Source organism: Pseudomonas sp. GW823-FHT02F05 (assembly GCF_058797315.1).
The window spans coordinates 1-48,838 of record NZ_JBXAJM010000023.1 but is presented as its reverse complement, the minus strand read 5'-3'; the positions used below and the strand labels follow the sequence as shown (position 1 = coordinate 48,838).

The window sequence follows — 48,838 nt, the reverse complement described above, 5'->3', positions numbered from 1 at the left end:
CTCGAACTTCCACGACCTTGCGATCACCAGCACCTGAAGCTGGCGTGTCTACCAATTTCACCACCTGGGCATTATCTAACAACGTTGCCGCTGTTGATGGGGCGAACTATACGGCGGGGCTTTTGATCTGTAAACCCCTGATTCGAAAAATATAAATCAATTTTTCCGTTAAAAATCAGAGGCCTGAAACGAAAAAACCCGCTTTCGCGGGTTTGATCTGAATTTGGTGCCCAGGAGAAGACTCGAACTTCCACGACCTTGCGATCACCAGCACCTGAAGCTGGCGTGTCTACCAATTTCACCACCTGGGCATTATCTGACAACGTTGCCGTCGTCGATGGCGCGCACTATACGGAGCGATATTTGAGCTGTAAACCCCTGCCATGAAAAAAGCCTGGAAAATTTCGCCAGTGGTCGTGCAAGGTGCGCTCCGGGGGCCGCAAAGGGCTTTTAAACGCTTGTTGATACCTGAAATTTCCCGTTTCAATACGCGTATGCCAAACTAACCCGCATATAGACAAGGTGAAAACTCTCTAATGGCCGATTGGCAGTCCCTCGATCCCGAGGCCGCTCGTGAAGCGGAAAAATATGAAAACCCTATTCCTAGCCGCGAACTGATCCTGGCGCACCTCGCCGATCGTGGTTCGCCTGCTAGCCGTGAGCAACTGGTTGAAGAATTCGGTCTGACCACCGAAGACCAGCTCGAAGCCCTGCGCCGCCGTCTGCGTGCGATGGAGCGCGATGCTCAATTGATCTACACCCGTCGTGGCACTTATGCGCCGGTCGACAAGCTGGACCTGATCCTGGGTCGCATTGCCGGCCACCGTGACGGCTTCGGCTTCCTGATCCCGGACGATGGCAGCGACGACTTGTTCATGAGCCCGGCGCAAATGCGTCTGGTGTTCGATGGCGACCGTGCCCTGGCGCGGGTTTCTGGCCTCGACCGCCGTGGTCGTCGTGAAGGCGTGATCGTCGAAGTGGTGTCCCGCGCCCACGAATCCATCGTCGGCCGTTACTTCGAAGAAGGCGGCATCGGCTTCGTTGTGCCGGATAACCCGAAGGTCCAGCAGGAAGTGCTGATCACCCCGGGCCGCAATGGCGCCGCGAAGGTCGGCCAGTTCGTCGAGGTGAAAATCACCCACTGGCCTACTGCGCGCTTCCAGCCCCAGGGCGATATCGTTGAAGTGGTCGGCAACTACATGGCGCCGGGCATGGAAATCGACGTTGCCTTGCGCACCTACGATATCCCTCACGTCTGGCCTGAGGCCGTGCTCAAGGAAGCCGCCAAGCTCAAGCCGGAAGTCGAAGAGAAAGACAAAGAAAAACGCATCGACCTGCGTCATCTGCCGTTTGTCACTATTGACGGTGAAGATGCCCGCGACTTCGACGATGCGGTCTACTGCGAAGCCAAGCCTGGCAAGCTGCGCCTGTTCTCCGGCGGCTGGAAGTTGTACGTCGCGATTGCCGACGTATCCAGCTACGTGAAGATCGGTTCGGCCCTGGATAACGAAGCCCAGGTGCGCGGCAACTCCGTGTACTTCCCAGAGCGCGTGATCCCGATGCTGCCCGAGCAGCTGTCCAACGGCCTGTGCTCCCTGAACCCGAAAGTCGACCGTTTGGCCATGGTGTGCGAGATGACCATCTCCAAAACCGGCGAAATGACCGACTACCAGTTCTACGAAGCGGTGATCCACTCCCAGGCACGCCTGACCTACAACAAGGTCAGCACCATCCTGGAAACGCCGAAGACCAGCGAAGCCAAGGCCCTGCGTACCGAGTACGCTGGCGTGGTGCCTCACCTCAAGCAGCTGTACTCGCTGTACAAGGTGTTGCTGGGTGCCCGTCATACCCGTGGCGCGATCGATTTCGAAACCCAGGAAACCCGCATTGTCTTCGGCTCCGAGCGCAAGATTGCGGCGATCACCCCGACCACCCGTAACGACGCGCACAAGCTGATCGAGGAGTGCATGCTGGCGGCCAACGTGGCCACTGCCGAGTTCCTCAAGAAGCACGAAATTCCTGCGTTGTACCGTGTGCACGACGGCCCGCCGCCGGAGCGCCTGGAAAAACTTCGCGCCTTCCTCGGCGAACTCGGCCTGTCCCTGCACAAAGGCAAGGACGGCCCGACGCCGAAGGATTACCAGGCCCTGCTGGCCAGCATCAAGGACCGTCCGGATTACCACGTAATCCAGACCGTGATGCTGCGCTCGCTGAGCCAGGCGGTGTACAGCGCCGATAACCAGGGCCACTTCGGCCTGAATTACGAGGCGTACACCCACTTCACTTCGCCAATTCGCCGTTACCCGGACTTGCTCACGCACCGGGCGATCCGCAGCGTGATCCATTCCAAGCAGAACACCCCGCACGTCAAGCGCGCCGGTGCCATGACCATTCCGAAAGCACGGATCTACCCGTACGACGAAGCGGCCCTGGAACAACTTGGCGAGCAGTGCTCCATGAGCGAGCGCCGCGCTGACGAAGCCACCCGCGACGTGGTGAACTGGCTCAAGTGCGAGTTCATGAAGGATCGCGTGGGCGAGTCGTTCCCGGGTGTCATCACCGCCGTGACCGGCTTTGGCCTGTTCGTCGAGCTGACCGACATCTACGTCGAGGGCCTGGTGCACGTCACCGCCTTGCCGGGTGACTACTACCACTTCGATCCTGTGCACCACCGCCTGGCGGGCGAGCGCACCGGTCGTAGCTTCCGCTTGGGCGATACCGTTGAAGTGCAGGTCATGCGTGTCGACCTCGACGAGCGCAAGATCGACTTCGGCATGCCTGACAAGCCGGCTGAGCCTGCGGGTCGTAAAAAGCGTGGTGAAACCACAGCGCCTGCGTCCAAAGGCAAAGCGGCCACCGCAAAAACCACGGCCGAGCCTGCACCTGCCAAGGCTGGTCGTCGTTCTTCCGCCAAGGACAAGGCCCCTGAAGCCTACCGCCCAAGCGACGCGGCGGCGAAAAACGCCGAGCTGCGCAAGAGCCGCGAGTTGAAGCAGCAGTTGCTCAACGAAGCCAAAAGCGGTGGTAAAGCGGCGTCTGGGGGAAAGTCCCACGGGGCGGAAAAGCCGTCGAGCAAGCCAAGTAAACACCGTAAAGGCCCGCCAAAAGCGGGTTCGGCTCCCGCAAAAAGCGGCGGGTCGCGCAAACCTAAGGCCAAGTCATGAGTCTGGAAAAAATCTACGGCGTGCACGCCGTAGAAGCACTGCTGCGTCACCATCCCAAGCGCGTCAAGCAGGTGTGGTTGGCCGAAGGTCGCAGCGAGCCGCGCGTACAGGCGCTGGTCGAGTTGGCCACGCAGAATAAGGTTGCCATCGGCCAGGCCGAGCGTCGTGAAATGGACGTGTGGGTCGAAGGCGTTCACCAAGGTGTGGTGGCTGACGTCAGTCCGAGCCAGGTGTGGGGCGAGGCGATGCTCGACGAGCTGCTCGACCGTACCGAAGGTGCACCGTTGCTCTTGGTGCTGGACGGCGTGACCGACCCGCACAACCTCGGCGCCTGTCTGCGTTCGGCGGATGCTGCCGGTGCGCTGGCAGTGATCGTGCCCAAGGACAAGTCGGCGACCCTGACGCCGGTGGTGCGTAAAGTCGCCTGCGGTGCGGCGGAAGTGATTCCGCTGGTGGCCGTGACCAACCTGGCGCGTACCCTGGAGAAGCTCCAGCAGCGCGGCCTGTGGGTCGTGGGCACGGCGGGGGAGGCTGAGGTCAGCATTTATGACCAGGACCTTACCGGCCCTACCATCCTGATCATGGGCGCCGAAGGCAAAGGCATGCGCCGCCTGACCCGTGAGCATTGCGATTATCTGGTGCACCTGCCGATGGCCGGTAGTGTCAGCAGCCTCAATGTGTCGGTGGCGACGGGCGTGTGCCTATTTGAAGCCCAGCGTCAGCGTGGTGCCAAGGCTAAGGCCAAGCCCAAGAAGTAATCACCATGTGGGGCTTGCCCCAATCCTGATGTAGGAGCGAGCTTGCTCGCGAAAAACGTCAACGATAACGCGGGCTTCCTGAATGAGCGCGGTGTCTGTGAGTTTTTCGCGAGCAAGCTCGCTCCTACATTTGTGTTTGTGGTGCTTGGGGTTGTTCAAATAATCACCAATTGCCTTGCGCCGCTTCTCCCCCTTCTCTACAATTGCGCCCCTTGCCTTCCTGGCAGGCACCGATGTGCCTCCCCTGCGGCAAGATCCATAAGTGTCATTCACTCCTTGTCTGACCGTTTTTGAGCGGCAGGCTACAACCCGTAAGGAGCATTCATGCGTCATTACGAAATCATCTTTTTGGTCCACCCGGATCAAAGCGAGCAAGTCGGCGGCATGGTTGAGCGTTACACCAAGCTGATCGAAGAAGACGGCGGCAAAATCCACCGTCTGGAAGATTGGGGCCGTCGTCAACTGGCCTACGCAATCAACAATGTTCACAAGGCTCACTACGTGATGCTGAACGTTGAGTGCACTGGCAAGGCCCTGGCCGAGCTGGAAGACAACTTCCGCTACAACGATGCTGTGATCCGTAACCTGGTCATCCGTCGCGAAGAAGCCGTTACTGGCCAATCCGAGATGCTCAAGGCTGAAGAAAACCGCAGTGAGCGCCGTGAGCGTCGCGACCGTCCTGAGCACGAAGGCGCTGATAGCGCTGATAGTGATGACAGCGACAACAGCGATAACGCTGACGAGTAATCCACGGACCTTTTAAGGAGCCTATCAAATGGCACGTTTCTTCCGTCGTCGTAAATTCTGCCGCTTCACCGCTGAAGACGTGAAAGAGATCGATTACAAAGATCTCAACACTCTGAAAGCCTACGTATCCGAGACCGGCAAAATCGTTCCAAGCCGTATCACCGGTACCAAAGCACGTTATCAGCGTCAGCTGGCCACCGCTATCAAGCGCGCCCGCTTCCTGGCCCTGCTGGCCTACACCGACAGCCACGGCCGCTGAGACCGGGCAGTCGACAAGTAGTAAGGGATTGAATGCATGCGCGCCTTAGCTGAGTTCATCATGCGCGGTCGCGTGCAGGCCACTCTGGTAGTGGCTGGATGTGCGGCATTGCCGTTGCTTTATTGGTTGGGTGCTGCCGCAGGTTGCCTTGTGCTACTGCGGCGCGGTTTGAAGGACGCCCTTGGCGTTCTTGCCCTGGGTTTGTTGCCGGCCTTGATCTGGTGGCTGCAAATGGGTGATCCACGGGTACTTCTGGTACTGCTGGGGTCATCGAGCCTTGCGTTGGTTTTGCGCGCAAGTGAGTCCTGGGTCCGCACGCTGCTGGTCAGCGTGGCATTGGGGTTGGTGTACTCAGTGATGCTTGGCGCGGCTTTCCGCCCGCAGATCGAGGCGCTGGCGCAGGAGATCGTCAAGATCCTGCCGTTGGCCCTCGGGGATCTCTACCAGCATTTGTCGGTAGATGAGCGAGCGCGGTTTGCGTCACTGATTGCCCCGGTCCTGACCGGCCTGATTGCGGCTTTGTTGCAGGTCGTCAGCGTGCTGAGCCTGATTCTTGGGCGTTATTGGCAGGCGTTGTTGTACAACCCGGGTGGTTTTGGTCGCGAGTTTCGCAGTATCAGAATCCCAGCGGGGCCGGCGATGTTGCTGCTGGCGTGCATGGTTGTCGGGCCGAACTTCGGCCCACAGATGGCCTTGCTGGCGCCGATTTGCAGCGTACCGCTGGTGTTTGCCGGGCTGGCCCTGATTCATGGGCTTGCCGCGCAAAAGCGACTGGCCAGGTTTTGGCTGGTGGGGTTGTACGTCACGCTGTTGCTGTTCATGCAGCTGATCTATCCGTTACTCGTGGTCTTGGCCATTGTTGACAGCCTGATTGATTTTCGCGGTCGTCTGGCGTCGAAAGACGCCGATAACGCGAACGGTGAAGGTTAAAAGTTAGAGGATTTTCACATGCAACTGATCCTTCTGGAAAAAGTCGCCAACCTGGGCAACCTGGGCGACAAAGTGAACGTTAAGGCCGGCTACGGTCGTAACTACCTGCTGCCATACGGCAAAGCCACCGCTGCAACCGCTGCCAACCTGGCTGCGTTTGAAGAGCGTCGTGCTGAGCTGGAAAAAGCCGCAGCAGACAAAAAAGCGTCGGCCGAAACTCGCGCTGCCCAACTGGCTGAGCTGGAAGTGACTATCACTGCCACCGCTGGTGACGAAGGCAAGCTGTTCGGTTCGATCGGTACCCACGACATCGCTGATGCCCTGACCGCCTCCGGCGTTGAAGTGCAGAAGAGCGAAGTTCGTCTGCCGAACGGCACCATCCGCAACGTAGGCGAATTCGACGTAGCCGTGCACCTGCACGCCGAAGTTGAAGCCACCGTACGCGTTGTCGTGGTAGCAGCTTAAGTCGCACCTAACTGACTGGCACCTCGCGTGCCAGCCGGTTAACATCGGGCACGATCCTGTTTACAGGTCGTGCCTTTTGTTTTTCTACACACCCCAAATTCCAAGTGGCCATGAACGAAATCTCCGCTCCTGAGCAATACGATCTGCAAACCGCTGCCCTGAAGGTGCCGCCGCATTCCATCGAGGCCGAACAGGCCGTGCTCGGTGGCTTGATGCTGGACAACAACGCCTGGGAACGCGTGCTGGATCAAGTCTCGGACGGTGACTTCTATCGTCATGACCACCGCCTGATCTTCCGCGCCATCGCCAAGCTGGCCGACCAGAACTCACCGATCGACGTGGTAACCCTGGCCGAGCAGTTGGACAAGGAAGGCCAGACCTCCCAAGTGGGTGGTCTGGGCTACCTCGGTGAGCTGGCAAAAAACACGCCGTCCGTCGCCAACATCAAGGCCTATGCCCAGATCGTCCGCGAGCGCGCCACGTTGCGCCAGTTGATCGGCATCAGCACCGAAATCGCCGACAGCGCCTTCAACCCCGAAGGCCGCACCGCTGCCGAGATCCTTGACGAAGCCGAGCGCCAGATCTTCCAGATCGCCGAGGCCCGTCCGAAAACCGGCGGCCCGGTCAGCGTCAACGACCTGCTGACCAAAGCCATCGACCGCATCGACACCCTGTTCAACACCGATGCCGCGATTACCGGTATTTCCACCGGTTACACCGACCTCGACGAAAAGACCAGCGGCCTGCAGCCGTCCGACTTGATCATCGTCGCCGGTCGTCCGTCCATGGGTAAGACCACCTTTGCGATGAACCTGGTGGAAAACGCCGTTCTGCGTAGCGACAAGGCGGTACTGGTGTACTCCCTTGAGATGCCAGGTGAATCGCTGATCATGCGTATGCTCTCGTCGCTGGGGCGTATCGACCAGACCAAGGTACGTTCCGGCCAGCTTGAAGACGACGACTGGCCGCGCCTGACCTCAGCGGTCAACCTGCTCAACGACCGCAAGCTGTTCATCGATGACACTGCCGGTATCAGCCCGTCCGAAATGCGCGCGCGTACCCGGCGCCTGGTGCGTGAGCATGGCGACATCGCCCTGATCATGATCGACTACCTGCAGTTGATGCAGATCCCCGGTTCCAGTGGCGACAACCGTACCAACGAGATTTCTGAAATCTCTCGTTCCTTGAAGGCCCTGGCCAAGGAATTCAACTGCCCGGTGGTGGCGTTGTCCCAGCTCAACCGTTCCCTGGAACAACGTCCCAACAAGCGTCCGGTGAACTCCGACTTGCGGGAATCCGGAGCGATCGAGCAGGACGCCGACGTGATCATGTTCGTGTACCGCGACGAGGTGTACCACCCCGAGACGGAACACAAGGGCATTGCCGAAATCATCATCGGCAAGCAGCGGAACGGCCCGATCGGGTTTATCCGGTTGGCGTTCATCGGCAAGTACACGCGTTTCGAGAACCTGGCGCCGGGTAGCTACAACTTCGACGACGACGAGTAGTTTCAAGCGCCTGTAAGGGCCTCATCGCAGGCAAGCCAGCTCCCACATTTGGAATGCATTCCCCTGTGGGAGCTGGCTTGCCTGCGATGGGGCCACCACAATTCCGACTACTACCGTCGGAATTGGTCAAAATTTGTGCTATATTCCGCGCCCGCGATTTTTCATCTTCACACCGGTCACCGTCATGCAAACAGCCAAGCCGTTATTTGACTATCCCAAGTACTGGGCCGAATGTTTCGGTCCTGCGCCATTCCTGCCGATGAGCAGGGAGGAGATGGATCAGCTTGGCTGGGATTCGTGCGACATTATCATCGTCACCGGTGATGCCTATGTTGACCACCCATCGTTCGGCATGGCGATCATCGGCCGGCTGCTGGAGTCCCAGGGCTTTCGCGTCGGGATCATCGCGCAACCGAACTGGCAGTCCAAAGACGACTTCATGAGGCTCGGCGAGCCGAACCTGTTCTTCGGCGTCGCGGCCGGCAACATGGACTCGATGATCAACCGCTACACCGCCGACAAGAAAATCCGCTCCGACGACGCCTATACCCCTGGCGGCATGGCCGGCAAACGTCCCGACCGTGCAAGCCTGGTGTACAGCCAGCGTTGCAAGGAAGCCTACAAGAACGTGCCGATCGTGCTTGGCGGCATCGAAGCTTCCCTGCGTCGTATCGCCCACTACGACTACTGGCAGGACCGCGTGCGCAACTCGATCCTGATCGACGCCACCGCCGATATCCTGCTGTACGGCAACGCCGAGCGGGCCATCGTCGAAGTTGCCCAGCGTTTGTCGTGGGGCCACAAGATCGAAGACATCACCGATGTGCGCGGTACCGCGTTCATCCGCCGTGATACGCCGGCCGGTTGGTACGAAGTGGATTCCACGCGCATCGACCGTCCGGGCAAGATCGACAAGATCATCAACCCGTACGTCAACACCCAGGACACCCAGGCCTGCGCCATCGAGCAGGAAAAGGGGCCGGTGGATGATCCGGAAGAAGCCAAGGTTGTGCAGATCCTGGCCAGCCCGCGCATGACCCGTGACAAGACCGTGATCCGCCTGCCATCGGTGGAAAAAGTCCGCGGCGACGCGGTGCTCTATGCCCACGCCAACCGCGTGTTGCACCTGGAAACCAACCCAGGCAACGCCCGCGCCCTGGTGCAGAAGCACGGTGAAGTTGACGTGTGGTTCAACCCGCCGCCCATTCCGATGACTACCGAAGAAATGGACTACGTGTTCGGCATGCCTTATGCCCGCGTACCGCACCCGGCGTATGGCAAGGAGAAGATCCCGGCCTACGACATGATCCGTTTCTCGGTGAATATCATGCGTGGCTGCTTCGGCGGCTGCACCTTCTGCTCGATCACGGAGCACGAAGGCCGCATCATCCAGAACCGTTCCGAAGAGTCGATCATTCGCGAGATCGAAGAGATCCGCGACAAAGTGCCGGGTTTCACCGGCGTGATCTCCGACCTCGGCGGCCCGACGGCGAACATGTACCGCATCGCCTGCAAGAGCCCGGAAATCGAATCCGCGTGCCGCAAGCCGTCGTGCGTGTTCCCTGGCATCTGCCCGAACCTGAACACCGACCACTCGTCGTTGATCCAGCTGTACCGCAGCGCCCGTGCGTTGCCGGGTGTGAAGAAGATCCTGATCGCTTCCGGCCTGCGCTACGACCTTGCCGTCGAGTCGCCGGAATACGTCAAAGAGCTGGTCACCCACCACGTCGGTGGTTACCTCAAGATCGCCCCGGAACACACCGAGGAAGGTCCGCTCAACCAGATGATGAAGCCGGGCATTGGCAGCTATGACAAGTTCAAGCGCATGTTCGAGAAGTACACCAAGGAAGCGGGCAAGGAGCAGTACCTGATCCCGTACTTCATCGCCGCCCACCCGGGCACCACCGATGAAGACATGATGAACCTGGCCCTGTGGCTCAAGGGCAATGGCTTCCGTGCCGACCAGGTGCAGGCGTTCTACCCGTCGCCGATGGCCACCGCCACCGCGATGTACCACTCGGGCAAAAACCCGCTGCGCAAGGTCACCTACAAGAGCGACGCGGTGACCATCGTCAAGAGCGAGGAGCAGCGCCGCCTGCACAAGGCGTTCCTGCGTTACCACGACCCGAAGGGCTGGCCGATGCTGCGTGAAGCATTGACCCGCATGGGCCGTGCCGACCTGATCGGGTCGGGCAAGGACCAGTTGATCCCGCTGCACCAGCCGTCCACCGACAGCTACCAGAGCGCCCGGCGCAAGAACTCGACGCCGGCCGGCAGCCATAAGGTCGCCAAGGAAACCACCACCAGGATCCTCACCCAGCACACCGGCCTGCCACCCCGTGGCAGCGACGGCAGCAACCCGTGGGACAAGCGCGAGCAAGCCAAGGCTGCGGCCCAGGCGCGCAATAAGCAGGCGGCCAAAGAGCGCAGCGATGCGGCCAAGGGCAAGGGCGGCAAGCCTACGCGCAAGCCGGTTGTACCGCGGTGATCGACGCCTGAAATGCAAAACGCCAGCCTCGTGCTGGCGTTTTGCTTTCTGGTCGGTGGTGAGTCTGTTTGGTAAGGTGGCGCCCATTAGATTTCTATCGCAGGCAAGCCAGCTCCCACAGGAGAATGTATTTCAAGCGTGGGAGCTGGCTTGCCTGCGATGAGGCCGGTCTGGGCACTCTCGATTTCAAGGAAGAACACTTATGGGCAACCCCTTGCTCAACATCGGCATGGACTCCAACCGCTCCCAATTCATGGCGCGCCAGCGCATTGAGAGCCAGATCAACCTGCCGCGGCTGTTCGCCGTCATTGACGCCGACCCCAGCATCGTCGGCGCTGGCGTGGTGTACATCGACGCCGACTTCAACGTGATCACCCTGCGCGAATTCAAGCCCATCTGCAGCATCAAACCCAAGCGCGTCATTTTGCGCGAGGCGCAGAAGTACATCTCGCCGGCGCAGTTTGTCGAGCAGGTGAAGACCGACCCCCGTGAAGGGCGCCTCCAGAAGGAGGCCTTTGACATGGGGCTTTCCTGTGGGGCGGCGGTGATCGGCTGGATCGTGGTGTTCAGTGGCAGCGTCGCCGTACCGTTCACCGCCGGTGCCAGTGCTTTTGTGGTGGGTATCGGTGTCACGGCGGCGCTGGCCAGCAGCGCTCAGTGCGGGTTTGGCGTGGCCCGGACCTATAACGAGATCCTTGACCCAGATGCCAACGACCGCATGGACGACGCCCAGTGGTATGGCGCGGTGTCACCGATTCTCGATGCCGCGTCGTTGGTCGGGATCGGAACGGGAGCCTTCACCACATTAAGGCTGCTCAAGGCCAAAAAAGCCGCTGCGTTGGGCAAGAGCTGGTATGAATTGCTCAAGGGCTTGAATCGCCAGGAGCGCAAGAAGTTGACCCAGGAATTGCTCAGTCTCAAAGACCCAAGCCTGACCCCCAAGTTGCTCAAGTTGCAGCAGCGCGCCGGCACGTTGCCCAAGCGCTACAGCTCCACGGAAATTCGTCATGCCACGCTCACCCAGCTCAAGGACGCCTTGGGCGGCATGTTGGGTATCTGGGGCAGCTATCGAACCGGTCACGTTGGCTCGGCATCGACGCTTGCCATTGGCCTGTATGAGGAACTGACGGAATGAAGGGGTTTCCCGATAGGCGCAGTTTCCTTGCGCGTTATTTTCCGGTGTTCATGGGCACCATCTTCATGGCGATTTTCTCTGGTTCGGTGGCTGTGTCCACGGCGGGCGTAACCTATTTGCGCGGGGTTGAACCGGCGCTCAAGGCCAACTACTCCGGGGCTGCAATACTGGTGCTGGTAGCGGTGCTGGTGTTTGGCAATGTGATGATTGCACGCGGATTCCCCTGGGCGACCCGGCTGGTGGCGAGCTACTTGGTGTGTTGCCTGCTGTTCGTTTTGCCGATGATTCAATACGGCCTCAATACCCTGGTGTACGGTTCGGCGGTGCTGTTTCCGCTGCTGGGTTTGTTGCTGCTCAACAGCAAGCGCCATCGTGAAATGCGTCAGCGATTACTCGAAATACGTCACCTGCGTCGGGCGGCGGTTGCGCAACGCAAGACCCGTTGATTAGATAGGTTTATTGGCGGTAGGTGGCCTGTTTGTTAGGGGGGGCGCTCATCAGATTGCTATCGCAGGCAAGCCAGCTCCCACAGGGGAATGCATTTCAAGTGTGGGCGCTGGCTTGCCTGCGATGAGGCCGGTCTGGGCACTTTCAATTTCAAGGAAGAACACTTATGGGCAGCTCCTTGTTCAACATCGGCATGGATTCCAACCGCTCTCAATTTATGGCGCGCCAGCGTATCGAGAGCCTGATCAACCTGCCACGGCTGTTCGCCGCCATCGATGCAGACCCCGCCATTGTCGGTGCAGGTGTTGTGTATATCGATGCCGATTTCAACGTTGTCACCCTGCGCGAATTTCAGCCCATCTGCAGCATCGCACCCAAGCGTTTGATCCTGCGTGAGGCGCAGAAGTACATCGCGCCAACGCAATTCGCTCAGCAGGTGCAAGACAATCCGCGTGAGTCCCGCTTGGTGGGCGAAGCGGTCAATACCACGCTATCGTGTGCCGGCGCGGTTATCGGTTGGATCGTGGTGCTCAGTGGTTCCGTCGCAGTTCCGTTTTCGGCGGGGGCCAGTTCGGTGGTCGTGGCGCTCGGCTATACGGCCGCGGCAGCCAGTTCTGTGCAGTGCTTTGCCAGCGGCTATCGCACCGTCAATGAGATCCGCAACCCCGCGCGCAATGATCAGCTCGACAGTGAGGAGTGGTACCAATACACCATGATTGCCCTGGATGCGGCGTCGTTGGTTGGGGTGGGTTCATCGGCATTGGCAACGGTCAAGCTGGTGCGGCTGAATAAGGCCTCTACCGGGAAAAGTGTGAGAGAGGTGCTCAGGGGCCTGAATCGACAGGAGCGCGCCAAGTTGACCAAAGAGCTGCTGAGCATCAACGACCCACGCTTGACGTCCAAGATGATCAAGTTAAAGCAGTTGTCGGGCGAGTTGCCTAAGCGGTTCACGCCCACCGAGGTCAAGCATGCAACGGTCACGCAGATCAAGGACGCGTTGGGCGCAGCCATCGGTTTTACCGGTAGTGCGGTGTCAGGGAACGTACGCACAATTGCCATAGGTCTGTATGAGGAGGCCGAACAATGAACGAGCTGCCTAGCATTCGCAGTTTTCTGTCGACGTATTTCCCCGTCTTTATGGGGGCGATATTCGTCTGCATTTTCACCCTCGTGTTTGCGGTTCCGGTGTTCTTCGATAGCTATATGCCAAGCCTGTCCATGGCAGATAATGCCAAATACTCCTTCCTGGCGGGTATCGCACTCACGCTAGTCATTGTGCACTGCAATTTCATGATCGCACGCGGGCGTCCCCAATGGATTTGGCCGCTAGTGTTGCTGCTGGGGGTATGCTTTCTGGGTGTATTGCCAACACTCAATGATCAACCGAACGGGGTGGTATACGCCTTGAGCCTGGTGTTTCCATTAATTGGGCTATTGCTGTTCAACAGCAAACGCCACCGTGAAATGCGCCAGAAACTGGTCGAAGTCCGCTGCCTGCGCCAGGCCATGATTGCCCAACACAAACACCATTGATTGGGTAGATTCACCACCTGCCCTCAGCCCGGCGCTACAAATGTGTGCAGCGCCTGCACCATAGCCACAACGTTGGCGCCGTTTTGGTGCTGTACTGCACCGGGCCTGACGTTTTAGTGCAATGACTGCTGCTGTGGCATAAGTCTTGCGCGCGTTGTGCTTATGCCCTGGCTCGCAGGAGGCCGCCGTGTCGATTCATGTCGCGTTGCACCACGTTACGCATTACCGCTACGACCGTGCTGTCGAACTCGGCCCACAGATCGTTCGGCTACGCCCGGCAGCCCATAGTCGTACGCGAATACTGTCCTACGCGCTGAAGGTGTTGCCCGAGCAGCATTTCATCAACTGGCAGCAAGACCCCCAGGGCAATTATCTGGCGCGCCTGGTGTTCCCGGAAAAGACTGACGAGTTGCGCATTGAGGTCGACCTGGTCGCCGAGATGGCGGTGTTCAATCCGTTCGATTTTTTCCTCGAGCCGTACGCCGAAAAAATCCCGTTCAGCTACGCCGCCGATGAGCAGCGCGAGCTGGCGCCGTACTTGGAAACCCTGCCGCTGACGCCAAGGTTTGCCGCTTACCTGGCCGGTATCGATCGCACGCCGCTGCCTGCTGTGGATTTCCTGGTCGGCCTCAACCAGCGCCTGGCCGCCGATATCGGTTACCTGATTCGCATGGAGCCGGGTGTGCAAACCCCGGAATTTACCCTGGAAAACGCGTCCGGCTCCTGCCGCGACTCGGCCTGGTTGTTGGTGCAATTGCTGCGCAACCTCGGGTTGGCGGCGCGATTTGTCTCTGGTTATCTGATTCAACTGACCGCCGACGTCAAAGCCCTCGACGGCCCGTCCGGTACCGAGGTGGACTTCACCGACCTGCACGCCTGGTGCGAAGTGTATCTGCCCGGCGCTGGCTGGATTGGCCTGGATGCCACGTCCGGGTTGTTCGCCGGTGAAGGGCATATCCCCTTGGCCTGCAGCCCCGATCCATCGTCTGCCGCGCCCATCAGTGGGTTGGTTGAGCCGTGCGAATGCGAGTTCACCCATGAGATGTCGGTGGAGCGCATCTGGGAAGCGCCACGGGTGACCAAGCCCTACACCGAAGAACAATGGTTGGCGATCCAGGCCCTGGGCCGGCAGATCGACGGCGACCTGCTCAAGGACGACGTACGCCTGACCATGGGCGGCGAGCCGACCTTCGTCTCTATCGACGACCCAGACGGCGCCGAATGGAACACCGCAGCCCTGGGCCCGGACAAGCGTCGCCTGTCGGCCGAGCTGTTCCAGCGCCTGCGCCAGCACTATGCGCCCAAGGGCCTGGTGCATTTCGGCCAAGGCAAGTGGTACCCCGGCGAGCAACTGCCGCGCTGGTCGCTCAATTGCTACTGGCGCCGCGACGGCGTGCCGATCTGGCACAACAGCGCACTGATCGCCGATGAGCAAGAAGACTACGGCGCCGATGGGGTGATGGCCGGGCGTTTCCTGGCCAGCGTCGCCGAGCGCCTGAAACTGCCGGCGCGCTTTGTGTTCCCGGCGTTCGAGGACAATTTCTACTACCTGTGGCGCGAAGGGGCGCTGCCCCAGAACGTCACCGCCCAGGACCCGCGCCTGAGCGACGACCTGGAGCGTGAGCGCCTGCGCAAAGTGTTCAGCCAGGGCCTGGATAAAGTCATCGGCCAGGTGCTGCCGCTGGCACGTACTGCGGCCAATGACCGCTGGCAGAGTGGGCGTTGGTACCTGCGCGACAACCATTGCCGGTTGGTGCCGGGTGATTCGCCGCTGGGTTACCGGCTGCCCTTGGCTTCCCAGCCCTGGGTGACGGCGGCTGAGTATCCGTTCATACACCCCACCGACCCGAACCAGGACCAGCCCGAGCTTCCCACTGCGGCGCAATTGCGCAGCCATGGCGAGCCGGCCCCGGACGACGAGCGTGTGCCCAAGGTCGACGAGTCCGCCGACTGGCTGACCCGTACCGCGCTGTGCGCCGAAGCACGGGAAGGTCGCCTGTACCTGTTTATGCCGCCGCTGGAGCGCGTCGAGGATTACCTGGAGCTGGTGACTGCCATTGAGGCCACCGCCGAAGAGCTGCATTGCCCGGTACTGCTGGAGGGCTACGAGCCGCCAGCGGATACGCGCCTGAGCAATTTCCGGGTCACGCCAGATCCCGGTGTCATCGAGGTCAACGTACAGCCGTCCGCCACCTGGGACGAGTTGGTAGAACGCACCGAATTCCTCTACGAAGAGGCCCGGCAAACCCGCCTGACCACCGAGAAGTTCATGATCGATGGGCGCCATACCGGCACCGGTGGCGGTAACCACTTCGTACTGGGCGGTGCGACGCCCAAGGATTCGCCCTTCCTGCGCCGACCGGACCTGCTGCGCAGCCTGATCAGCTACTGGCATAACCACCCGTCGTTGTCCTATTTGTTCTCCGGCCTGTTTATCGGCCCCACCTCCCAGGCACCCCGGGTGGATGAGGCGCGCAACGATGCGCTGTATGAACTGGAAATCGCCTTCGCGCAGATGCCGGCACAGGGCGAGGACTGCCCGCCATGGTTGGTGGATCGCCTGTTGCGCAACCTGCTGATCGACGTGACGGGTAATACCCATCGCGCCGAATTCTGTATCGACAAACTTTACTCACCCGACGGCGCCACTGGCCGCCTGGGGCTGCTGGAACTGCGCGCCTTTGAAATGCCCCCCCATGCGCGCATGAGCCTGACCCAGCAGTTGTTGCTGCGGGCGCTGGTCGCGCGGTTCTGGCGCGAGCCCTATGCGCCGCCGAAGCTGGCGCGCTGGGGCACTGAACTGCATGACCGTTTCCTGTTGCCGCATTTTATCGAGCAGGACTTTGCCGACGTGATCGTCGAGCTGAACGCGGCCGGCTACCCGCTGCGTGCCGAATGGTTCGCAGCGCATCTGGAGTTTCGTTTCCCCAAGGTGGGCGACTACGCCGTCAGCGGTATCGAACTGGAACTGCGCCAGGCCTTGGAACCCTGGCACGTGCTGGGCGAGGAGGGCGCAGTGGGTGGCACGGTGCGGTATGTGGATTCGTCCCTGGAGCGCCTTCAAGTGAAGTTGAGCGGGTTGCCACCGCAACGCTACCTGCTGACCTGCAATGGCGTGCCGGTGCCGCTGCAACCAACCGGCCGCGTCGGCGAGTTCGTGGCGGGCGTGCGTTACCGTGCCTGGCAACCGGCCAACTGCCTGCAACCGACCATCCCCGTGCATGCGCCGCTGGTATTTGACCTGCTCGACACCTGGATGCAGCGTTCGTTGGGTGGCTGCCAATACCATGTGGCGCACCCGGGCGGGCGCAATTACGACAGCCTGCCGGTGAATGCCAATGAGGCGGAGAGCCGGCGCATGGCGCGTTTTTTCCGCTTGGGGCATAGCCCGGGCAAGCTGCCAGTGCCGACTGTAACGGTAAACGATGAGTTGCCAATGACCCTGGATTTGCGGCGCTTCACAAAAAATAAGGAATGAACATGATCCTAGTGTGGGAGGGCTTTTGTGGCGAGGGAGCTTGCTCCCGCTGGGGTGCGAAGCGCCCCCAATTGCAGGCGACTGCTGCGCAGTCGAGCGGGAGCAAGCTCCCTCGCCACAACAAGCCAGCTCCCACATTGGATCGTAGTGAATTTGAGTTAACCTGACTTCCCTTGCCTCTGCCGAGCGTTCCATGTCCGACTTGCTCGACCGTTACCCGCTCACCGCGGGCACCTATCACGAACTGCTGGACGCCAGCGGCGCGGTGCGTGCCCATTGGCGACGCTTGTTCGATCACCTGCAACGCAGCACGCCCGCACAACTGGCCCAGCGCCAGGCGTTGTTGACGCGCCAGATCCAGGAAAACGGCGTCACCTATAACGTCTACGCCGACCCCAAGGGCGCCGACCGCCCCTGGGAACTGGACCTGCTGCCTCATGTGCTGGCGGCCGAGGAGTGGCAGCAACTGTCGGCCGGCATCGCCCAGCGTGCGCGCCTGCTCAATGCGGTGCTGGCCGACCTGTATGGCCCGCAGCGCCTGATCAAGGAAGGCTTGCTGCCGGCCGAACTGGTGTTCGGGCATAACAATTTTCTGTGGCCGTGCCAGGGCATCCAGCCGCCCGACGGTGCGTTCCTGCATCTGTACGCGGTCGACCTGGCGCGCACGCCGGACGGCCGCTGGTGGGTCACCGCCGACCGTACCCAAGCCCCATCGGGCGCCGGCTACGCCCTGGAAAACCGCACCATCGTGTCCCGCGCCTTCCCGGACCTGTACCGGGATATGCAGGTGCAGCACCTCACCGGTTTCTTTCGCACGCTGCAGGAAACCCTGGCGCGCCAGGCCCCTGGCGATGATCAGCCGCCGCTGATCGTGCTGCTCACGCCGGGGCGTTTCAACGAAAGCTATTTCGAACACCTGTACTTGGCGCGCCAGCTCGGGTACCCCTTGGTAGAGGGCGGCGACCTCACCGTGCGCGACAGCACCGTGTTCCTGAAAACCCTTAGCGGCCTGCGCCGGGTGCACGCGATCATGCGTCGCCTTGATGATGATTTCTGCGACCCGCTGGAGCTGCGCACCGACTCCGCGCTCGGCGTGCCGGGCCTGCTCGACGCCGTACGCCAAGGCAATGTGCTGGTGGCCAATGCCTTGGGCAGCGGCGTGCTGGAGTCCCCGGGGTTGCTGGGCTTTTTGCCCAAGATCAACGAGTTTTTGTTCGGTGAAGCCTTGATCCTGCCGTCGATTGCCACCTGGTGGTGCGGCGAAGCGCCGGTGCTTGCCGAAGCCTTGGAAAAACTCCCGGAGCTGCTGATCAAGCCGGCATTTCCCTCACAAAGTTTCGCCCCGGTGTTTGGTCGCGACCTTGACGACGAACAGCGCCAGGCCCTGGCTGAACGCATGCGTGCGCGGCCCTATGCCTATGTCGCCCAAGAGCTGGCGCAACTGTCTCAGGCGCCGGTATGGCACACCGTGGATGACCACTTGCAACACCGTGCCATTGGTATGCGTGTCTACGCCGTGGCCAGTGAAGACGGTTATCGGGTACTGCCCGGCGGCCTGACTCGCGTGGCGGCCGACGCCGATGCCGAGGTGGTGTCGATGCAGCGCGGCGGGGCGAGCAAGGACACCTGGGTACTCGGCGAACGTGTGCCGGGTGGCGAGCAGTGGCGCGCCCAACGCACCATTGGCGCCTATGACCTGGTGCGCCGCGATCCCTATCTGCCCTCGCGCGTGGTGGAAAACCTGTTCTGGTTTGGTCGTTACTGCGAGCGCTGCGACGACAGTGCGCGCTGGCTGCGCATTGTGCTGGCGCGGTATGTCGATGGCGACGATCCGCTGGCGTTGCAGGCCGCCGTCGAACTCGGCGAAAGCCTGCGCCTGTTGCCTGAGGAGGGCGAGCTGCCTGAGCGCCTGCTCGCCGCCTTGCTGGGTGATGACTGGCCTTCAAGTCTGCGCGCCAACCTGCAGCGTCTGCAGTGGGCGGCGTCCCAGGTGCGCGGCAAGTTGTCCAGGGAAAACTGGCAGGCCCTGGTGGAGCTGCAACGCGAAGCCATGGAACTGGAAAGCGACACTGCAGACTTTGGCGAGCTGCTCGACTTTCTCAACCGCCTGGTGATGTCCCTGGCGGCACTGTCCGGTTTTGCCCTGGACGACATGACCCGCGATGAAGGCTGGCGCTTCTTGATGATGGGCCGGCGCATCGAGCGTCTGCAATTTCTGAGCAGCAGCCTTGCGGCATTCCTGCGCGGCGTGGCGGTGTTCGATCAGGCCGGGCTGGAATGGTTGCTGGAGCTGGGCAACAGCAGCATCACCTACCGCTCGCGCTACCTGGCGGTGCCGCAGTTGATCCCGGTGCTCGACCTGCTGCTGCTCGACGAGCAGAACCCCCATGCGGTGCTGTTCCAGCTCAAGTTGGTGAGCCGCACCCTGCGCCGTCTCAATGATGATTTTGGCGTGCCCCGTGAAACCGGGCTGGTGCCTTTGGTCGAGTGCCTGGCGCGTTTTGACCTGGGCTGCCTGGAGAACGGCCTGTTTGGCGAAACCAGCGTGCGTGCCGCGCTGGACGGCCTGGCCGACCTGTTGCAAGCGGTGGCCGATGAAAGCGGGCAAGTGTCGGATCGCCTGGCGCTGCGCCATTTTGCCCACGTGGATGATGTCAGCCAGCAAACGGTGTCGGTGTAATGAGCGCGCGCTACCAGATTTTCCACGATACCCATTACCACTATGACAGCCCGGTGTCCCTGGCCCAGCAACTGGCGCACCTCTGGCCAAGGCCGTGCGCCTGGCAGAAGTGCACCTGGCAGCAGTTGGATATCAGCCCGGAACCCACCTCGCGCCGCGACGAACTGGACGTATTCGGCAACCCGATCACTCGCCTGGCGTTCGAACGGCCCCATGATGAATTGCTGGTGAACGCCGGGCTCACCGTGGAAGTGCTGGCGCGACCCGCTCTGGACTTCCAGCGGTCGCCGCCCTGGGACCACACCCGCGACAGCCTGACTTACAGCAGCCAGGCATTGAGCGCCGAACTGATCGAAGCCTGTCGTTATCGCTTCGAGTCGCCCTATGTCCATCTGAAGAAAACTTTCGTCGAGTTCTCCGAAAGCTGCTTCCCGCCCGGCGAGCCTTTACTGCTGGGCACGCAGGCATTGATGGAGAAGATCTTCAGCGAATTTACCTTCGATGCCGAAGCCACCCAGGTCGCCACGCCGCTGGTTGAAGTGCTGGAGCGCCGTCGCGGCGTGTGCCAGGACTTCGCTCACCTGATGCTTGCCTGCCTGCGTTCGCGGGGCCTGGCGGCGCGCTATATCAGCGGCTACCTGCTGACCCAGCCACCGCCCGGCCAGCCACGGCTGATTGGCGCGGATGCGTCCCATGCGTGGGTCTCGGTGTTTTGCCCGGTATCAGGCTGGGTGGATTTTGACCCGACCAACAATGTGCAGCCGGCGCTGGAGCACATCACCCTGGCCTGGGGCCGGGATTTCTCCGATGTGTCGCCGTTGCGTGGGGTGATTCTGGGGGGAGGCAGCCACGACCCGGAGGTGCGGGTGACGGTGATGCCGCTGGAGTGAAAAACGATCATTCCCACGCTCTGCGTGGGAATGCCTGCTGTGACGCTCTGCGTCACCCTTGCGCTGGCTTCAAGCCTGGTGCGGGACGCGGAGCGTCCGGGGCTGCATTCCCACGCGGAGCGTGGGAACGATCATTCAGTTGGGGCTTTCGGGGTTTCGGTCTCGTCAGGTGCCGCTTCACCTTCGGCATCCGGGTTCAGCGCGCCGGCTTCTTCCTCAGCAGCGGCTTTCTTGCGTTGCAGCTTTTCCTCTTTCTTCTGTTCCTTGGCCAAGTCTCTCTGACGTTTGGCGAAGGAGTAATTAGGTTTGGCCATGGGCGATCCTCTAGGGTCGAAGGTGAGGGTGGGCGGCGCGCAGCTGCCTCGGGTCGTCATGGTAGCAGCTTCGGGGGGGCGTTTGCTTTCACTTACCGCAGGCGTAGGCAGCCAGGAGGCCGTTGAACAGGTGATTGAGGTGCATGGCATGAACTCCCGTGATTGATGGGCCGATCATAATCAGGGTGCGGCAGTTTGGCTGGTTGATTGTGTTGATGAAGCTGATAGCCTAAAGTTGTATACAATCTGTTGATTCAGATCATAAGAACTCAAGCCTGATTGAGGCACCCTTACCGCAATCCGCGTTTTTAAAACCCTGCCTTGGAGATTCACATGTTTGCCAAACTCGTTGCTGTTTCCCTGCTGACTCTGGCGAGCGGCCAGTTGCTTGCTGCAGAGTGCAAGGTCACTGTCGACTCCACCGACCAAATGTCGTTCAACACTAAAGAAATCACCATCGACAAGAGCTGCAAGCAGTTCACCGTTGAGCTGACTCACTCGGGTAACCTGCCCAAGAACGTGATGGGCCATAACTGGGTGCTGACTACCGAAGCCAATATGCAACCGGTAGCAACCGACGGCATGGCTGCGGGGATCGACAAGGATTACCTGAAAGCCGGTGATGAGCGCATCATCGCCCATACCAAGATCATCGGTGCCGGCGAGAAAGACTCGGTGACCTTCGACGTCTCCAAGCTGAAGGCCGATGAGAAATACAGCTTCTTCTGCTCGTTCCCAGGCCACATCTCGATGATGAAAGGTGCTGTGGTCCTGAAGTAAGACCGCGTTACCGTTCATCGCAGGCAAGCCAGCTCCCACATTCGACCGCATTCCCATGTTGGAATCCGGTCAAGTGTGGGAGCTGGCTTGCCTGCGATGGCGATCTGACAATCAATGCAAAACCATCGGGTTCACCTCAAGGCGCAAACGGCATCACCCGCTTGTGCTCAGTCTTGCGATAGGTCTCGCAGATAATCCTGAACGCCTCCTCACGCACCGGCTCCCCCTGCAGGAACGCATCGATCTCGGCATAGGTCACCCCATGTGACGCCTCGTCCGGCTTGCCCGGCGACAGGTCTTCGAGGTCAGCGGTCGGCACCTTCTCCACCAGCGATTCCGGCGCACCAAAGTGGCGGGCAATGGCTCGCACCTGATGCTTCACCAGCCCGCTCAACGGCGCCAGATCGCACGCGCCATCACCGAACTTGGTATAGAAGCCCATCACCGCTTCCGCCGCATGGTCGGTGCCGATCACCAGGCCACCGGCCGCGCCAGCGATGGTGTACTGCGCCACCATACGCATGCGCGCCTTGGTGTTGCCCAGCACGAAGTCACGGGACGCCGCGGCCTTGCCTTCAAAGGCGGCCACTTCATTGGCCAGGGCTTTAACCGCCGGGCCGATGTTCACGGTGTGACGTTCATCCGGCTCGATAAAGTCCACCGAGGCCTGGGCGTCGTGCTCGTCGAACTGGGTTTCGTAGGGCAGGCGCACGGCGATAAAGCGGTACGCCTCATCGCCGGTGCTGGCGCGCAGTTCCTGCACCGCACGTTGGGCCAACAGGCCTGCGGTCAGGGAGTCGACACCACCACTGATGCCGAGCACCAGGGTCTTGAGCCCGGAATTGCGCAGGCAGTCCTGGATAAAGGCCACGCGCCGGGCAACCTCGGCTTCGAGTGCGGCCTGGTCCTTGAACGGGGCTTGCACCTTGAGCTGTTGTGCAATCTCACGCTGTACGGCTTGCATGATTCACTCCTTGCTGGATAGGGCAGGTACTTTGAAAACGTGACGCAAATAGGCGACAAAATTCGGGTCGGTGCAATGGGTCTTGCCCGCTTCATCGGAGATCTTCGCGACGGGCTGGCCATTGCAGGCGGTCATTTTAAGCACGATGCTCATCGGTTCCACCCCTGGAATATCACAGGTCAGGTTGGTGCCGATGCCAAAGCTCACATTAATGCGACCGCGCAACGCCCGGAATATTTCCAAGGCTTTGGGCAATGTCAGACTGTCGGAGAACACCAGGGTCTTGCTCATCGGTTCGATGCCCAGCTTGTGGTAGTGAGCGATGGCTTTTTCTGCCCACTGGATCGGATCACCGGAGTCATGGCGCAGGCCGTCGAACAGCTTGGCGAAGTACAAGTCGAAGTCGCCGAGGAAGGCGTCGGTAGTGATGCAATCGGTGAGGGCGATACCCAGCAGGCCACGGTACTCGCGCACCCAGCAATCAAGGGCGGCGATCTGGCTGTCGATCAGGCGCGGGCCGAGTTGCTGGTGGGCCATGATCCACTCATGGGCCATGGTGCCCAGCGGCTTCATATCGAATTCGCGCGCCAGGTGCACGTTGCTGGTGCCGACAAAGCGCCCAGGGAAATCGTGCTTGAGCACGCTGACCACTTCCTCCTGCACCCGGTAGGAAAAACGCCGGCGCGTGCCGAAGTCTGCCACTTGCAGCTCCGACAGCTCATCGCTGCTGGCGTTGGCGGTCAACCAGTCGAACTTGCGATACAGCTGCTCGCGGGCCTGTTCAAGGATCACGGTCTGGTAGCGGTAGCGGTTACGCACCTCGCTGACGATGGCCAGCATTGGCACTTCAAACAGGATCACATGCAGCCACGGTCCGCGCAGGCGGATAAACAACTCGCCGTTCTCGATGCCGGTTTGCACATACCGCAGGTTGAAGCGAAACAGCCCGAGGAAGCGCAGAAAATCCGGCTTCATAAAGCTGATGCGTTCCAGGAAACCCAATTGATCGGGGCTCAGGCTCAGCTCGGCGAGGCGCTCGATCTGGTAACGAATCTCCGCCAGGTAAGGGCGCAGGTCTTCGCTGTTACGGCAACGAAACTCCCATTCAACTTCCACGTTCGGGTAGTTGTGCAGCACCGCCTGCATCATGGTCAGCTTGTAGAAGTCGGTGTCGAGCAGGTTCTGCACGATGCGATCGGCAAACACACTCTCGCTCATAACGGGAATCTCCAGACGGGTCGGCGATGGAGGCCGGCCTTTACGCACAATTGAGGAAGGGGGTTAGTGGCGCATAGACTTGTGGGGTTTTGCCAGTGATTTTTTCAGTAAGGCCACTGGCGCCATCGCAGGCAAGCCAGCTCCCACATTTGGAGTGCATTCCAAACGGTGGGAGCTGGCTTGCCTGCGATGGCGATTCTCCAGGCGCTAAAGCACCTGCTCCATCATCCACTTCACAAACTCGCGCACCTTGGGCACCTCCGCCGAATGCTCGGGATACGCCAGGTAGTAAGCATCCTGGCTCGGCATCGCATGTTGCCAGGGGATCACCAACTTGCCCTCGGCCAATTCCTCCTCCACCAGAAAACGCGGCAACAGCGCCACGCCGCATCCCACCTGCGCCGCACGAATACACATATAAAACGTGTCGAACCGCGGCCCATGGTAGCTGTGCTCGGTATGGAAACCCTGGCTGGCGAACCAGTCATGCCAGCCCTGGGGCCTCGAAGCGTTTTGCAGTAGCACCAGTTCACTCAGTTGTGTGGGGTCGGTGAAGGGCTGGGAGGGCAGGCTGTCGGGCGAACACACCGGTACCAGCTCTTCACTGAACAATTTCAGGCTCTCGGTGCCGGGGCGTGCGCCCTGGCCGAAATAGAACGCCATGTCGGCCTTGCCTTGCAGTAACTCGTCCGGGTCCTGTTCGTTGCACAGGTCCAGGTGGATCTGCGGGTGGCGCAAACGCCAACCCTTGAGGCGCGGTACCAGCCAGCGTGCGCCAAAAGTGTAGGGCGTGGACACGCGCAGCACTTCGGTTTCACCGCCGTAGGAGCGCAGGTAGTGGGTGGACATTTCCACTTGGGTGAGGATCTTGCGCACTTCCACCAGGTACAGGTCGCCCGCCGGGGTCATCTGCAAGCGGCGGCGCACGCGGCGAAACAGCAAGTGTTGTAACAGCTCTTCCAGCTGCGCTACTTGTTTGCTCACCGCGCTTTGGGTGAGGTTCAGTTCCTCGGCGGCGCGGGTGAAGCTCAGGTGGCGGGTGGCCGCTTCGAAACACTGCAGGGCGGTGATCGAGGGCAAATATCTTTTGTTCAGCACGGCATGCCTCTTTTTATTCTTTGCATGAATAAAGGGAATGATATCTCGCCTAATCGTCGTTTGTTGGCAAGTCTTGGGCCAGCTACAAATAGGCTCAGGATCGCCGTGCAAGCAGCGGCGCGATTTTTCTACGCAGATTTGAAGGAGTGACCCATGGTTGCCGCATTGCTTGATCGTCTCGGGGTAAACCCGGCGCTGTACCAGGCTGGGAAACAACCTGTGCATTCACCGATTGATGGCAGCCGTATCGGCAGTGTCCATTGGGAAGGTGCCGCCGAGGTGGAGCAACAGGTCAGTCGCGCCGAGCATGCATTCGAAGCCTGGCGCAAGGTGCCGGCGCCGCGGCGTGGCGAGCTGGTGCGCCAGTTCGGCGACGTATTGCGCGAGTACAAGGCCGACCTGGGCGAACTCGTTTCTTGGGAGGCCGGCAAGATCACCCAGGAAGGTTTGGGTGAAGTGCAGGAAATGATCGACATCTGCGATTTCGCCGTCGGCCTGTCGCGCCAGTTGTACGGCTTGACCATCGCCTCCGAGCGCCCCGGCCACCATATGCGTGAAACCTGGCACCCGCTGGGCGTGGTCGGCGTGATCAGCGCCTTCAACTTCCCCGTGGCCGTGTGGGCGTGGAACACCGCGCTGGCCTTGGTGTGCGGCAACGCGGTGATCTGGAAACCGTCGGAAAAGACCCCGCTCACTGCACTGGCCTGCCAGGCCTTGTTCGAGCGCGTACTGAAAAAATTCGACGGTGCCCCCGAGTACCTCAGCCAAGTGATCATCGGCGGCCGCGACGCCGGCGCTGCGCTGGTGGATGACCCGCGCGTTGCCCTGATCAGCGCCACCGGCAGCACGCGTATGGGCCGTGAAGTGGCACCCAAAGTCGCCGCGCGTTTCGCCCGCAGCATCCTTGAGCTGGGCGGCAACAACGCGATGATCCTCGGCCCAAGCGCCGACCTGGACATGGCCGTGCGCGCTATCCTGTTCAGCGCAGTGGGCACAGCCGGCCAACGCTGCACCACCCTGCGCCGGCTGATCGCCCATGAGTCGGTCAAGGAAGAAATCGTCACCCGCCTCAAGGCCGCCTATTCCAAAGTGCGCATCGGCCACCCACTGGAAGGCAACCTGATCGGCCCGCTGATCGACAAGCACAGTTTCGACAACATGCAGGACGCCCTTGAGCAAGCCTTGAGCGAAGGCGGCAAGGTGTTCGGCGGCAAGCGCCAACTGCAAGACAAATTCCCCAACGCCTACTACGTATCGCCGGCCATCGTGGAAATGCCCGAGCAAAGCGACGTAGTGTGCAGCGAAACCTTCGCGCCGATTCTTTACGTGGTCGGCTACACCGACTTCGCCGAAGCCCTGCGCCTGAACAACGCCGTGCCACAAGGCTTGTCATCCTGCATCTTCACCACTGACGTGCGTGAAGCCGAGCAGTTCATGTCGGCGGTGGGCAGCGACTGTGGCATTGCCAACGTCAACATCGGCCCGAGCGGCGCGGAGATCGGTGGCGCGTTCGGGGGTGAAAAAGAAACCGGCGGCGGGCGTGAATCGGGCTCGGATGCGTGGCGCGGGTATATGCGCAGGCAGACCAATACCGTGAACTACTCGCTGGAGCTGCCTCTGGCACAAGGCATCACGTTCGACTGACCAGACTGATCGTTCCCACGCTCTGCGTGGGAACGCATCCTGTGACGCTCCGCGTCACGACAATGCGGACGCGGAGCGTCCAAGGCTACATTCCCACGCAGAGCGCGGGAACGAGCGGTGGTGAATTCATCCCGGAGTCTGGCAATGGCACTGCGCGAAACATGTTTATGGGAACACCTCACTCCAGGCCGCCCCGACCGAGCCGCGCTCAAGGGCGCGGTCAAGGTGGATGTGTGCGTGATCGGCGCTGGCATCACCGGTTTGTCGGCGGCCATTCATTTGCTGGAACAGGGTAAAAGCGTCGCCGTACTCGAGGCCCATCGCACCGGCCACGGTGGTTCGGGGCGCAACGTCGGGCTGGTTAACGCCGGCCTGTGGATTCCACCGGACGAGATCGAGGCCGGTTTCGGCACGGCGGTGGGCAGCCAGCTCAACCGCATGTTGGGTGCGGCGCCGTCCCTGGTGTTCAGCCTGATCGACAAGTACAACATCGACTGCCAATTGCGCCGTGAAGGCACCTTGCACATGGCGCACAACGCCCGTGGCGAGGCGGATTTGCGCAGCCGTGAGGAGCAATGGAAACGCCGGGGCGCACCGGTTGAGTTACTCACCGGCCAGGCCTGCGAGCAAGCCACCGGTACCCGGAAAATCGCCGCCGCGTTGCTGGATCGGCGCGCCGGCACCTTGAACCCCATGGCCTACACCACTGGGTTGGCGAATGCCGCCGCAGCGTTGGGCGGGCAGTTGTTCGATCATTCCCCGGTCACCCAGCTTGAACGCCAAGGCGCCGATTGGTCGGTGCAGACCGCTGAGGGCGCGGTGCAGGCCGCGCAGGTGGTGATCGCCTCCAACGCCTACACCGAAGGCGAATGGACCGAACTGCGGCGTAACTTCTTCCCCGGCTATTACTATCAGGTGGCCTCGGCGCCGCTGACCGATGACGCGGCCAAGCAGATCCTCCCCGGCGGCCAGGGTTCGTGGGACACGCGCCAGGTCCTGAGCAGCATTCGCCGCGATGCCGATGGCCGCCTGTTGCTGGGCAGCCTGGGTAACGGCAACCAGAAACCGGCGTGGTTCCTCAAGGCGTGGGCCGATCGGGTGCAGCAACACTACTTCCCGTACCTCAAACCGGTGCAGTGGGAATACACCTGGACCGGCTGCATCGCATTCACTCCCGACCACTTGATGCGCCTGTTCGAACCGGCCCCCGGCCTGGTGGCGGTTACCGGTTATAACGGACGCGGGGTGACCACCGGCAGCGTGGTGGGCAAGGCGTTTGCCGACTACCTGTGTCACCAGGACACCCAAGCCTTGCCGATCCCTTTTACGCCCATGCAACCCTTGGCCGCGGTGGGCTTGCGCAGCTGCCTGTATGAAGCCGGCTTCTCGCTCTATCACGCCGGGCAATGCCTGAGGATCGTGATCTGATCAGCGAAATACCCCTCAAAAGCCTGCGTTTTCTTAGCAGGCTACCCATCTGTATTGGTGCAAGTCGTAGCAATCACGCACTGTAAATGTGCAGTTCCGTTACGCACATTGTTACAGCTGCAGGAACTGTCGTTTATGCCTGTGGTTGCAGGTGCGACCTGCCAGGGTTGTACTTTTTTGAAGTGTTGGTTGCACCTCTAGACGCTAGACGGTTGCACGTCCTGGCAAAAGGCGTCGAAACGCCTGTAATAACAATGACACCGTGTCTTTTTGAAGAATAAAAAAGTAATGGCACGCGGCTTGCTCTGAGCTTTCGGTGAAAGGTTTGAATGCAAGTTGTCGTGCCAAAAATCAAAAATATCGGAGCACCACTCATGTCCCAGACGTTTTACAAGAAAGGTTTTCTGGCCCTCGCCGTTGCTGCGGCGCTGGGTGTTTCTACGTTTGTTCAAGCTGATGTGAAAATTGGTGTGGCGGGCCCGATGACGGGTGCCAACGCCGCTTTCGGTGAGCAGTACATGAAGGGTGCCCAGGCGGCAGCCGACGTTATCAACAAGGCCGGCGGCATCAACGGTGAGCAGATCAAGCTGGTGGCGGGCGATGACGCCTGCGAGCCCAAGCAGGCCGTGGCCGTGGCCAACCGCCTGGCCGACCAGGACAAAGTGATCGGTGTGGTCGGGCACTTCTGCTCATCCAACACCATCCCGGCGTCTGAGGTTTACGACGAAGCGGGCATCATCGCCATCACCCCAGGCTCCACCAACCCACAAGTGACCGAACGCGGCCTGGGCGCCATGTTCCGTATGTGCGGGCGTGACGACCAGCAAGGCATCGTCGCCGGCGACTACATCGTCGACGTGCTCAAGGGCAAGAAAGTCGCGGTGATCAACGACAAGGACACCTACGGCAAAGGCCTGGCCGACGCCACCGCCGCCCAGTTGACCAAGCGCGGCGTCAAGCCGGTGCTGGAAGAGGGCCTGACCCGAGGTGAGAAAGACTTCAGCGCCCTGGTCACCAAGATCCGCTCCCTGGGCGCCGACGTCGTGTACTTCGGCGGCCTGCATCCGGAAGCCGGCCCACTGGTGCGCCAGATCCGCGAAGCGGGCTTGAAAGACGTCAAGTTCATGTCCGATGACGGCGTGGTCACCGACGAGCTGGTGTCCACCGCAGGTGGTGCGCAGTACGTCGATGGCGTGTACATGACCTTCGGCGCCGACCCGCGCCTGCTGCCAGACAGCAAGACCGTGGTGGAAGAGTTCCGCAAGAACGGCACCGAGCCTGAAGGCTACACCCTGTACGCCTACGCTTCGATCCAGGCCCTGGCCGCCGGCTTCAACGGTGCCAAGTCCAACAAGGGCGAAGACGCTGCCAAGTGGCTCAAGGCCAACCCGGTTAAAACCGTCATGGGCGAAAAAGCCTGGGATACCAAGGGCGACCTGAAAGTCTCTGACTACGTGGTTTACCAGTGGGACAAAGACGGCAAATACCATCAGTTGGAAAAGCAGAAGTAAGTACAAGCACCACGGGCCTAAGGTTAGGGGGGCTTGCTGTGGCGAGGGAGCTTGCTCCCGCTGGAGTGCGTAGCACTCCCAACCGCTTACCGAAATACATCTGATGTATCTCGATTGCCCAGTTTGGGGCTGCTTCGCAGCCCAGCGGGAGCAAGCTCCCTCGCCACATAAGCCAGCTCCCACAGAGGGCGTGGTTGCCTGCTCCATTGCAACAAACCTGTCTTTTCCTCCAGAAGCGCCGCACACCCACCGGTGTGCAGGTGCTCACCGCGTGAGATTGCGTTATGGATGGTATTTTCCTGCAGCAACTGGTCAACGGCCTGACCCTCGGGTCGGTCTATGGCCTGATCGCCATCGGCTACACAATGGTCTATGGCATCATTGGCATGATCAACTTCGCCCACGGCGAGGTTTATATGATTTCCGCTTACCTCGCGGCGATCAGTCTGGCACTGCTGGCTTACTTCGGCATCGAATCCTTCCCGCTGCTCATTCTCGGTACCTTGATCTTCACCGTGGTCGTCACCGGCGTGTACGGTTGGGTGATTGAGCGTGTCGCCTACAAACCCCTGCGTAACTCCACCCGCCTGGCACCGCTGATCAGCGCCATCGGTATCTCCCTGATCCTGCAGAACTACGCGCAGATCGCCCAGGGCGCCAAGCAACAAGGCATTCCCACCCTGCTGGCCGGCGCCTGGCGCGTCGATATCGGCACCGGGTTCGTGCAACTGACCTACACCAAAGTGTTCATCCTGGTCGCCGCTTTTGCCGGCATGGCCTTGCTCACCTACATCATCAAATACACCAAGCTCGGCCGCATGTGCCGCGCTACCCAGCAAGACCGCAAGATGGCCTCGATCCTGGGCATCAACACCGACCGCGTGATCTCCTACGTGTTTGTCATCGGTGCCGCCATGGCCGCCCTGGCCGGCGTGCTCATCACCCTCAACTACGGCACCTTCGACTTCTATGCCGGCTTCATCATCGGCATCAAGGCGTTTACCGCGGCGGTACTCGGCGGCATCGGCTCCCTGCCTGGGGCGATGCTGGGCGGGATCATCCTCGGTATCTCCGAGTCGCTGTTCGCGGGGTTGATCAACTCTGACTACAAAGACGTGTTCAGTTTCTCCCTGCTGGTGGTGATTCTGATTTTCCGTCCCCAGGGCCTGCTTGGTCGCCCACTCGTGGCGAAGGTGTAAACATGTCTGCTGCCAAATCCATTGATATCAAGAAAAGTGTGGTCGATACGGTACTCGCGGGGCTGATTTCGCTGATCGTGTTCGGCCCGATTGTCGGCGTGGTGCTCGACGGCTACAGCTTCAACCTGGAACCTGCGCGGGTTGCCGTGCTGGTCGCCATCGTGATGGCCGGGCGCTTTGCCCTCAGCCTGTTCCTGCAAACACCCAAGGGCGTGAAGATCCTGCAGGGGTTCGAGAGCAGCGGCTCCGGCGTGCACGTGCTGCCACCGGACTACAAGTCGCGGCTGCGCTGGATCATCCCGGCGCTGATCGTGATCGCCATCGTGTTTCCGATCTTCGCCAACAAATACCTGCTCACCGTGGTGATCCTGGGGCTGATCTACGTGTTGCTCGGCCTGGGCCTGAACATCGTGGTGGGCCTGGCGGGCCTGCTCGACCTGGGTTATGTGGCCTTCTACGCCATCGGTGCCTACGGCCTGGCGCTGGGTTATCAATACCTGGGCCTGGGCTTCTGGACGGTCCTGCCACTGGCGGCCATCGCGGCGGCGTTGGCGGGTTGCATACTCGGCTTCCCGGTGCTGCGAATGCACGGTGACTACCTGGCCATCGTGACCCTGGGTTTTGGTGAAATCATTCGCCTGGTGCTCAACAACTGGCTGTCGTTCACCGGTGGCCCCAACGGTATGCCCGTGCCGTCACCGACCTTTCTGGGCCTGGAGTTCGGCAAGCGTGCGAAGGATGGCGGCATTCCGTTTCACGAGTTTTTCGGCATCGATTACAACCCCAACATCAAGTTCATGTTCATCTACATCGTGCTGTTTCTGGTGGTGCTGGCCGTGCTGTACATCAAGCATCGCCTGACGCGCATGCCGGTCGGCCGCGCCTGGGAAGCCCTGCGCGAAGATGAAATCGCCTGCCGTTCCATGGGCCTGAACCATGTGCTGGTCAAACTCTCAGCCTTCACCATCGGCGCGTCCACCGCCGGTTTGGCCGGGGTGTTCTTTGCCAGCTACCAGGGCTTCGTCAACCCGTCGTCGTTTACCTTCTTCGAGTCGGCGTTGATCCTCGCCATTGTGGTGTTGGGCGGCATGGGCTCGACGGTTGGCGTGGTGATCGCAGCGTTCGTGTTGACCGTGGCGCCGGAACTGCTGCGTAGTTTTTCCGAGTACCGCGTGCTGCTGTTTGGGGTGTTGATGGTGGTGATGATGATCTGGCGACCGCGTGGCTTGATTCGGATTAGCCGTACCGGTGTGACGCCACGCAAAGGGGTAGCGCCATGAGCAAGGAAGTCGTGCTGTCTGTCGAACACCTGATGATGCACTTCGGTGGTATCAAAGCCTTGAGCGATGTAAGCCTCAAGGTTGAACGCAACTCGATCTTCGCCCTGATCGGCCCCAACGGCGCCGGCAAGACCACGGTGTTCAACTGCCTCACCGGCTTCTACAAAGCCAGTGGCGGCAAGATCGAGCTCAACGTGCGCGGCAAGCAAACCAACGTGATCCAACTGCTCGGCGAGCGCTTTGAGGCCACCGACTTCGTGTCGCCCAAAAGCTTCCTCAGCCGCGTTTACTACAAGATGTTCGGCGGCACCCACCTGGTGAACCGTGCCGGCCTGGCCCGCACCTTCCAGAACATTCGCCTGTTCAAGGAAATGTCGGTGCTGGAAAACCTGCTGGTGGCCCAGCACATGTGGGTCAACCGCAACATGCTTGCCGGCATCCTCAACACCAAGGGCTACCGCAAGGCCGAAAGCGATGCGCTGGACTGCGCGTTCTACTGGCTGGAAGTGGTCGACCTGGTGGACTGCGCCAACCGTCTGGCCGGCGAGCTCTCCTACGGCCAGCAGCGCCGCCTGGAGATCGCCCGCGCCATGTGCACGCGGCCGCAGATCATCTGCCTGGACGAACCGGCAGCGGGCCTCAACCCGCAGGAAACCGAAGCCCTCAGCGCGATGATTCGCCTGCTGCGCGACGAACACGACCTTACGGTGGTGCTGATCGAACACGACATGGGCATGGTGATGAGTATTTCCGACCACATTGTGGTGCTGGACCACGGCAACGTGATCGCCGAAGGCGGCCCGGATGCGATCCGCAACGACCCAAAAGTGATCGCCGCCTACCTGGGCGCGGACGAAGAGGAGCTGGTATGAGCGCACCTATCCTCGAAATGAAGGACCTGGACGTGTTCTACGGCCCGATCCAGGCCCTGAAAAAAGTCTCGCTGCACATCAACGAAGGCGAAACCGTCAGCCTGATCGGCTCCAATGGCGCGGGTAAGTCCACGTTGCTGATGTCGATCTTCGGTCAGCCTCGGGCCGAGTCGGGGCAGATCCTCTACAACGGCGTCGACATTACTCACAAGTCGTCCCACTACATCGCTTCCAACGGCATTGCGCAGTCGCCGGAAGGGCGGCGGGTGTTCCCCGACATGACCGTCGAGGAAAACCTGCTGATGGGCACCATCCCCATTGGCGACAAGTTCGCCAGCGAGGACATGCAACGCATGTTCGAGCTGTTCCCCAGGCTCAAGGAGCGACGCAACCAGCGGGCGATGACCATGTCCGGTGGTGAGCAACAAATGCTCGCCATCGCCCGTGCGCTGATGAGCCGGCCCAAGCTGTTGCTGCTCGATGAGCCAAGCCTGGGGTTGGCGCCGATTGTGGTGAAGCAGATCTTTTCCACCCTGCGCGAGCTGGCGTCCACCGGGATGACCATTTTCCTGGTGGAACAGAACGCCAACCATGCGCTGCGCCTGTCGGACCGGGCGTATGTGATGGTCAATGGTGAGATTCGCCTGACAGGCACCGGCAAGGAGTTGCTGGTGAACGAGGAAGTGCGCAACGCCTACCTGGGCGGTCACTGACCCAAGATCCAGGCGCATCAACCCTGTGGGAAGCGGGCCTTATGTGGGAGCCGGGCTTGCCCGCGATAGCATCACCTCGGTTTAGCTGACATACCGAGGTGGCCGCATCGCAGGCAAGCCAGCGCCCACCCAAAGCCGGTTCCCACATTTGTTTTTGCGATGTCAACAAGCCCTCCACCAAATTGTGGAAAACAAATCCAGCCCACCTCAAAAGCGCGACATATAGCCGCCGCAAATCCCTGTTTTGTCACAGTTTTGACTTGTCCCCATCCACTGTGGAACCGGCTGTGGGTAACGTGGGAGTAGCTGGCTGAAAGCCTTTAACCACGTGGCTTGTAGCGTGTTGGTTGTTTTTCGATCAGGGTGTTTTTCGCGACCGTCTCAAGGGTTTGTCAACCTGTTTAAAGACACAGGTATATGAACGAAATAAGTCCTTCCAGCCTGTGGATAAGTCTGTGACTAAACTCTGGAAAGACTTGCGCAGGGGCCGGAATGACTGGCCTGGAGCCATCGTTGTGTTTTTCTGCATTTGTCAGCGGCTACATAGGCGCTCGCCCAGGTCAAGCAAAAAACTTTATAAAACCGCCTGCAACCCTTGTACACAGCGGCTTTGAGCCGTTTGCACTTGCCCCCAAAGACTGTGGGCGCAGTTGTGGATAACCTGCGCGTATATGGCTGCAAGCTACGGTTTATAAGGCTTTGCGAGGATTGGTTAAAAAATGATCAGCCAGGCATGCGTGTGTGTGCACGGCGGTTGCCGCAAACGCGGCGTAAGGGCATTCTGCTGGCTGTTTTTTTCCCCGATGCCCGCAAGGAGAACACCATGTCCGACACGCTGTTTATCACTGGCGCTACTTCAGGTTTCGGCGAAGCCTGTGCCCGTCGCTTTGCCGAGGCCGGTTGGAAACTGGTGCTCACTGGTCGTCGTGCCGAGCGCTTGAACGCCTTGGTCGAAGAGCTTTCCAAGCAGACCGAAGTGCATGGCCTGGTGGTGGATGTGCGCGACCGCAAAGGCATGGAGGAGGCCATCGCCAACCTGCCGGCGTCGTTCGCCACGCTGCGCGGCCTGATCAACAACGCCGGCCTGGCCGTGGGCACCGACCCTGCGCCCAAGTGCGACCTCGACGATTGGGAAACCATGGTCGATACCAACATCAAGGGCCTGCTGACCACCACTAACCTGCTGTTGCCGCGCCTGATTGCCCATGGCCGCGGTGCGGGGATCATCAACCTGGGTTCCATCGCCGGTAACTACCCGTACCCCGGCAGCCATGTGTATGGCGGCTCCAAGGCGTTCGTGAAGCAGTTCTCGTTGAACCTGCGCTGCGACTTGCAAGGCACCGGCGTGCGCGTGACCAATATCGAGCCGGGCTTGTGTGAAAGCGAGTTCTCCCTGGTGCGCTTCGGCGGTGACCAGGCGCGTTATGACGCCACCTACGCAGGTGCGGAGCCGATCCAGCCGCAGGACATTGCCGATACGATTTTCTGGGTGATGAACACCCCGGCGCACGTGAACATCAACCGCCTGGAGCTGATGCCGGTGAGCCAGACCTGGGCTGGGTTTGCGATTGAGCGTGGGGCCAAGGGCTAAGCGCCTGCGCCACACACGCTGATCGTTCCCACGCTCCGCGTGGTAATGCCGCCGGGGGCGCTCTGCGCCCCGCTTTCTGCTGGTGACGCAGAGCGTCATGCGATGCATTCCCACGCGGAGCGTGGGAACGATCAGTGGCGGCAAATCGGTCAAAATGCGGCATAAGGTACACTGCCCGCCTGAAAACCCCACCGCACCCAGCGGTTTAAAGGTTTTGACAGGAGGCAATGTGAGTAACCGAGGTGAGCAGGCACTGCTCAAACAATCGACTATCCTGATGTTCGCAGTCGCGATCGCAGGGATTGTCACGGGTGTGATATCCGGCGCCCAATCCATTCTGTTCGACGGCTTTTTCTCGCTGATCGCCACCGCCATCAAGGTGCTGATGCTGATCACGGCCAAGCTGATCGCCAAGAAAAGCAACGAGCGTTTCCAATTCGGCTATTGGCACCTGGAGCCGATGGTGCTGCTGATAGAAGGCAGTTTCCTGCTGCTGATCGCCATCTACGCGTTCCTCAATGGGGTGTTCGGCATTATCAATGGCGGGCGCGAAATCGAGTTGGGGCTGGTGATCATTTATGCGGCGGTATTTACCGTTGTGGAGTTCGCGTACTTCTTTTATGTGCGCTACCGCAATCGCACACTCAAATCGTCATTGATCCAGTTCGACAACATCAGCTGGCTGGTGGACGCGATGCTGTCGGTGGGCTTGCTGATCAGCTTCCTGGCGGCGCTGTTGCTCAAGTCCCAGGGCTATGGCGAGTGGGCGGTCTACGTGGACCCGTTGATCCTGATCCTGCTGGCCCTGAGCATGCTGGCGCCGGCGTTCAAGATCCTGCGCCCGGCGCTGCGCGAAGTGTTGGGGATCGCGCCGGATCACTTGGACGACAAGGTCCGCGAGGTGATGGACGCGGCGCAGGCCAAGCATGGTTTCGACGACTACGTGTCCTATGTGCAGAAGCACGGGCGGGCGCGGTTTATCGAGATTCATGTGGTGCTGCCAGCGGATTACCCGGTGGATAACGTCGCCACCCTCGATGGGCTGCGTGAAGAGATATCCACAGGGCTGGGGGCGGCGGATGCGGCGCGGTGGTTGACGATCAGTTTTACGGGCGACCGCAAGTGGATTGCCTAAAGTCTGTTAGAGCGAGGTGAGGCTATCGCAGGCAAGCCAGCTCCCACATTTAAATGTGCGAACACAATCAACTGTGGGAGCTGGCTTGCCTGCGATGGAGCCCTGCAGGTCAGCCCAGATACTGGACCAAACCCTGATAGCAAGTCGCCAAATGATAGGGCGTAGTCGACGGCATATCCCGTCGGCTCACCTTACCCTCGGCATCCAGGCATTCATGCCAACCCTTGGCATGCAAAAAGCGCTGTTGCAGCGCCTGCAATTGACGCTGCAGCATCGCCTCGCTGCCTGGCCGCAAGGTCAGTGCCCGCAGGTACTCCGCCTGAGCCCAGATCCGTTGGGTACCGTCGCGCACCGTGCCATCCAGCGCCAGCATGCCGCTGACCGCACCGCTTAACTTATCCACACCCTTTTGCTCGGCATAGGCAAATGCCCGTGTCAGCGACTCATGCAGCGCAGTGCCGCGCAGCACAGCTGAAGATTCCAGCAAAAAGAACCATTCGAACTGGTGCCCCGGCTCAAACCAGTTATCCACAGCGCCCAAAGGTTTCTCCATCATCACGCCGTGCTCGCGGTCGATGAAGCGTTGCTGCATGGCCGTCGCCAGTGCCAGCAGTGCCGCTTGTACCTGGGCGTCCTCACGCACCGCGAGGGTGGCGAGGAAGCCTTCAGCCAGGTGCATCAACGGGTTTTGCAACGGGCCGGAGTCGAGCGAGGCCCAGTTGCGCTCCAGTACGGCCTCGTACAAGCCGTCACCGGTGGCAAAGCGTTGGGCGACGACTTCCAGGGCAGCGTTGAGTACCGACTCGACCAACGGCTCACGCACCTTGGCCCAGTAATGGGCGCAGGCAAAGATAATGAAGGCGTGGGTGTAGAGGTCTTTGCGCTCGTCCAGCGGCTGGCCGGCGGGGTCGATGCTGTAGAACCAGCCACCGTGTTCGGCATCATGAAAGTGCCGTTGCAGGGAGCGAAACAGCGCAGCCGCACGTTCTTCGGCGAAAGCCGCGCCGGGTTCGCCGATCAGGCTGGCGAACAGGTACAACTGCCGGGCGCAGGCCATGGCGCGATAGCGCTGGGGGGGCAGTGGCTGGTGATCGGCATCCAGTGCCTCAAAGGGCAGCGCCAGGTCGGCATTCCAGCCCGGGCCTTGCCAGAGAGGCACGATCAGGTCATGGAAGTGCGTGAGCACAGGCGTCAGGGAAGAGGGGGAAGCGATGGGCATTGGCTGGCGTCGTCACGGCAGGGGTGTAGGCGCGCATGGTAGCAGGCTGATCGTTCCCACGCTCTGCGTGGGAATGCATTTTATGACGCTCTGCGTCATGCTTTGGGACGCAGAGCGTCCTAGGCTACATTCCCACGCGGAGCGTGGGAACGATCTTTTCCTCAGCCCGCCAGCAACCACACCCCAGTCGCCGCCGAAGCAGCCCCGGCCACTCGCACCAAGGGTGCCGCAGCTGCCGGCAAAAAGCGCACCACTGCATAACCCGCAGCGTGCAACACGGCTGTTGCCCCCACGAACCCAGCCGCATACGCCCAAGGGCTGGTCATATCCGGCAGTTCCAGGCCATGGGCCACGCCGTGAAACAGCGCAAACAACGCCGTGGCGCCCACGGCCACGAACAGCGGCGGCCGGACCGCCAACGCTACCGCCAGGCCCAAGGCCAGCACCGATGCAGCAATCCCGCTTTCCAGCGCCGGCAATTGCAGCCCTTCGAAACCCAACACCCCGCCGATCAGCATGGTGCCGACAAAGGTGCACGGCAGCGCCCAGCGCGCGGCGCCTTTTTGCTGGGCCGCCCAGAGGCCCACCGCAAGCATGGCCAGCAAGTGATCGAGGCCGCCCAAGGGGTGGCTGATACCGGCCACCAGGCCATTGTCGCCATGGCCCGGATGGGCGAAGGCCAAGGCAGGGGCGAGCAGCAGCGCGGCGGCGGCGAAAAGTCTGTTGAGTCTCATGGACAGGTTCCTTATAAGTTGATCAGGCGGCGGTCAGCAGGCCCTGGCGTTCGATGAAGGCGACGATGTCGTCCAGGCCGACCCCGGTCTTCTGGTTGCTGAACACAAAGGGTTTGCCGTTGCGCATGCGCTGGGTGTCGCTGTTCATCAGTTCCAGCGAGGCACCCACCAGCGGGGCCAGGTCAATCTTGTTGATCACCAGCAGGTCGGATTTGCAAATACCGGGCCCGCCCTTGCGCGGCAGTTTGTCGCCCGCAGAGACATCAATCACATAGATGGTCAGGTCCGACAGTTCCGGGCTGAAGGTGGCCGACAGGTTGTCGCCGCCGGACTCCACCAGAATCAGGTCCAGGCCGGGAAAACGGCGGTTGAGTTGGTCCACTGCCTCCAGGTTGATCGAGGCATCTTCGCGAATCGCCGTGTGTGGGCAGCCACCGGTTTCCACGCCGATGATGCGCTCCGGCGCCAGGGCCTGGTTACGCACCAGGAAGTCGGCATCTTCACGGGTGTAGATGTCGTTGGTGACCACCGCCAGGTTGTAGCGATCGCGCAGCGCCAGGCACAGGGCCAGGGTCAGGGCGGTCTTGCCCGAGCCTACCGGGCCGCCGATACCGACGCGCAGGGGTTGTGTGTTCATGTGCTTCTCCAGAATCAGGAACGGAACAGGCGGCTGTACTGGCGCTCGTGGGCCATGCACGCCAGGGACAGGCCAAAAGCGGCGCTGCCCAAATGGTTAGGGTTAATGCGTTCGGCATCCTGCTGTGCTTGTTGCAGCAGCGGCAGCAGTTCGCTGGTCAACCGCTGGGCCGCTTGCTGGCCCAATGGCAGGGTTTTCATCAGTACCGCCAGTTGGTTTTCCAGCCAGCTCCATAGCCAGGCGGCAAGAGCATCGCCGGGGTTGATGTGCCAGGCGCGCGCGGCCAAGGCCCAGCCCAGGGCCAGATGCGGTTCGTCGCGTTGTGCAAGAAAATCACGGGCGCTGTCGTCCAGTTCCGGCAAGCCGTTGAGCAGTTGTTGCAGGGAATAGCCCATCTGACGACTCTCCTGATACAGCTCCCGGGTCTCACGGCTGGCGCGATGCTCGTCGCACCACTGCGCCAATTGGGCCCAGTCCTGTTCGCCGGCTGCGCGGCAGTGGGCGAGCAGCAGCGGGGCTTCGAAACGCGCCAGGTTGAGCAGCAACTGGTCACTGATCCAGCGCCGGGCGCTCGCGGCATCCTGCACGCGGCCGTTGTCCACCGCCATTTCCAGGCCTTGGGAATAGCTGTAGCCGCCAATCGGCAGTTGCGGACTGGCCAGGCGCAGCAACGCCCAGGCTGGGTTCATAGACGCACGCCGAACTGATGCAGCTTGGGCGCGTAGTTGAAGTCTTCATCACCATGCCGTGAATGATGATGGCCGCCGCCATAGGCGCCGTGCTCAGGTTGAAACGGCGCCTCTAGGGTCTGCGCATCGGCACCCATTTGCTCGAGCATGGCCTTGAGCACGTAGTCATCGAGCAGGCGCAGCCAGCCGTCACCGACTTGCAGGGCCACATGGCGGTTGCCCAGATGATACGCGGCACGGGTGAGCTCGAAGGCGTTGCGGCAGGTGACGTGCAGCAGTTGTTCAGGGCGGGCGCATACCCGTACGACGCGTCCGTCTTCTGCCTGCAGGAATTCACCATCGTGCAAGGGCGGCTGGCCCCGCTCCAAAAACAGGCCGACGTCTTCACCGTCGGCACTGAAACAGCGCAGGCGGCTTTTGCTGCGGGCTTCGAAGTTGAGCAGCAACTCGGCGGCCCAGAGGGCTTGGGGGGCGATTCGGCGGTGTATCACCAGCATCAGAGAGCTTCCAACTGTGAGCGATGAAAGACCTAGAGCAAGGGGCTTGCCAATCACGGAATCGAGTAGGAATTCCCTGTAGTCAGGCAGGCATGCTGCTCAATAGGGCGTCGGATGATTTCCGCGCGTGTATCAATTTGGTGCGTGCCGAGGTTTATAGCACCGGGGAGGGGCATTCTGCGTTGATGGCGCCGCTCAGTTTGATGAAGTTTCTTTCATCTTTTTCTTTGTTGGTGTTTTTTAGGATTTTTCCTACGAGTCATCAGGATTTGGAGCTCATGAGATTACCTGCGGGTTCTTTAGGCTATGCGGCCTGTTTAATTCCACCGCGACGTTCATCATGCTTCGATCAATTTTTTGTGTATGCCTTGTCAGCCTGACCTGCTTTATTTCATCGGCAAAGGCCAATTTTCAACCCCGCGCCACCTTCAGCTCTTCGCTGCAAAGCATCAAGCCGGCCTCTATCGACGATGTCATTGACCGCGCCCATGAGTTACTGGGTACGCCATATAAGTGGGGCGGCACATCGGCAGAGCAGGGCTTCGATTGCAGTAGCTTCCTGGTGTACTTGTTCAAGACCCAAGCCAATATCCAGCTACCCCGCACCACTGCCGCCATGCACCGTTCATCGGCGACAACCATCAAACGCAGTGCTTTAAAGCCAGGGGATGCAGTGTTTTTCAAAGGCAACGGGCGGGGCCAGGTCAGCCATGTCGGCCTTTATATCGGCCAGGGCAAATTCATCCATTCGCCGCGCACCGGCAAAACCATCCGTATCGATTCATTGAGCAATAGCTACTGGAACAAGCACTACACCACCGCCAAACGGTTCCACACGGCGGGTTGATTGACTTACTCGGTACTGCCCAGCCCTTGCCAATGTTTAAGGCCGATAAAGATAAAGCGCAGCTGCTGGGTGATTTTCGCCTGGGGCGTAAGGTGGGCCGGCAAGGCGTGGGCCGGTGGGTCGATGATATCGGGCAGGGTGGCGAACACACTCTTGACGATCAGGTCGGCCATCACGTGCAAACCTTCGGCATCCAAGTGCTGAAGTTTGGGCATCAGTGTCAGGTCGGCGGCCAGGTCGCGAGTGATGTCTTCGCGCAGGGCAGCGATGGCTTGGCGCACGGCCAGGCAGCCGCCGTACTGTTCGCGAGCCAGGAACAGGAACTGAGAGCGGTTAGCCGAAACCACATCGAGAAATATGCGCACCGAGGCATCAATGATTCCGCCCATCACGAATTCGTTGTGGCGCACCAGGCGGATCGTGGCGCGAAAGGTCTGGCCGACCTCGCTTACCAGTACCAGCCCAAGTTGGTCCATGTCGGCGAAATGGCGATAGAAACCGGTGGGCACGATACCCGCGGTCTTGGCCACTTCGCGCAAACTCAGGCTGCCAAACCCACGGCCACACTCCATCAGATGGCGGGCTGCGTCCATCAGGGCGAGGCGGGTCTGTTGCTTCTGTTCGGCGCGGGGCAGCATGAGCGGATGAGCTTTGTCGGCAAGTACAGCGACGCACTCTAGCAAAAGCGCTTTGCCGGCGTCGAACTTGGCAGGGGCGGGGCGTGACGCGTTCTATATAAAAGCAAAAGCCCGATCGGCAGATCGGGCTTTTTTCTGGGCCACCACAGGCTTAGCTCTGTGCTTGATGCAGTTCTTGCAGACGGTCGGCACCGCCTTCAGCAACGCCTTCGGTGTAGGCGCGTTTGTTGGCTTGTTCAGCACCGCCTTCGACCAGACCTTTCTCTTGCAGGCGGTTGTAGCCATTTTCAGCTACCGCGCCTTTGGCGTAATCACGGTTTTCGTCTTCTTGCGAACCGCTGCGAGCCACGGTTTGGCTGGTTTGCACGGCTTGAGCTTTGTTCTGCGGGGTGGCCTGTTCGGCAGCTGGCAGGGCAAAAGCGCTGGAAGCCAGGACAGATAACAGAACGGTAGCGAGTAATTGGCGTTTCATGATGGTTGCTCCTAGGGAGGGCGATAAAGTGGGTACAGGGCTAATGTTACCCTTGATAAGTCGATATAAAAGTTCATAAACACAATGGTAATAATCAACAGAATTGATTGTTCTCGCCGGAGGCTCTAGATCGAGCCTCTCAAGCCCGCGGCTTTGCACCGATGTGGGTATTTTCGACACGAACCCGGGTAACAATGGTGCGTCGTCGATGGGGAATATTGTCTGGTTGATCAGGAAAATCGCTTTTTTCGGTTAAATCCGCGGTTGCGTTAAACCCCCAGGCACTTTGCCAGTCGTAGTCCTATAAGCTGTTTAAAAGGCTGTTGCCCAGCCAGTCGTATTCAGGAGTCCTGTGCAATGACGCGCACTCGTAAAATTCTCGCTTGGAGCTGCGCCAGCTTCGTTCTGTTGATTGCCATCGTGGTACTGGTGTTGGTGTTCTTCGACTGGAACCGCATCAAGCCGCCCCTCAATGCCAAGGTCTCCGAAGAACTGCATCGTCCGTTCGCCATCAACGGCAACCTCGCCGTGGTGTGGCAGCGTGAGCCCGATGAAGGCGGCTGGCGCGCCTGGGTGCCGTGGCCCCATGTGATTGCCGAAGACCTGACTCTGGGGAACCCCGATTGGTCGAAACAACCGCAGATGGTCACGCTCAAGAAGGTTGAGCTGCGCATTTCGCCCCTGGCCTTGCTGGTGCAGCGTGTGGTGATCCCGCGCATCGACCTCACCGAACCCAGTGCCCAGTTGCAGCGCCTGGCTGATGGCCGCGCCAACTGGACGTTCAAGTTCGACCCCAAGGACCCCAACGCCGAACCGTCCAATTGGGTGGTGGATATTGGCGCCATCGGCTTTGACAAAGGCCATGTGACCCTTGACGATCAAAGCCTCAAGACCCAGTTGGATGTGATCATCGACCCGCTGGGCAAGCCGATTCCCTTCGGTGAAATCGTCGGCGATGCCGATGCCAAAAAAGCCCTGGAAAAAGGCTCGGCGCCCCAGGACTACGCGTTCGGCCTCAAGGTCAAAGGCCAGTACCACGGCCAGAAACTCGCGGGCACGGGCAAGATCGGTGGCTTGCTGGCCTTGCAGGACGCGGCCAAGCCGTTCCCGCTGCAAGCCCAAGTCAAGATCGCGGATACCAGCATCGCCCTGGCCGGCACCCTGACCGACCCGCTGAACCTCGGTGCCCTGGACCTGCGCCTGAAACTGTCGGGCAGCAGCCTGGGCAATCTCTATCCGTTGACCGGCGTGACCCTGCCGGATTCGCCGGCCTATTCCACTGACGGCCACCTGATCGCCAAACTGCATGAGGCCAGCGGCGCCTCCTTTCGCTACGAGAACTTCAACGGCAAGATCGGCAACAGCGACATCCACGGCGACCTGGCCTATGTTGCCAGCCAGCCACGGCCCAAGCTCAGCGGCGCGCTGGTGTCCAACCAACTGCTGATGGATGACCTGGCGCCGCTGATTGGCGCAGATTCCAATGCCGAGCAAAAAGCCCGTGGCGGTGAAAGCAAGCAACCGGCGACCAAAGTGCTGCCGGTTGAAGAGTTCCGCACCGAACGCTGGCGCGAGATGGATGCCGATGTGGAGTTCACCGGCAAGCGTATCGTGCACAGTGCCGACTTGCCCTTTACCGACCTCTACACCCACCTGGTGCTCAACGACGGCCAACTGAGCCTTGAACCCCTGCGCTTTGGCGTGGCCGGTGGGAAGCTCGATGCGCAGATTCGCTTGAACGGCCGCACTACGCCGATGGAGGGCCGCGCCAAGCTGACGGCGCGCAACTTCAAGCTCAAGCAGCTGTTCCCGACTTTCGAACCGATGAAAACCAGCTTCGGTGAACTCAACGGCGATGCCGATATTTCCGGGCGCGGCAACTCGGTGGCGGCACTGTTGGGCACGTCCAACGGTGACCTGAAGATGCTCATCAACGATGGCGCCATCAGCCGAAGCCTGATGGAAATCGCCGGGCTCAACGTGGGCAACTACGTGGTCGGCCGCCTGTTCGGCGACGAGGAAGTGAAGATCAACTGCGCAGCGGCGGACTTCGGCATCAAGACTGGCCTGGCGACCACGCGGCTGGTTGTGTTCGATACCGAGAACGCGATCATCTACATCGACGGCACCGCGAATATGGCCACCGAGCAGTTGGACCTGACCATCACGCCGGAATCCAAGGGCTTTCGCCTGTTCTCCCTGCGTTCACCGCTCTACGTCAATGGACCTTTCATCAAGCCCAATGCTGGCGTGAAAGCCATTCCGTTGGCGCTACGCGGTGCGGGCATGGTCGCCCTCGGCGTGATCGCCGGGCCTGCTGCTGGCTTGCTCGCCTTGGTTGCCCCAAGCGGTGGCGAGCCCAATGAGTGCGCACCGTTGCTGCAACAGATGAAGGAAGGCAAGGCGCCCAAGACCGTGAAGTAACTGTGGGAGCGGGCTTGCTCGCGATAGCGGAGTATCAGTCAATGATTTATCAACTGATCCAACGCTATCGCGAGCAAGCCCGCTCCCACAGGGGGATGTTGCGGTGTTAGTTATTACAGATCCTGCAGAATATCCGCCATATCGTCGGCGTGTTCTTCTTCCTGAGCCAGGATGTCTTCGAAGATGCGACGGGTAGTCGGGTCTTTGTCACCGATGTACTGGATGATCTCGCGGTAGCTGTCTACCGCGATCCGCTCGGCCACCAGGTCTTCGTAGACCATTTCCTTCAAGGTGTTGCCCGCCACGTATTGCGCATGGGAGTTTTTCGACAGCAGGTCGGGGTTGAACTCCGGCTCGCCGCCCAGTTGCACGATACGCTCGGCCAGTTTGTCAGCGTGCTCGGCTTCCTGGGTCGCATGTTCCAGGAACTCATCAGCAGCCACGCTGGCCTTGAGGCCGTTGGCCATGAAGTAGTGACGCTTGTAGCGCAACACGCAGACCAGTTCGGTGGCCAGCGACTCGTTGAGCAGGCGGATGATTTCTTCGCGGTCGGCGTCATAGCCTTCGGTCACGGCGCCGTTTTCGACGTTCTGGCGGGCGCGGCTGCGCAGGGTTGCAACGTCAGTCAATCGTGCTTCAGTCATTTCAATCTCCTGGGGCTAATCCGGTTGTACGCCACGCTCTGCCGGCGTGATCGCTATTGGTTGTGAGTCCCGGGCCAGGCGAAAAGTTTTATCGGATTTAACAGGATGTGTCCTGAGGGCGTCTGACCGGTGTGGTCCAACGCTCTGACAGAATTACTCCACCCAGGGTCAGCAAGCCCCCCACCAGGTGATACAGCGCCAACTCCTCCTTCAGCACCACGGCTGCAATCAGCGCGGTAATCAACGGCAGCAGGTTGAAAAACAGTGTGGTACGGCTTGGCCCCAGGGTCTTGACCGAGTGCATCCACGCCAGCGGTGCCAGCATCGAAGCCAGCAGGCAGGCATATAGCACCAGCGGAATATTCGCCCAGCCCAAACCGGCCTTGGCCGAGAACAGATACAGCGGCAGCAGCACCACCACCGCGACCAGCACCTGCAAATACAGCAGCACCAAGGGCGGCAGGCGCAGTTGCCATTTTTTCAGCAGGGTGCTGTAGACCGCATAAGCCAGGGTCGCCACCAGCATCATGCCGTCGCCCAGGTTGACCCCATGTTGCAGCAAGGCGCCCAGGCTGCCGGCCGACACCACCACTACCACGCCTGCGAACGACAGCACCGCGCCGGTCAGCGCGCCAAAGGTCAGGCGTTGGCCGAGGCTGATAATCGCGGCGGTCAACGCCATCAGTGGCATCAGCGAGAGGATGATGCCCATGTTGGTGGCACTGGTCAGCGTTGCGGCGTAGTAGGCCAGGCTTTGATACACCGCCATGCCGAGTACGCCGAGGATAAAGATCTTGCCCAGGTTGGGGCGGATCTGCGGCCAGTGGGCGATCACCGGCTTGAGCATGAACGGCGTGAACAGCAACGCAGCGAACAGCCAGCGGTAAAAGCCGATTTCAGCCGGGAAGATCGAGCCCACGGCCAATTTGTTGACCACGGTGTTGCCGGCCCAGATAAAGATAGCCAGCAGCGGATACGCGTATTGCATTGAAAAGAAATCCAGTGTGTTGACGAGGCAGGATTATCCTCTGTCTGGATCGAAGCCTATACTGCGATCCAGACAACTGAGCGCTGAATCCAGACAATATGTCCCGACATACCGTGCGCCTGCCCGATTTTGCCCGCCTGCCAAGCCCGGTGTACTTTCGGTATTCCGATTTTGCCCCGGACACCGAATGCACCCCGCACCAGCACACCTGGGGCTCGCTGGATTACTCGGCCAGCGGTGTGATGCGCATGGAAGTGGCGGGCAATCGCTTCATGTCGCCACCGCAATACGCGGTGTGGGTGCCGCCGCATACCGAGCACAGCTCCTACAATGCCGAGGCGATTGTCTACCACTCCGTAGGGCTGGCGCCGCAGCTGTGCGAGCAGTTGCCACAGCAGCCTTGCACGCTGGCGATCAGCGACATTCTCAAGGCGATCCTCAAGGATTTCGCCCTGCGCGATGTCAATGCACCGCGCACCGACGCCGACATCCGCCTGGCCCAGGTGCTGGTGGACCAGCTCAGGCAGGCGCCGGTCCACGACTGCTTCCTGCCCTACGCCCGCCACCCGGGATTGCTTGGGGTCTTGGAGGGCATGCAGGCAGAGCCGGGAGACAACCGCCCTCTGGCGCAATGGGCCGAGCAGGTGCATGTGAGCGAGCGCACCCTGGCGCGCCAGTTTGTGCGCGAGCTGGGCATGAGCTTTGGCGAATGGCGCCAGCGCCTGCGCTACCTGGCGGCCATCGAGGCGCTGGACAGCGACCGCAGTGTGCAACACGTGGCGTTTGATCTGGGCTACAGCACCGCCTCGGCGTTTATCGCCATGTTCCAACGCCACGCCGGCTGCACGCCGGAGCAATACCGGCGGGCGAATATTCGTGGCCGGTGAAGTTGTAACAGGTTTTGACTACACTGCGCTGTAGGCCGTGCCCGTCGGCACGGTAACAGGGAGAAAACTCCATGAAGATGCTGCGTATTCCGTTGTTGATGATGGGCCTGCTGATGTGTGCCCAGGGTTTTGCCGCCACTGCCCAGCAGAACAAAATGACCACCTGCAATGCCGAGGCCACCACCAAGACGCTCAAGGGCGATGACCGTAAGGCCTTCATGAAGACCTGCCTGTCGGCACCTGCCGCCAACGACGCCAAGACCCTGACCCCGCAGCAGCAGAAGATGAAAGACTGCAATGCGTCGGCGAAAACCAAGGCGTTGACCGGTGATGCGCGTAAGACATTCATGAGCACCTGCCTGAAGAAATAATAGCCCCGGGCCATAGAAGGCTGCGACACTCGCACACAGCCCCTTTGTAGGAGCGAGCAAGTGTGGCGAGGGAGCTTGCTCCCGCTGGAGCGCGAAGCGCTCCCAAACCGAACAGACGAGTATGCCTGGTGCACACCGGCTCAATGGTTTGGGGCTGCTTCGCAGCCCAGCGGGAGCAAGCTCCCTCGCCACAGCAAGCTCGCTCCTACAACATCCTTCAACGCCGTTTGTTTTGAGGCTGTATGCCAACGTTTTCTCAGCGTCATGTGTTGTTGCTGTCCAGCTACATCATCATTTTCGGCGGGTTGCTGCTGGTACTGCCGCTGAAATTGCTGCCCAGTCTGCTGGCCGGCCTGTTGGTCTATGAACTGGTCAACATGCTCACCCCTCAACTGCAACGCCTGATCGAAGGCCGGCGCGCGCGTTGGCTGGCGGTGGCCTTGCTGGGCACCTTGATCGTCAGCGTGTTGGCCTTGATCTTCGCTGGCGCCATCAGCTTCCTGCTCCACGAAGCGGAAAACCCCGGGGCTTCCCTGGACAAATTCATGGGCGTGGTCGACCGCGCGCGCGGTCAATTACCGCCGTCCATCGACGCCTATTTGCCCGCCAGCGCCGCGGAGTTTCGCGTGGCCATTGGCGATTGGCTAAGCAAGCACTTGAGCGAACTGCAACTGGTCGGCAAAGACGCCGCCCACATGTTCGTCACCTTGCTGATCGGCATGGTGCTGGGTGCGATCATCGCCTTGCAGCGCGTGCCCGACCTGACCAAGCGCAAACCCTTGGCCGCCGCGCTGTTCGACCGCCTGCACCTGCTGGTCCAGGCGTTTCGCAATATCGTGTTCGCCCAGATCAAGATCGCCGCGCTCAACACCGCCTTCACCGCGGTGTTCCTGGCAGTGGTGCTGCCGTTATGCGGCATTCACCTGCCGTTGACCAAGACCCTGATCGTGCTGACCTTCCTGCTCGGTCTGCTGCCAGTGATTGGCAACCTGATCTCCAACACGCTGATCACCATCGTGGCGCTGTCGCTGTCGATCTGGGTGGCGGTGGCGGCACTGGGTTATTTGATCGTGATCCACAAGGTCGAGTACTTCCTCAACGCGCGAATCGTCGGCGGGCAGATCAGTGCCAAGTCATGGGAGTTGTTGTTGGCGATGCTGGTGTTTGAGGCAGCGTTCGGCCTGCCGGGGGTGGTGGCGGGGCCGATTTACTATGCCTATCTGAAAAGCGAGCTGAAGCTGGGTGGGATGGTTTAAGCCTTGTGTCGCCTGGGCTGACGCCATCGCGGGCAAGCCCGCTCCTACATTGAAATGCGATCACCTGTGGGAGCTGGCTTGCCTGCGATGACGGCCTCACAGCCGGCCCCTATCTATCTGACGCCCCGCGATCAAACTGTGGGAGCGGGCTTGCTCGCGAAGGCGGCCTGACTGCCGACCGGGATGTTGGATTTGACCGCGTACATATCCGTTATTTAGGTAACGGCCACTTAGGGTTCCGCCCTGACGGCGGCTCACTTTTGAAAAGCGCAAAAGTAAGCAAAACGCTCTTGCCCCACCACTCGG

General features: G+C 60.6%; 43 protein-coding genes and 2 tRNA genes (1 of these 45 cut by a window edge). 30 read left to right on the top strand and 15 right to left on the bottom strand.

Going from position 1 to position 48,838, the window contains the following annotated elements; genetic code table 11:
* Together AC1RAC_RS23785 and AC1RAC_RS23780 are read right to left on the bottom strand one after the other, a co-directional pair.
* Positions 1-70: transfer RNA gene (locus tag AC1RAC_RS23785), tRNA-Leu, on the bottom strand; it reaches 117 nt to the left of the window's first position.
* Positions 71-224: 154 nt separating this feature from the next.
* Positions 225-311 (bottom strand) — tRNA-Leu (locus AC1RAC_RS23780).
* A gap of 225 nt (positions 312-536) precedes the next feature.
* Between AC1RAC_RS23780 and rnr the strand changes: the two genes are divergently transcribed.
* The 15 genes from rnr (at position 537) to AC1RAC_RS23705 (ending at position 20,482) form a co-directional block, all read left to right on the top strand.
* On the top strand, positions 537-3,164 hold the full coding sequence (rnr, locus tag AC1RAC_RS23775) for a ribonuclease R (RefSeq protein ID WP_060764587.1): 2,628 nt from the start codon (positions 537-539) through the stop codon (positions 3,162-3,164).
* Positions 3,161-3,922, top strand: a complete 762-nt coding sequence (rlmB, locus tag AC1RAC_RS23770) for a 23S rRNA (guanosine(2251)-2'-O)-methyltransferase RlmB (protein ID WP_003188074.1) — start codon at positions 3,161-3,163, stop codon at positions 3,920-3,922. The genes rnr and rlmB overlap by 4 nt, the downstream gene beginning before the upstream one ends.
* 324 nt (positions 3,923-4,246) lie before the next feature.
* On the top strand, positions 4,247-4,669 hold the full coding sequence (gene rpsF / locus AC1RAC_RS23765) for a 30S ribosomal protein S6 (RefSeq protein WP_003236224.1): 423 nt from the start codon (positions 4,247-4,249) through the stop codon (positions 4,667-4,669).
* 28 nt (positions 4,670-4,697) lie between these two features.
* Positions 4,698-4,928 (top strand): 30S ribosomal protein S18, encoded by a 231-nt coding sequence (rpsR, locus tag AC1RAC_RS23760; RefSeq protein WP_002551829.1) that lies wholly within the window; start codon positions 4,698-4,700, stop codon positions 4,926-4,928.
* Between the two features lie 36 nt (positions 4,929-4,964).
* Positions 4,965-5,858: a YybS family protein gene (locus AC1RAC_RS23755; protein ID WP_034125655.1), complete on the top strand. Its 894-nt coding sequence runs from the start codon at positions 4,965-4,967 to the stop codon at positions 5,856-5,858.
* Between the two features lie 18 nt (positions 5,859-5,876).
* Positions 5,877-6,323 carry a 50S ribosomal protein L9 gene (gene rplI / locus AC1RAC_RS23750; RefSeq protein WP_003171376.1) on the top strand — a complete coding sequence of 149 codons (447 nt, stop codon included), beginning with the start codon at positions 5,877-5,879 and terminating at the stop codon, positions 6,321-6,323.
* 110 nt (positions 6,324-6,433) lie between these two features.
* A complete protein-coding gene (dnaB, locus tag AC1RAC_RS23745; RefSeq protein ID WP_003188079.1) occupies positions 6,434-7,831 on the top strand; it encodes a replicative DNA helicase in 1,398 nt (465 codons plus the stop codon).
* A gap of 184 nt (positions 7,832-8,015) precedes the next feature.
* The gene (locus tag AC1RAC_RS23740) at positions 8,016-10,319 is read left to right on the top strand and encodes a YgiQ family radical SAM protein (protein ID WP_054896277.1); all 2,304 of its coding nucleotides are present in this window, start codon (positions 8,016-8,018) and stop codon (positions 10,317-10,319) included.
* 202 nt (positions 10,320-10,521) lie between these two features.
* Positions 10,522-11,454, top strand: a complete 933-nt coding sequence (gene ssp4, locus AC1RAC_RS23735) for an Ssp4 family T6SS effector (RefSeq protein ID WP_014716676.1) — start codon at positions 10,522-10,524, stop codon at positions 11,452-11,454.
* Positions 11,451-11,900, top strand: coding sequence for a hypothetical protein (locus AC1RAC_RS23730; RefSeq protein WP_314545988.1), 450 nt, complete (start codon positions 11,451-11,453; stop codon positions 11,898-11,900). The genes ssp4 (AC1RAC_RS23735) and AC1RAC_RS23730 overlap by 4 nt, the downstream gene beginning before the upstream one ends.
* Positions 11,901-12,067: 167 nt before the next feature.
* Positions 12,068-12,988, top strand: a complete 921-nt coding sequence (ssp4, locus tag AC1RAC_RS23725) for an Ssp4 family T6SS effector (protein WP_034125657.1) — start codon at positions 12,068-12,070, stop codon at positions 12,986-12,988.
* Positions 12,985-13,434, top strand: a complete 450-nt coding sequence (locus AC1RAC_RS23720; RefSeq protein WP_034125658.1) for a hypothetical protein — start codon at positions 12,985-12,987, stop codon at positions 13,432-13,434. Before ssp4 (AC1RAC_RS23725) ends, AC1RAC_RS23720 begins: the two co-directional genes overlap by 4 nt.
* 187 nt (positions 13,435-13,621) lie before the next feature.
* Positions 13,622-16,912 carry a transglutaminase family protein gene (locus AC1RAC_RS23715; protein ID WP_054918847.1) on the top strand — a complete coding sequence of 1,097 codons (3,291 nt, stop codon included), beginning with the start codon at positions 13,622-13,624 and terminating at the stop codon, positions 16,910-16,912.
* Between the two features lie 193 nt (positions 16,913-17,105).
* Positions 17,106-19,592: a circularly permuted type 2 ATP-grasp protein gene (locus AC1RAC_RS23710; RefSeq protein ID WP_054896365.1), complete on the top strand. Its 2,487-nt coding sequence runs from the start codon at positions 17,106-17,108 to the stop codon at positions 19,590-19,592.
* Positions 19,592-20,482, top strand: coding sequence for a transglutaminase family protein (locus AC1RAC_RS23705; protein ID WP_020301622.1), 891 nt, complete (start codon positions 19,592-19,594; stop codon positions 20,480-20,482). Before AC1RAC_RS23710 ends, AC1RAC_RS23705 begins: the two co-directional genes overlap by 1 nt.
* A gap of 131 nt (positions 20,483-20,613) precedes the next feature.
* On the opposite strand, the gene AC1RAC_RS23700 is transcribed toward AC1RAC_RS23705, so the two are convergent.
* Positions 20,614-20,796: a hypothetical protein gene (locus AC1RAC_RS23700; RefSeq protein WP_034125662.1), complete on the bottom strand. Its 183-nt coding sequence runs from the start codon at positions 20,794-20,796 to the stop codon at positions 20,614-20,616.
* A 333-nt stretch (positions 20,797-21,129) separates the two neighbouring features.
* Here AC1RAC_RS23700 and azu point away from each other — a divergent pair, with 333 nt between their 5' ends.
* On the top strand, positions 21,130-21,576 hold the full coding sequence (azu, locus tag AC1RAC_RS23695; RefSeq protein ID WP_003188091.1) for an azurin: 447 nt from the start codon (positions 21,130-21,132) through the stop codon (positions 21,574-21,576).
* Between the two features lie 136 nt (positions 21,577-21,712).
* Here azu and nadE read toward each other — a convergent pair whose 3' ends face one another.
* The 3 genes from nadE to AC1RAC_RS23680 all read right to left on the bottom strand — a co-directional run bounded on the left by nadE (position 21,713) and on the right by AC1RAC_RS23680 (position 24,856).
* A complete protein-coding gene (gene nadE / locus AC1RAC_RS23690; protein ID WP_014716685.1) occupies positions 21,713-22,540 on the bottom strand; it encodes an NAD(+) synthase in 828 nt (275 codons plus the stop codon).
* Positions 22,541-22,543: 3 nt separating this feature from the next.
* The gene (gene pncB / locus AC1RAC_RS23685) at positions 22,544-23,758 is read right to left on the bottom strand and encodes a nicotinate phosphoribosyltransferase (protein WP_003188094.1); all 1,215 of its coding nucleotides are present in this window, start codon (positions 23,756-23,758) and stop codon (positions 22,544-22,546) included.
* Between the two features lie 207 nt (positions 23,759-23,965).
* On the bottom strand, positions 23,966-24,856 hold the full coding sequence (locus AC1RAC_RS23680; RefSeq protein WP_492617035.1) for a LysR family transcriptional regulator: 891 nt from the start codon (positions 24,854-24,856) through the stop codon (positions 23,966-23,968).
* 153 nt (positions 24,857-25,009) lie between these two features.
* Between AC1RAC_RS23680 and amaB the strand changes: the two genes are divergently transcribed.
* From amaB to AC1RAC_RS23635, 9 genes are all read left to right on the top strand, one after another.
* Positions 25,010-26,500 carry an L-piperidine-6-carboxylate dehydrogenase gene (amaB, locus tag AC1RAC_RS23675; RefSeq protein WP_019818294.1) on the top strand — a complete coding sequence of 497 codons (1,491 nt, stop codon included), beginning with the start codon at positions 25,010-25,012 and terminating at the stop codon, positions 26,498-26,500.
* A gap of 144 nt (positions 26,501-26,644) precedes the next feature.
* Positions 26,645-27,928, top strand: a complete 1,284-nt coding sequence (gene amaA / locus AC1RAC_RS23670) for an L-pipecolate oxidase (protein ID WP_057975446.1) — start codon at positions 26,645-26,647, stop codon at positions 27,926-27,928.
* Between the two features lie 374 nt (positions 27,929-28,302).
* On the top strand, positions 28,303-29,439 hold the full coding sequence (locus tag AC1RAC_RS23665) for a branched-chain amino acid ABC transporter substrate-binding protein (RefSeq protein ID WP_034125665.1): 1,137 nt from the start codon (positions 28,303-28,305) through the stop codon (positions 29,437-29,439).
* Positions 29,440-29,723: 284 nt separating this feature from the next.
* Positions 29,724-30,638 carry an ABC transporter permease subunit gene (locus tag AC1RAC_RS23660; protein ID WP_034125666.1) on the top strand — a complete coding sequence of 305 codons (915 nt, stop codon included), beginning with the start codon at positions 29,724-29,726 and terminating at the stop codon, positions 30,636-30,638.
* A 2-nt stretch (positions 30,639-30,640) separates the two neighbouring features.
* The gene (gene livM, locus AC1RAC_RS23655; protein ID WP_003188100.1) at positions 30,641-31,918 is read left to right on the top strand and encodes a high-affinity branched-chain amino acid ABC transporter permease LivM; all 1,278 of its coding nucleotides are present in this window, start codon (positions 30,641-30,643) and stop codon (positions 31,916-31,918) included.
* A complete protein-coding gene (locus tag AC1RAC_RS23650; RefSeq protein ID WP_005784285.1) occupies positions 31,915-32,790 on the top strand; it encodes an ABC transporter ATP-binding protein in 876 nt (291 codons plus the stop codon). Before livM ends, AC1RAC_RS23650 begins: the two co-directional genes overlap by 4 nt.
* Positions 32,787-33,503 (top strand): ABC transporter ATP-binding protein, encoded by a 717-nt coding sequence (locus AC1RAC_RS23645; RefSeq protein WP_005784287.1) that lies wholly within the window; start codon positions 32,787-32,789, stop codon positions 33,501-33,503. The genes AC1RAC_RS23650 and AC1RAC_RS23645 overlap by 4 nt, the downstream gene beginning before the upstream one ends.
* A gap of 823 nt (positions 33,504-34,326) precedes the next feature.
* Entirely contained in the window at positions 34,327-35,094 is a 768-nt protein-coding gene (locus AC1RAC_RS23640) for an SDR family oxidoreductase (protein WP_034125868.1), read from the top strand.
* A 229-nt stretch (positions 35,095-35,323) separates the two neighbouring features.
* The gene (locus AC1RAC_RS23635; RefSeq protein WP_003188105.1) at positions 35,324-36,229 is read left to right on the top strand and encodes a cation diffusion facilitator family transporter; all 906 of its coding nucleotides are present in this window, start codon (positions 35,324-35,326) and stop codon (positions 36,227-36,229) included.
* A gap of 109 nt (positions 36,230-36,338) precedes the next feature.
* Here the strand turns inward: AC1RAC_RS23635 and AC1RAC_RS23630 are convergent, their stop codons facing one another.
* From AC1RAC_RS23630 to ureE, 5 genes are all read right to left on the bottom strand, one after another.
* Positions 36,339-37,448, bottom strand: a complete 1,110-nt coding sequence (locus tag AC1RAC_RS23630) for an AGE family epimerase/isomerase (protein ID WP_313042470.1) — start codon at positions 37,446-37,448, stop codon at positions 36,339-36,341.
* Between the two features lie 161 nt (positions 37,449-37,609).
* Positions 37,610-38,182: a HupE/UreJ family protein gene (locus tag AC1RAC_RS23625; protein ID WP_034125669.1), complete on the bottom strand. Its 573-nt coding sequence runs from the start codon at positions 38,180-38,182 to the stop codon at positions 37,610-37,612.
* A gap of 22 nt (positions 38,183-38,204) precedes the next feature.
* Positions 38,205-38,819: an urease accessory protein UreG gene (gene ureG, locus AC1RAC_RS23620; protein ID WP_003188109.1), complete on the bottom strand. Its 615-nt coding sequence runs from the start codon at positions 38,817-38,819 to the stop codon at positions 38,205-38,207.
* A 14-nt stretch (positions 38,820-38,833) separates the two neighbouring features.
* Positions 38,834-39,508 (bottom strand): urease accessory protein UreF, encoded by a 675-nt coding sequence (locus AC1RAC_RS23615; protein WP_057977780.1) that lies wholly within the window; start codon positions 39,506-39,508, stop codon positions 38,834-38,836.
* The gene (gene ureE / locus AC1RAC_RS23610; RefSeq protein ID WP_034125671.1) at positions 39,505-40,005 is read right to left on the bottom strand and encodes an urease accessory protein UreE; all 501 of its coding nucleotides are present in this window, start codon (positions 40,003-40,005) and stop codon (positions 39,505-39,507) included. The genes AC1RAC_RS23615 and ureE overlap by 4 nt, the downstream gene beginning before the upstream one ends.
* Before the next feature lie 340 nt (positions 40,006-40,345).
* Here ureE and AC1RAC_RS23605 point away from each other — a divergent pair, with 340 nt between their 5' ends.
* Complete coding sequence (locus tag AC1RAC_RS23605) at positions 40,346-40,852, top strand: C40 family peptidase (protein ID WP_034125672.1); 507 nt, start codon at positions 40,346-40,348, stop codon at positions 40,850-40,852.
* A 5-nt stretch (positions 40,853-40,857) separates the two neighbouring features.
* Here the strand turns inward: AC1RAC_RS23605 and AC1RAC_RS23600 are convergent, their stop codons facing one another.
* Positions 40,858-41,490 (bottom strand): TetR family transcriptional regulator, encoded by a 633-nt coding sequence (locus AC1RAC_RS23600; RefSeq protein WP_003188114.1) that lies wholly within the window; start codon positions 41,488-41,490, stop codon positions 40,858-40,860.
* A gap of 151 nt (positions 41,491-41,641) precedes the next feature.
* The gene (locus tag AC1RAC_RS23595) at positions 41,642-41,962 is read right to left on the bottom strand and encodes a hypothetical protein (RefSeq protein WP_003188116.1); all 321 of its coding nucleotides are present in this window, start codon (positions 41,960-41,962) and stop codon (positions 41,642-41,644) included.
* A gap of 357 nt (positions 41,963-42,319) precedes the next feature.
* Here AC1RAC_RS23595 and AC1RAC_RS23590 point away from each other — a divergent pair, with 357 nt between their 5' ends.
* Positions 42,320-44,386 carry an AsmA family protein gene (locus AC1RAC_RS23590; protein WP_492617034.1) on the top strand — a complete coding sequence of 689 codons (2,067 nt, stop codon included), beginning with the start codon at positions 42,320-42,322 and terminating at the stop codon, positions 44,384-44,386.
* A gap of 113 nt (positions 44,387-44,499) precedes the next feature.
* On the opposite strand, the gene AC1RAC_RS23585 is transcribed toward AC1RAC_RS23590, so the two are convergent.
* Positions 44,500-45,030, bottom strand: coding sequence for a ferritin-like domain-containing protein (locus AC1RAC_RS23585; protein WP_034125674.1), 531 nt, complete (start codon positions 45,028-45,030; stop codon positions 44,500-44,502).
* 97 nt (positions 45,031-45,127) lie between these two features.
* On the bottom strand, positions 45,128-46,018 hold the full coding sequence (locus AC1RAC_RS23580; protein ID WP_034125675.1) for a DMT family transporter: 891 nt from the start codon (positions 46,016-46,018) through the stop codon (positions 45,128-45,130).
* Between the two features lie 98 nt (positions 46,019-46,116).
* Between AC1RAC_RS23580 and AC1RAC_RS23575 the strand changes: the two genes are divergently transcribed.
* The 3 genes from AC1RAC_RS23575 (at position 46,117) to AC1RAC_RS23565 (ending at position 48,532) form a co-directional block, all read left to right on the top strand.
* Entirely contained in the window at positions 46,117-46,905 is a 789-nt protein-coding gene (locus AC1RAC_RS23575; RefSeq protein WP_034125676.1) for an AraC family transcriptional regulator, read from the top strand.
* Between the two features lie 71 nt (positions 46,906-46,976).
* Positions 46,977-47,276: a PsiF family protein gene (locus AC1RAC_RS23570; RefSeq protein ID WP_072445911.1), complete on the top strand. Its 300-nt coding sequence runs from the start codon at positions 46,977-46,979 to the stop codon at positions 47,274-47,276.
* A gap of 242 nt (positions 47,277-47,518) precedes the next feature.
* On the top strand, positions 47,519-48,532 hold the full coding sequence (locus AC1RAC_RS23565; RefSeq protein ID WP_003188124.1) for an AI-2E family transporter: 1,014 nt from the start codon (positions 47,519-47,521) through the stop codon (positions 48,530-48,532).
* Positions 48,533-48,838 lie beyond the last annotated feature (306 nt).

Coding starts and splice junctions, on each gene's coding strand:
- AC1RAC_RS23630 (WP_313042470.1), bottom strand. CDS start 37,448: ATGCCCATCGCTTCCCCCTCTTCCCTGACGCCTGTGCTCACGCACTTC.
- AC1RAC_RS23590 (WP_492617034.1), top strand. CDS start 42,320: ATGACGCGCACTCGTAAAATTCTCGCTTGGAGCTGCGCCAGCTTCGTT.
- AC1RAC_RS23720 (WP_034125658.1), top strand. CDS start 12,985: ATGAACGAGCTGCCTAGCATTCGCAGTTTTCTGTCGACGTATTTCCCC.
- dnaB (WP_003188079.1), top strand. CDS start 6,434: ATGAACGAAATCTCCGCTCCTGAGCAATACGATCTGCAAACCGCTGCC.
- AC1RAC_RS23665 (WP_034125665.1), top strand. CDS start 28,303: ATGTCCCAGACGTTTTACAAGAAAGGTTTTCTGGCCCTCGCCGTTGCT.
- rplI (WP_003171376.1), top strand. CDS start 5,877: ATGCAACTGATCCTTCTGGAAAAAGTCGCCAACCTGGGCAACCTGGGC.
- AC1RAC_RS23730 (WP_314545988.1), top strand. CDS start 11,451: ATGAAGGGGTTTCCCGATAGGCGCAGTTTCCTTGCGCGTTATTTTCCG.
- AC1RAC_RS23585 (WP_034125674.1), bottom strand. CDS start 45,030: ATGACTGAAGCACGATTGACTGACGTTGCAACCCTGCGCAGCCGCGCC.
- amaB (WP_019818294.1), top strand. CDS start 25,010: ATGGTTGCCGCATTGCTTGATCGTCTCGGGGTAAACCCGGCGCTGTAC.
- AC1RAC_RS23625 (WP_034125669.1), bottom strand. CDS start 38,182: ATGAGACTCAACAGACTTTTCGCCGCCGCCGCGCTGCTGCTCGCCCCT.
- AC1RAC_RS23710 (WP_054896365.1), top strand. CDS start 17,106: ATGTCCGACTTGCTCGACCGTTACCCGCTCACCGCGGGCACCTATCAC.
- AC1RAC_RS23565 (WP_003188124.1), top strand. CDS start 47,519: ATGCCAACGTTTTCTCAGCGTCATGTGTTGTTGCTGTCCAGCTACATC.
- AC1RAC_RS23740 (WP_054896277.1), top strand. CDS start 8,016: ATGCAAACAGCCAAGCCGTTATTTGACTATCCCAAGTACTGGGCCGAA.
- AC1RAC_RS23650 (WP_005784285.1), top strand. CDS start 31,915: ATGAGCAAGGAAGTCGTGCTGTCTGTCGAACACCTGATGATGCACTTC.
- rpsR (WP_002551829.1), top strand. CDS start 4,698: ATGGCACGTTTCTTCCGTCGTCGTAAATTCTGCCGCTTCACCGCTGAA.
- nadE (WP_014716685.1), bottom strand. CDS start 22,540: ATGCAAGCCGTACAGCGTGAGATTGCACAACAGCTCAAGGTGCAAGCC.
- ssp4 (WP_034125657.1), top strand. CDS start 12,068: ATGGGCAGCTCCTTGTTCAACATCGGCATGGATTCCAACCGCTCTCAA.
- AC1RAC_RS23575 (WP_034125676.1), top strand. CDS start 46,117: ATGTCCCGACATACCGTGCGCCTGCCCGATTTTGCCCGCCTGCCAAGC.
- AC1RAC_RS23605 (WP_034125672.1), top strand. CDS start 40,346: ATGCTTCGATCAATTTTTTGTGTATGCCTTGTCAGCCTGACCTGCTTT.
- ureG (WP_003188109.1), bottom strand. CDS start 38,819: ATGAACACACAACCCCTGCGCGTCGGTATCGGCGGCCCGGTAGGCTCG.
- ureE (WP_034125671.1), bottom strand. CDS start 40,005: ATGCTGGTGATACACCGCCGAATCGCCCCCCAAGCCCTCTGGGCCGCC.
- AC1RAC_RS23595 (WP_003188116.1), bottom strand. CDS start 41,962: ATGAAACGCCAATTACTCGCTACCGTTCTGTTATCTGTCCTGGCTTCC.
- AC1RAC_RS23700 (WP_034125662.1), bottom strand. CDS start 20,796: ATGGCCAAACCTAATTACTCCTTCGCCAAACGTCAGAGAGACTTGGCC.
- livM (WP_003188100.1), top strand. CDS start 30,641: ATGTCTGCTGCCAAATCCATTGATATCAAGAAAAGTGTGGTCGATACG.
- AC1RAC_RS23755 (WP_034125655.1), top strand. CDS start 4,965: ATGCGCGCCTTAGCTGAGTTCATCATGCGCGGTCGCGTGCAGGCCACT.
- pncB (WP_003188094.1), bottom strand. CDS start 23,758: ATGAGCGAGAGTGTGTTTGCCGATCGCATCGTGCAGAACCTGCTCGAC.
- AC1RAC_RS23570 (WP_072445911.1), top strand. CDS start 46,977: ATGAAGATGCTGCGTATTCCGTTGTTGATGATGGGCCTGCTGATGTGT.
- azu (WP_003188091.1), top strand. CDS start 21,130: ATGTTTGCCAAACTCGTTGCTGTTTCCCTGCTGACTCTGGCGAGCGGC.
- amaA (WP_057975446.1), top strand. CDS start 26,645: ATGGCACTGCGCGAAACATGTTTATGGGAACACCTCACTCCAGGCCGC.
- rpsF (WP_003236224.1), top strand. CDS start 4,247: ATGCGTCATTACGAAATCATCTTTTTGGTCCACCCGGATCAAAGCGAG.
- AC1RAC_RS23705 (WP_020301622.1), top strand. CDS start 19,592: ATGAGCGCGCGCTACCAGATTTTCCACGATACCCATTACCACTATGAC.
- AC1RAC_RS23645 (WP_005784287.1), top strand. CDS start 32,787: ATGAGCGCACCTATCCTCGAAATGAAGGACCTGGACGTGTTCTACGGC.
- AC1RAC_RS23615 (WP_057977780.1), bottom strand. CDS start 39,508: ATGAACCCAGCCTGGGCGTTGCTGCGCCTGGCCAGTCCGCAACTGCCG.
- AC1RAC_RS23640 (WP_034125868.1), top strand. CDS start 34,327: ATGTCCGACACGCTGTTTATCACTGGCGCTACTTCAGGTTTCGGCGAA.
- ssp4 (WP_014716676.1), top strand. CDS start 10,522: ATGGGCAACCCCTTGCTCAACATCGGCATGGACTCCAACCGCTCCCAA.
- rnr (WP_060764587.1), top strand. CDS start 537: ATGGCCGATTGGCAGTCCCTCGATCCCGAGGCCGCTCGTGAAGCGGAA.
- AC1RAC_RS23660 (WP_034125666.1), top strand. CDS start 29,724: ATGGATGGTATTTTCCTGCAGCAACTGGTCAACGGCCTGACCCTCGGG.
- AC1RAC_RS23600 (WP_003188114.1), bottom strand. CDS start 41,490: ATGCTGCCCCGCGCCGAACAGAAGCAACAGACCCGCCTCGCCCTGATG.
- rlmB (WP_003188074.1), top strand. CDS start 3,161: ATGAGTCTGGAAAAAATCTACGGCGTGCACGCCGTAGAAGCACTGCTG.
- AC1RAC_RS23580 (WP_034125675.1), bottom strand. CDS start 46,018: ATGCAATACGCGTATCCGCTGCTGGCTATCTTTATCTGGGCCGGCAAC.